Origin of the sequence: Brevibacterium rongguiense (assembly GCF_009857845.1) — a bacterium.
GTDB lineage: Bacteria > Actinomycetota > Actinomycetes > Actinomycetales > Brevibacteriaceae > Brevibacterium > Brevibacterium rongguiense.
Genome location: NZ_WWEQ01000013.1, coordinates 1 through 55,908 on the forward strand (window position 1 = coordinate 1; position 55,908 = coordinate 55,908).

51 protein-coding genes and 1 pseudogene are annotated in these 55,908 nt (G+C 73.4%); 13 read left to right on the forward strand and 39 right to left on the reverse strand.

Annotated elements, in window-relative coordinates:
• Nucleotides 1-196: 196 nt before the first annotated feature.
• From pcaG to GSY69_RS04585, 16 genes are all read right to left on the reverse strand, one after another.
• Complete coding sequence (pcaG, locus tag GSY69_RS04510) at nt 197-811, reverse strand: protocatechuate 3,4-dioxygenase subunit alpha (protein WP_160952690.1); 615 nt, start codon at nt 809-811, stop codon at nt 197-199.
• Entirely contained in the window at nt 804-1,670 is an 867-nt protein-coding gene (gene pcaH, locus GSY69_RS04515; protein WP_160952691.1) for a protocatechuate 3,4-dioxygenase subunit beta, read from the reverse strand. The genes pcaG and pcaH overlap by 8 nt, the downstream gene beginning before the upstream one ends.
• Nucleotides 1,639-2,985 (reverse strand): 4-hydroxybenzoate 3-monooxygenase, encoded by a 1,347-nt coding sequence (locus GSY69_RS04520; protein ID WP_328698763.1) that lies wholly within the window; start codon nt 2,983-2,985, stop codon nt 1,639-1,641. Before GSY69_RS04520 ends, pcaH begins: the two co-directional genes overlap by 32 nt.
• Before the next feature lie 191 nt (nt 2,986-3,176).
• On the reverse strand, nt 3,177-3,989 hold the full coding sequence (locus GSY69_RS04525; RefSeq protein WP_160952692.1) for an IclR family transcriptional regulator: 813 nt from the start codon (nt 3,987-3,989) through the stop codon (nt 3,177-3,179).
• A gap of 91 nt (nt 3,990-4,080) precedes the next feature.
• A complete protein-coding gene (locus GSY69_RS14895) occupies nt 4,081-4,509 on the reverse strand; it encodes an ArsR/SmtB family transcription factor (protein ID WP_160952693.1) in 429 nt (142 codons plus the stop codon).
• A gap of 52 nt (nt 4,510-4,561) precedes the next feature.
• Nucleotides 4,562-5,203 carry a peptidoglycan-binding protein gene (locus GSY69_RS04535; protein ID WP_160952694.1) on the reverse strand — a complete coding sequence of 214 codons (642 nt, stop codon included), beginning with the start codon at nt 5,201-5,203 and terminating at the stop codon, nt 4,562-4,564.
• A gap of 41 nt (nt 5,204-5,244) precedes the next feature.
• Complete coding sequence (locus tag GSY69_RS04540; RefSeq protein ID WP_160952695.1) at nt 5,245-5,826, reverse strand: peptidoglycan-binding protein; 582 nt, start codon at nt 5,824-5,826, stop codon at nt 5,245-5,247.
• 254 nt (nt 5,827-6,080) lie between these two features.
• Nucleotides 6,081-6,671 carry an NlpC/P60 family protein gene (locus tag GSY69_RS04545; protein WP_160952696.1) on the reverse strand — a complete coding sequence of 197 codons (591 nt, stop codon included), beginning with the start codon at nt 6,669-6,671 and terminating at the stop codon, nt 6,081-6,083.
• A gap of 84 nt (nt 6,672-6,755) precedes the next feature.
• A complete protein-coding gene (locus GSY69_RS04550) occupies nt 6,756-7,310 on the reverse strand; it encodes a peptidoglycan-binding protein (protein WP_160952697.1) in 555 nt (184 codons plus the stop codon).
• Between the two features lie 410 nt (nt 7,311-7,720).
• Nucleotides 7,721-9,691, reverse strand: coding sequence for an acetate--CoA ligase (locus GSY69_RS04555; RefSeq protein WP_160952743.1), 1,971 nt, complete (start codon nt 9,689-9,691; stop codon nt 7,721-7,723).
• A gap of 99 nt (nt 9,692-9,790) precedes the next feature.
• Nucleotides 9,791-10,315: a MaoC family dehydratase gene (locus GSY69_RS04560; RefSeq protein WP_160952698.1), complete on the reverse strand. Its 525-nt coding sequence runs from the start codon at nt 10,313-10,315 to the stop codon at nt 9,791-9,793.
• Between the two features lie 146 nt (nt 10,316-10,461).
• Entirely contained in the window at nt 10,462-11,607 is a 1,146-nt protein-coding gene (locus GSY69_RS04565; RefSeq protein ID WP_328698764.1) for an acyl-CoA dehydrogenase family protein, read from the reverse strand.
• A gap of 147 nt (nt 11,608-11,754) precedes the next feature.
• Nucleotides 11,755-12,720 (reverse strand): NAD-dependent epimerase/dehydratase family protein, encoded by a 966-nt coding sequence (locus GSY69_RS04570; RefSeq protein ID WP_160952699.1) that lies wholly within the window; start codon nt 12,718-12,720, stop codon nt 11,755-11,757.
• Nucleotides 12,717-15,521, reverse strand: coding sequence for an alpha/beta fold hydrolase (locus tag GSY69_RS04575; protein ID WP_160952700.1), 2,805 nt, complete (start codon nt 15,519-15,521; stop codon nt 12,717-12,719). Before GSY69_RS04575 ends, GSY69_RS04570 begins: the two co-directional genes overlap by 4 nt.
• Nucleotides 15,518-16,543 (reverse strand): 3-oxoacyl-ACP synthase III, encoded by a 1,026-nt coding sequence (locus GSY69_RS04580; RefSeq protein ID WP_160952701.1) that lies wholly within the window; start codon nt 16,541-16,543, stop codon nt 15,518-15,520. The genes GSY69_RS04575 and GSY69_RS04580 overlap by 4 nt, the downstream gene beginning before the upstream one ends.
• 211 nt (nt 16,544-16,754) lie before the next feature.
• The gene (locus GSY69_RS04585) at nt 16,755-17,354 is read right to left on the reverse strand and encodes a dienelactone hydrolase family protein (protein WP_160952702.1); all 600 of its coding nucleotides are present in this window, start codon (nt 17,352-17,354) and stop codon (nt 16,755-16,757) included.
• A 71-nt stretch (nt 17,355-17,425) separates the two neighbouring features.
• Here GSY69_RS04585 and GSY69_RS14900 point away from each other — a divergent pair, with 71 nt between their 5' ends.
• Together GSY69_RS14900 and GSY69_RS04590 are read left to right on the forward strand one after the other, a co-directional pair.
• The gene (locus tag GSY69_RS14900) at nt 17,426-17,557 is read left to right on the forward strand and encodes a hypothetical protein (RefSeq protein WP_268525935.1); all 132 of its coding nucleotides are present in this window, start codon (nt 17,426-17,428) and stop codon (nt 17,555-17,557) included.
• Nucleotides 17,554-18,306 carry a sulfite exporter TauE/SafE family protein gene (locus GSY69_RS04590; protein WP_160952703.1) on the forward strand — a complete coding sequence of 251 codons (753 nt, stop codon included), beginning with the start codon at nt 17,554-17,556 and terminating at the stop codon, nt 18,304-18,306. The genes GSY69_RS14900 and GSY69_RS04590 overlap by 4 nt, the downstream gene beginning before the upstream one ends.
• A gap of 9 nt (nt 18,307-18,315) precedes the next feature.
• Here GSY69_RS04590 and GSY69_RS14490 read toward each other — a convergent pair whose 3' ends face one another.
• Genes GSY69_RS14490 through GSY69_RS04615 form a run of 6 tightly spaced genes read right to left on the reverse strand, consistent with a single transcriptional unit; the run spans nt 18,316 to nt 24,898 of the window.
• A complete protein-coding gene (locus GSY69_RS14490) occupies nt 18,316-19,098 on the reverse strand; it encodes an HpcH/HpaI aldolase family protein (RefSeq protein ID WP_328698765.1) in 783 nt (260 codons plus the stop codon).
• Nucleotides 19,083-19,877 carry an FAA hydrolase family protein gene (locus tag GSY69_RS14495; protein ID WP_328698766.1) on the reverse strand — a complete coding sequence of 265 codons (795 nt, stop codon included), beginning with the start codon at nt 19,875-19,877 and terminating at the stop codon, nt 19,083-19,085. Before GSY69_RS14495 ends, GSY69_RS14490 begins: the two co-directional genes overlap by 16 nt.
• 14 nt (nt 19,878-19,891) lie before the next feature.
• Nucleotides 19,892-21,010, reverse strand: a complete 1,119-nt coding sequence (hpaD, locus tag GSY69_RS04600) for a 3,4-dihydroxyphenylacetate 2,3-dioxygenase (protein ID WP_160952704.1) — start codon at nt 21,008-21,010, stop codon at nt 19,892-19,894.
• A gap of 23 nt (nt 21,011-21,033) precedes the next feature.
• Entirely contained in the window at nt 21,034-22,557 is a 1,524-nt protein-coding gene (gene hpaE, locus GSY69_RS04605) for a 5-carboxymethyl-2-hydroxymuconate semialdehyde dehydrogenase (protein WP_160952705.1), read from the reverse strand.
• The gene (locus GSY69_RS04610) at nt 22,554-23,264 is read right to left on the reverse strand and encodes a GntR family transcriptional regulator (protein WP_160952706.1); all 711 of its coding nucleotides are present in this window, start codon (nt 23,262-23,264) and stop codon (nt 22,554-22,556) included. The genes hpaE and GSY69_RS04610 overlap by 4 nt, the downstream gene beginning before the upstream one ends.
• Nucleotides 23,261-24,898: a fumarylacetoacetate hydrolase family protein gene (locus tag GSY69_RS04615; protein WP_160952707.1), complete on the reverse strand. Its 1,638-nt coding sequence runs from the start codon at nt 24,896-24,898 to the stop codon at nt 23,261-23,263. Before GSY69_RS04615 ends, GSY69_RS04610 begins: the two co-directional genes overlap by 4 nt.
• 144 nt (nt 24,899-25,042) lie before the next feature.
• Between GSY69_RS04615 and GSY69_RS04620 the strand changes: the two genes are divergently transcribed.
• Complete coding sequence (locus GSY69_RS04620; protein WP_160952708.1) at nt 25,043-27,031, forward strand: FAD-binding monooxygenase; 1,989 nt, start codon at nt 25,043-25,045, stop codon at nt 27,029-27,031.
• A 141-nt stretch (nt 27,032-27,172) separates the two neighbouring features.
• On the opposite strand, the gene GSY69_RS04625 is transcribed toward GSY69_RS04620, so the two are convergent.
• The gene (locus GSY69_RS04625; protein ID WP_202410812.1) at nt 27,173-28,006 is read right to left on the reverse strand and encodes a class I SAM-dependent methyltransferase; all 834 of its coding nucleotides are present in this window, start codon (nt 28,004-28,006) and stop codon (nt 27,173-27,175) included.
• A 23-nt stretch (nt 28,007-28,029) separates the two neighbouring features.
• Here GSY69_RS04625 and GSY69_RS04630 point away from each other — a divergent pair, with 23 nt between their 5' ends.
• Nucleotides 28,030-28,827, forward strand: coding sequence for a crotonase/enoyl-CoA hydratase family protein (locus GSY69_RS04630; protein ID WP_160952709.1), 798 nt, complete (start codon nt 28,030-28,032; stop codon nt 28,825-28,827).
• Nucleotides 28,828-28,886: 59 nt separating this feature from the next.
• Here the strand turns inward: GSY69_RS04630 and GSY69_RS04635 are convergent, their stop codons facing one another.
• The 3 genes from GSY69_RS04635 to GSY69_RS04645 all read right to left on the reverse strand — a co-directional run bounded on the left by GSY69_RS04635 (nt 28,887) and on the right by GSY69_RS04645 (nt 31,479).
• Nucleotides 28,887-29,888 (reverse strand): AMP-binding protein, encoded by a 1,002-nt coding sequence (locus tag GSY69_RS04635; protein ID WP_160952710.1) that lies wholly within the window; start codon nt 29,886-29,888, stop codon nt 28,887-28,889.
• A gap of 167 nt (nt 29,889-30,055) precedes the next feature.
• Nucleotides 30,056-30,910, reverse strand: coding sequence for a formate dehydrogenase accessory sulfurtransferase FdhD (fdhD, locus tag GSY69_RS04640; protein WP_160952711.1), 855 nt, complete (start codon nt 30,908-30,910; stop codon nt 30,056-30,058).
• Entirely contained in the window at nt 30,910-31,479 is a 570-nt protein-coding gene (locus GSY69_RS04645; protein WP_160952712.1) for a molybdopterin-binding protein, read from the reverse strand. Before GSY69_RS04645 ends, fdhD begins: the two co-directional genes overlap by 1 nt.
• A 52-nt stretch (nt 31,480-31,531) precedes the next feature.
• On the opposite strand from GSY69_RS04645, the pseudogene GSY69_RS15350 reads away from it, so the two are divergent.
• Both GSY69_RS15350 and GSY69_RS04655 read left to right on the forward strand, forming a co-directional pair.
• Nucleotides 31,532-32,698: pseudogene (locus GSY69_RS15350) on the forward strand (NTP transferase domain-containing protein); the annotation flags it as partial.
• Between the two features lie 74 nt (nt 32,699-32,772).
• Nucleotides 32,773-33,471, forward strand: a complete 699-nt coding sequence (locus GSY69_RS04655; protein WP_160952713.1) for a molybdopterin-binding protein — start codon at nt 32,773-32,775, stop codon at nt 33,469-33,471.
• A gap of 26 nt (nt 33,472-33,497) precedes the next feature.
• Here GSY69_RS04655 and GSY69_RS04660 read toward each other — a convergent pair whose 3' ends face one another.
• Nucleotides 33,498-34,277 (reverse strand): NUDIX hydrolase, encoded by a 780-nt coding sequence (locus tag GSY69_RS04660; protein ID WP_160952714.1) that lies wholly within the window; start codon nt 34,275-34,277, stop codon nt 33,498-33,500.
• Nucleotides 34,278-34,410: 133 nt separating this feature from the next.
• Here GSY69_RS04660 and GSY69_RS04665 point away from each other — a divergent pair, with 133 nt between their 5' ends.
• From GSY69_RS04665 to fabG, 3 genes are all read left to right on the forward strand, one after another.
• Nucleotides 34,411-34,869 (forward strand): MaoC family dehydratase, encoded by a 459-nt coding sequence (locus GSY69_RS04665; RefSeq protein WP_160952715.1) that lies wholly within the window; start codon nt 34,411-34,413, stop codon nt 34,867-34,869.
• Between the two features lie 20 nt (nt 34,870-34,889).
• Entirely contained in the window at nt 34,890-36,053 is a 1,164-nt protein-coding gene (locus tag GSY69_RS04670; protein WP_160952716.1) for an acyl-CoA dehydrogenase family protein, read from the forward strand.
• Between the two features lie 120 nt (nt 36,054-36,173).
• The gene (fabG, locus tag GSY69_RS04675) at nt 36,174-36,917 is read left to right on the forward strand and encodes a 3-oxoacyl-ACP reductase FabG (protein WP_160952717.1); all 744 of its coding nucleotides are present in this window, start codon (nt 36,174-36,176) and stop codon (nt 36,915-36,917) included.
• Nucleotides 36,918-36,962: 45 nt separating this feature from the next.
• Here fabG and GSY69_RS04680 read toward each other — a convergent pair whose 3' ends face one another.
• Nucleotides 36,963-38,153 (reverse strand): acyl-CoA dehydrogenase family protein, encoded by a 1,191-nt coding sequence (locus GSY69_RS04680; protein ID WP_160952718.1) that lies wholly within the window; start codon nt 38,151-38,153, stop codon nt 36,963-36,965.
• A gap of 249 nt (nt 38,154-38,402) precedes the next feature.
• Here GSY69_RS04680 and cls point away from each other — a divergent pair, with 249 nt between their 5' ends.
• On the forward strand, nt 38,403-39,890 hold the full coding sequence (gene cls / locus GSY69_RS04685) for a cardiolipin synthase (protein WP_268525980.1): 1,488 nt from the start codon (nt 38,403-38,405) through the stop codon (nt 39,888-39,890).
• Between the two features lie 82 nt (nt 39,891-39,972).
• On the opposite strand, the gene GSY69_RS14155 is transcribed toward cls, so the two are convergent.
• From GSY69_RS14155 to GSY69_RS04715, 6 genes are all read right to left on the reverse strand, one after another.
• Entirely contained in the window at nt 39,973-40,641 is a 669-nt protein-coding gene (locus tag GSY69_RS14155; RefSeq protein ID WP_202410813.1) for a hypothetical protein, read from the reverse strand.
• Nucleotides 40,642-40,748: 107 nt separating this feature from the next.
• Nucleotides 40,749-41,876 carry a YihY/virulence factor BrkB family protein gene (locus GSY69_RS04695; RefSeq protein ID WP_160952720.1) on the reverse strand — a complete coding sequence of 376 codons (1,128 nt, stop codon included), beginning with the start codon at nt 41,874-41,876 and terminating at the stop codon, nt 40,749-40,751.
• Between the two features lie 130 nt (nt 41,877-42,006).
• Complete coding sequence (locus GSY69_RS04700) at nt 42,007-42,957, reverse strand: electron transfer flavoprotein subunit alpha/FixB family protein (protein WP_160952721.1); 951 nt, start codon at nt 42,955-42,957, stop codon at nt 42,007-42,009.
• Nucleotides 42,958-42,975: 18 nt separating this feature from the next.
• The gene (locus GSY69_RS04705; protein WP_160952722.1) at nt 42,976-43,767 is read right to left on the reverse strand and encodes an electron transfer flavoprotein subunit beta/FixA family protein; all 792 of its coding nucleotides are present in this window, start codon (nt 43,765-43,767) and stop codon (nt 42,976-42,978) included.
• 178 nt (nt 43,768-43,945) lie between these two features.
• Nucleotides 43,946-45,172 (reverse strand): acetyl-CoA C-acetyltransferase, encoded by a 1,227-nt coding sequence (locus GSY69_RS04710; protein ID WP_160952723.1) that lies wholly within the window; start codon nt 45,170-45,172, stop codon nt 43,946-43,948.
• Between the two features lie 72 nt (nt 45,173-45,244).
• Nucleotides 45,245-46,156, reverse strand: coding sequence for a LysR family transcriptional regulator (locus GSY69_RS04715; RefSeq protein ID WP_160952724.1), 912 nt, complete (start codon nt 46,154-46,156; stop codon nt 45,245-45,247).
• 307 nt (nt 46,157-46,463) lie between these two features.
• Between GSY69_RS04715 and GSY69_RS04720 the strand changes: the two genes are divergently transcribed.
• From GSY69_RS04720 to GSY69_RS04730, 3 genes are all read left to right on the forward strand, one after another.
• Nucleotides 46,464-47,729 carry a CaiB/BaiF CoA transferase family protein gene (locus tag GSY69_RS04720; RefSeq protein WP_160952725.1) on the forward strand — a complete coding sequence of 422 codons (1,266 nt, stop codon included), beginning with the start codon at nt 46,464-46,466 and terminating at the stop codon, nt 47,727-47,729.
• Complete coding sequence (locus GSY69_RS04725; protein ID WP_407925005.1) at nt 47,629-48,261, forward strand: PadR family transcriptional regulator; 633 nt, start codon at nt 47,629-47,631, stop codon at nt 48,259-48,261. Before GSY69_RS04720 ends, GSY69_RS04725 begins: the two co-directional genes overlap by 101 nt.
• Before the next feature lie 69 nt (nt 48,262-48,330).
• Nucleotides 48,331-49,863 carry a DHA2 family efflux MFS transporter permease subunit gene (locus GSY69_RS04730; protein WP_160952727.1) on the forward strand — a complete coding sequence of 511 codons (1,533 nt, stop codon included), beginning with the start codon at nt 48,331-48,333 and terminating at the stop codon, nt 49,861-49,863.
• Nucleotides 49,864-49,867: 4 nt separating this feature from the next.
• Here GSY69_RS04730 and GSY69_RS04735 read toward each other — a convergent pair whose 3' ends face one another.
• The 5 genes from GSY69_RS04735 to GSY69_RS04755 all read right to left on the reverse strand — a co-directional run bounded on the left by GSY69_RS04735 (nt 49,868) and on the right by GSY69_RS04755 (nt 55,855).
• Nucleotides 49,868-50,623, reverse strand: a complete 756-nt coding sequence (locus GSY69_RS04735) for an SDR family oxidoreductase (RefSeq protein ID WP_160952728.1) — start codon at nt 50,621-50,623, stop codon at nt 49,868-49,870.
• Nucleotides 50,624-50,719: 96 nt separating this feature from the next.
• Complete coding sequence (locus GSY69_RS04740) at nt 50,720-52,417, reverse strand: ABC transporter ATP-binding protein (protein WP_160952729.1); 1,698 nt, start codon at nt 52,415-52,417, stop codon at nt 50,720-50,722.
• A complete protein-coding gene (locus GSY69_RS04745) occupies nt 52,417-53,310 on the reverse strand; it encodes an ABC transporter permease (protein ID WP_160952730.1) in 894 nt (297 codons plus the stop codon). The genes GSY69_RS04740 and GSY69_RS04745 overlap by 1 nt, the downstream gene beginning before the upstream one ends.
• On the reverse strand, nt 53,307-54,263 hold the full coding sequence (locus GSY69_RS04750) for an ABC transporter permease (protein ID WP_160952731.1): 957 nt from the start codon (nt 54,261-54,263) through the stop codon (nt 53,307-53,309). Before GSY69_RS04750 ends, GSY69_RS04745 begins: the two co-directional genes overlap by 4 nt.
• Nucleotides 54,260-55,855, reverse strand: coding sequence for an ABC transporter substrate-binding protein (locus tag GSY69_RS04755; protein ID WP_160952732.1), 1,596 nt, complete (start codon nt 55,853-55,855; stop codon nt 54,260-54,262). The genes GSY69_RS04750 and GSY69_RS04755 overlap by 4 nt, the downstream gene beginning before the upstream one ends.
• Nucleotides 55,856-55,908 lie beyond the last annotated feature (53 nt).

Genomic DNA, 55,908 nt, shown 5'->3' on the forward strand with positions numbered 1-55,908 from the left:
CAGGGCGCCCGCGGCCGCCTGCGCGCGCAGCCACGCGGCCTCGACGCGGATGATGGCCGCCAGCAGCGCGCCGTCGCCCACCCGCCGCGCGTCCTGCGCGGCCCCGGGCTCGAAGAGCAGCGCCCCGGGGGCGCCCCCCGCCGTGGCCCGTCCGTCCTGTGCGCTCATGCTCGCCTGCCCCCGGTGCCCTGCCCGCTCAGTCCGCGTTGCGCGGGAACTGGAGGAAGACGGTCTCCCCGTCGCCCTGCAGGCGGATGTCGAAGCGGAGGCCGCCGTCGGCCTCGCGCCGGCCGATGAGCGTGGCCCGGCGCTCAGGCTCGAGCGAGCGCAGCAGCGGGTCGTTTGCCAGCGCGGCTGCGTCCTCGGGCAGGTAGATGCGGGTGAAGAGGCGGTTGAGCAGGCCGCGGGCGAAGACGACGACGGAGATGAACGGCGCCGCCCCCTCCTCCGTGGGACCCGGGTCGACCGTGGAGAAGGTGTAGCGGCCCGCATCGTCGGTGGCCTCGCGGCCGAACCCGGTGAAGGAGAAGCCGTCGCGGCGCAGCGAGCCCGGCTCGGCGCTGATGCGGCCGTGCTCGTCGGCCTGCCAGATCTCCAGCATGGCATCGGGGACTGGCTCGCCATGGCCGTCGTAGACGGTGCCGGTCAGGCGCACGGAGCGCGCCGAGCCGATCGGCACGAGCTCGTTGCCCTTCTCGTAGGGCAGGGCGAAGCCGTAGAACGGCCCGATCGTCTGGCCGGGCGTGGGCTCGAAGTCGCCGGGCGCGCGCCCTGCCAGGGCGGACGGGCCTGCGGCACGGGTCTCACTCATCGTCGTCTCCTTCCGTCCACGTGCGGCCCGAGCCGGTGAGCACGATGTCCCACCTGTAGCCCAGGAGCCACTCGTGCTCGGACACCTCATGATCGTACTGGGCGATGAGCCGGTCGCGGGCGCGCTGGTCGCGGATCGACTGGTAGATGGGGTCGAGGGCGAACAGCGGGTCGCCGGGGAAGTACATCTGCGTGATCATGCGCTGGGTGAAGTCGGTGCCGAACAGCGAGAAGTGCACGTGCGCCGGGCGCCAGGCGTTGAAGTGGTTCTTCCACGGGTAGGGCCCCGGCTTGATCGTGAGGAACTCGTACTCGCCGTCCGGGCCGGTCATCGCCCGGCCCACGCCGGTGAAGTTCGGGTCGATGGGGGCGGGGTGCTGATCGCGCTTGTGGATGTAGCGGCCGGCCGCATTGGCCTGCCAGACCTCGATGAGCTGATTGCGCACCGGGCGCCCGTCGCCGTCGAGCACGCGGCCGCGGATGCGGATGCGCTCGCCGATCGGCTCGCCGTTGGCCTGGATCGTCAGGTCGGACTCGAGCGCGCCCACGTCGCGGTGGCCGAACGCCGGCGAGTGCAGCTCGATCGTCTCCGGGTCCGCGTGGTGCAGGCTCTTCGTGGGGTGGCGCAGGATCGACGAGCGGTACGGCGCGAAGTCCACCCGCGGCTGGACCTCCGGCGCCCCGCCGGCGGCGGCCGCCTCGTCGTAGTCCGCGTGCTGCGCGGCGATCTCCGCGTCGACCTCGGCCTGGCTGGACTTCGCCGCATCGGGGCCGAGCGCCGGCGCGTGCGGTTCGCTGTGCGGCGGCTGGAACGCCTCGGCGCCCGGGTCAGACTGCGGCGCCGCTGACTGCTGTGTCATCGGATCCTCCTTCGGAAGGGCTGTGTTGGTGGTGCGGGGGGCGCTGCTGGGGCGATGGGTCCGCCACTGGGGCACCGACCGGGCGGGCCGGGCCCGCTGGCCGGCGCGCCCGCGCGCGGGGCCAGCCCGTGTAGGCCTCGGCGAGGTACTGGCGGCCGTAGGGGGAGGCGAGCACGCCGCGCAGCTCGCCCAGCGCGCGCATCTCCTCGAACGGGCTCGCGGACTCGCTGCGGTGGAGCATCGACGTCAGCCACGAGGAGAAGCTCTGCGCCCGCCACACCCGCTCGAGCGCGGTCGCGGAGTAGGCGTCGAGGCCGGCGCGCCGGCCGTCGACGAGCTCGGCGCGCAGGGCGGCGAAGAGGACGGCGACGTCGGCGAAGGCCAGGTTGAGGCCCTTGGCCCCGGTGGGCGGCACCGTGTGGGCGGCATCGCCGGCCAGCAGCAGTCGGCCGTGTCGCATGGGGTGCGTGACCGTCGAGCGGAAGGGCAGCACGGTCTTCTCGAAGATGGGCCCGGTCTGCAGCGCCAGGCCGTCGGGGCCGGCGATGCGGGCGGTGAGTTCGGCCCAGATGCGGTCGTCAGACCATGCGGCCGGGTCCTCGCCCGGATCGCACTGGAAGTACATCCGCTGGACGTCGGCGGAGCGCTGCGAGATGAGCGCGAAGCCGCGCTGCGAGCGGGCGTAGATGAGCTCGGGGGCGCTGGGCGGGGCCTGCACGAGGATCCCGAACCACGCGAAGGGGTACTCGTGGAAGTACCGGGTGAGCGCGCCCTCGCCCACCGCGCGGCGGCAGGCGGAGCGCGAGCCGTCCGCGCCCACGAGCCAGTCGCAGGCGATGCGCCGCCGCACCCCGTGCGCATCGGTGAACGCGACGGCGGGGCGGTCCGTCTCGAAGCCGCCGGGCACGGTGTCGGCGACGCCGTAGTGGACCTCGGTGCCGTCCGCGTCCGCCGTGGCGGCGAGGTCCGCGAAGACCTCGTTCTGCGGATAGAGCCACACCGATTCGCCCACGGTGGCGCGGAAGTCGATGCGGTGGGACTCGCCGTCGACGCGCACGTCGATGCCGTCGTGGCGGTGGCCCTCGGTGAGCACGCGGGTGCGCGCACCGGATTCGGTGAGCAGCGCCACCGAGCCGTGCTCGAGGATTCCGGCGCGATGGGTGTGCGCGATCTGCTCGCGGGTGCGGTTGTCGATGACGATCGCGTCGATGCCGGCGGTGCGCAGCAGGTGGGCGAGCATGAGCCCGGCGGGCCCCGCGCCGACGATGCCCACCTGGGTGCGCTCGGTGACGGGGGGTGGGGCGGTGGGGAGCACCGTTGCTCCTTCCGGATCGGGAGGCGGGTGCCCTCGCGGCACCCGGATGCGCCGACGGCGCGTGTGCTCAGTGTCCTGCCTCACACCTCGGGCGCGCCAATGGATTCTCACTCAGCGATAATCCCGAGGCTTGCCTGAGTCGCAGCGTGGCCCCGGGGGACGGGCCGGCGCGGGGGTGGGCGGTCCGGGAATCAGGGCGCGTCCGCCCCACCGTCTGCACCGGGTGTGTCGGGTGCGTCTGCCGTACCGGGTGTGTCAGGTGCGCCGGCGGCCAGATCCGCGGTGATGCCCTGGGAGGCGGTGCGCAGGGCGCCGACGAGGGCCTCCGTGGGCGGGCGGCGCACGGTGTCGACGACGATGCCCAGTGCGGCGGCGGCCGTGCCGCTCGCGTCGAAGACCGGCACGGCCAGGCTGGAGGTGCCCGCCACCATGTGCCCGGAGAGGTGGGCGAGCTCGTTGCGGCGGATGTGGACGAGCATGGCCCGCAGGCGCGCCGGGTCCGTGATCGTGTGCTCGGTGACCGCCCGCAGCGGGCGGGCCAGGTAGGCGTCGCGCACGCGCGCCGGCTGCCGGGCCAGCAGGACCAGGCCCGCCGCCGAGGCGTGGGCCGGCAGGCGCCCGGCCACCGCCCCGATGTTCGGCACGGCGCCGGGGGCGGAGAGCCGCTCGAGGTAGAGCACCTCGGATTCGCGGAGGATCGCGAGGTGCGTGTGCTCGCCGACGAAGCGCTGCACCCGGGCCATGTGGGGCCGGGCCACGCGGCCCAGCTCCATCGTGTCCGAGGCGCGGTTGGCCAGCTCCCACATGCCCACGCCCACGCGCAGCCGGCCGTCGGCATCGCGGCTGAGCAGCTCGTAGGCCATGAGCTGGGAGACGATGCGGTAGGCCGTGGAGGCGGGCAGCTGGGCGCGGGCCGCTAGCGCCTCGGGCGTCAGCGAGGGGTGGGCGTGGTCGAACGCGGAGAGGATGCGCACGATCCGCGCGAGCATCGAGTCGCCGGCCATGCGGTCCTCCCTTGGCTGGGGCGGCTGGGGCAGCTGGAGCCGCGCGGCGGCGGTCTCCGGCCGCGCCGCCCGGTGCGCCGTGCGCGGCGGATCAGTGCTGGGCTTCGGCGCTGTGGGCGATCGCGTCGAGGATGACGTGGGCGACGTGGGAGTCCTTGAGCGCGTAGATCGCCTCGCGCCCGGAGCGCTCGACGTCGACGAGGTGCAGGCCGCGCAGCAGCTTGAGGTGCTGGGAGACGAGCGGCTGGGACAGGCGGGTCTCGTCGACGATGTTCGACACGGACGACTCGCCCTGGCACAGGACCAGGAGGATGCGCAGGCGCGACGGCGTGGCCAGGGCCTTGAACACCTCGGCGGTGCGGGCCACCGAGGCATCGGAGGCAAGGCTCGCACCGTGGAGCCGGACGGCATCGGCCGCGGCGTGCGCGTGCGGGGCGGAGTCGGCGCCCGCCGCGGGGGCGGAATCGGGCGCAGAGGGGACGGAGTCGGCGGTGCTGGGGGCGGGGGACGGCGTGGTCATAGCGGAATTCTAGCCCGCCGCCCCTGGTGGGCCGCCGAGTCCGCGGCGGGGCTCACCGGATGATGGGCGCCCGCCTCTCCTTGTCGTAGAGGGCGGTGGCGAGCGCCTCCCACTTGGCATAGGCGTGCGGGTAGGCGGAGCGCTGCACCCGCTGGCCGGCATCGTTCTTCGTCATGGTGCGCCAGCCCTTGATCTGGCGCAGGCCGCGGTTGTCCGAGCCGCGCTCCACGCCGTAGAACGCGCGGGCGGCGTAGCGCGGGTCCTGCAGCTGGCGCTTCGTGCCCCACCCCTGGGAGGGCCGCTGCTGGAACAGCCCCACCGAGTCGCGGTCGCCGTGGTCGAGGTTGTGCAGCGTGGACTCCTGGAGTGCGACCATGAGCGCGATGATCATGCCCTCGCGCCCCACGCCCGTGGGCCGCCCCACGCCGATGATGGTGCGGGCATTGGCACGCTGCGCGCGATCGAGCAGGCCGGGGTCGTCCGGATTCGCCTCGGCGCTCGGGGCCTGTGGGCCGTCCCCGCCCGGCGGGGCGATCATCCAGACGGTCCCCGCGACGACGAGCGCCAGGGCGCACACGACAGCGGTGCCCACGGTCAGCGAGCGGACCGCCCTGCGCCGGCGAGCGCGGCGCTGCTCCCGGGCGCGGGCGGCGGCGCGGGTGCGCGGCGCAGGAGGGCGCGAGGAGGACGGCATGGGCCCCAGTCTACGAAGGCGGCCGGGGCGCCCGCGGCGGCTCAGGCCGAGGCGATGAGGCGGTCGGCCGTGCGCGCCCACTTGGCGTAGGCGCGCGGGTAGGCCGAGCGCTGCACGCGCTGGGCGGCGGTGCCGTGGGACATCCTCTTCCAGCCGCGGATCTGCAGCAGCCCGTGGTTGCGGGTGCCCTTCGTGACGCCGTAGAAGGCGCGCGAGGCGTAGACGGGGTCGCGCAGCTTCGAGCGCTTGCCCCAGCCCTGGGAGGGCCGCTGCTGGAAGAGGCCCACGGAGTCGCGGTCACCGCGGTTGAGGTTGCGCAGCGAGGACTCCTGCAGGGCCGCCATGAGGGCGATCTTGATCCCGCGGGTGGGGACCCGGTGCTGGCGGCCCACCGCGATGATCGTGCGCGCGTTCTTCACCTGCGCGCGGGTGAGATTGCGCGGGGGCGCCGGCTTCTTCGCGGCCTTCTGCGCCGTGGCCGTGGAGGACGCCTGCGCGTGGTGGGCGGTGTGGCGGGTCGCGTTGGCCGCCTCGGCGGGGCCGGAGGGAGCCGCGGCAAGCATGCTTGCCGCCAGCAGGCCGGTGGTCAGCGCCGTGGCGGGGAGGGTGCGGGTCAGTCGCATGGGCGGGTGCTCGCTTCGTGGGGGAAGGGTCCGTGAAGGGTGACTCGGTTCACGACCCTAGCGGAGTGCCGCCCGAAGCGGAAGCGATCGGCCCAGGTGGTGGGCCCGTTGGACGACCGCGACGGGGGCGGGCCGGTGATGGCCCGCCCCCGCCGCTGCTGTCCGCGGGAAGGCATTCGGGGTGCGGGGCTCCGGGGAGCGCTGCCCCTCAGGACCCGCTGCCCCAGAGCCCGTTGCCCCCAGAGTCCGCTGCCTCAGAGTCCGTTGAGGCGGTACGGCACGTAGGAGCTGTCCTGGTCGTAGGGGAACGCGATGTCCCGCGCGGCCGTGCCCGTTCGCCCCGCCTGCTCGATGCCGTGGTACTTCGTGTGGGAATCGTCGGCCCAGCCGTTGAAGATCGCCACGTGGCCGTTGGCGCCGCCCGTGCCCGGGCCGCCCTTGAGGAGGATGTCGCCCGGCTTGAGCTCGTCCTTCTTGATGGGGTGCGCCACGTCGGGCAGCGTCACGGTGCTGAGGCTGGACTTGAGCCCCCAGGCCATGGAGACGAATCCGGAGCAGTCCGCGCGGTACTGCTTGCCGTTCGGATCGGCCGCGGTGCGCTCCATGGAGTAGGGCACGGGGTCCTTCGCCCAGAAGTTCGCGCGCTCGATGATCGTCGCGCGGCGCTGTTCGGGGCTGGCCTGCGTCCCTGCCGTGGGCCAGGTGGGAGCCGTGGCCGTCGCCGAGGCGCCGCTCGCGTGAGCGCCGTGGCTCTCGTGCGCCTGGGCGGGGGCGGCGGCGAAGCCGGTGGCGACCACGGCCGCCGCGGCGCCGGTGAGGGTGAGAGTGCGCAGTGCGGTGTTCATGTCATTCCCCTTCGCGTCGATGGAGTGCTCTGACGGGTCGGGGCCCGCAGTTTCACGGCGGGCCGCCCATGGGCGCGCAGCGGCTCAGTAGTACTGCGTGAGGAGCTCGTCGGCCAGGCCCTCCCACTGGGCGTAGGCACTCGGGTAGGCGGACTTCTGCACGGCCTGCGCGGCGGCTGCGGGGTCCATCGACTCCCAGCCCTTGACCTGCAGCAGGCCCGGGTTGCTGCCGTCCTTGTTGACGCCGTAGAACGACTCGCTGGCGTAGACCGGGTCCTGGATCTGCTGCGGCGTGCCCCAGCCGGTGGAGGGGCGCTGCTGGAACAGGCCCAGCGAGTCGCGGTCGCCGTAGTCGAGGTTGCGCAGCGTCGACTCCTGCTGCGCGGTCATGAGGGCGATCTTCACGCCCTGCTTGGGGATCTTGTTGTCCTTGCCCACCTTGATGATGGTCTTGACGTTGGCGACCTGCTCCGCGCTGAGGTCGCTGACGCTCTGGGCGCTCGCCTGCGGATGTGCCTGGGCGTGCGCCTCGACGGGCTGGCTTCCCTCCGTGGCCTGGGCCGGCATGGAGCCGAACACCCCGGCGGTGAGGATTCCGGCGGAGAGGGCGGTCGTCATGGCGATGCGTGAGAACTTCATGGTCTTTCTTCGCTCCTGTCGATGGCGGTCTCTTCTTCGGATGCCCCCGGTGCGGCGACAGCCAGCGTGCAGCGTGTCGCAGGTGCAGATGCGCTGGCGTTGCGACGTGTGCGGCGCATCTGCCGCGTCCGAGGTGCACTACCAACGTGGCAAGACGGAGCGGTGCCCGGCAACCGGATCCGGCTGGCAGGACGATCACCGCGAGCTGGGCGCGCCCTGAGCCCGCGCCTCGGCGGCGGGTAGGGGGGAGGGGTATGCCGGCCAGCCCTGGCCCGCCCCTTCGCGGATTCCCAGGAACAGGGCGGATTGTGTGCGCCGGACGCGTGAGACGCGCGGAGAATTCTCCGCGCGTCTCACGTGGTGAGTTCGGATTTCGGCGCGCTCACCTGGGGTTGGACTCGTATTGCGGCTCAGTTGGCCGGGCGTTCACCCGTCGTGCTGGCCAGTACCTCGCGCAGTCCGTCGAGCACCGCCGGATCCTCGATGGTCGAGGGGACCACGACGTCGGCCCGCCCGTCGGCGAGCTCGCGCATCGTCTTGCGCAGGATCTTGCCCGAGCGGGTCTTCGGCAGCGCCGGCACGAAGTCGATGCGTTTGAGCGCGGCCACCGGGCCCACCTGCTCGCGCACTCGGGCGACGAGCTCGTCGCGCAGCGCCTGCGCGTCGGACTCGGCGGCCTGCCCGCCGCCCAGCACGACGAGCGCCCTGGGGACTTGGCCCGTCGTGGGATCCTCCACCCCGATCACCGCGCACTCGGCCACGGCGGGATGGGAGGCCAGCGCCGCCTCCATGGTGCCGGTGGACAGGCGGTGGCCGGAGACGTTGATGACGTCGTCCGTGCGGCCCATGACGTAGACGTAGCCGTCCTCGTCGACCATGCCGCCGTCGCCGGAGAGGTAGTAGCCGTCGAACGCGGAGAGGTAGGACGAGACGTAGCGCTCGTCGTCGCCCCACACCGTGGCCATGGTGCCCGGGGGCAGGGGCAGCCGGACGACGACGAGGCCCTCCGTGCCCGCCGGGACGGGCTCGCCGGCGGCGTCGAGCACCTCAATCGCATAGCCGGGCACCGGCTTCGTGGGCGAGCCCGGCTTGAGGGGGAATGTGCGCAGGCCGATGGGGTTCGTCGCAATCGGCCAGCCCGTCTCCGTCTGCCACCAGTTGTCGATGACGGGGATGTCGCGGCCCGTGGCCTCCTTGAGCTTCTGCGTCGTCCACTCGTAGGTGCCCGGGTCGAGGCGCTCGCCGGCCATGAACCACGCGCGGATGCTCGACAGGTCGTGGCTCTTCATGAACTCCCCGTCCGGGTCCTCCTTGCGGATGACGCGCATGGCGGTCGGGGCGGCGAAGAAGACGTTGGCGCCGTGGTCGGCGATGACGCGGAAGAACGTGGAGGCATCGGGCGTGCCGATCGGCTTGCCCTCGAACAGCACGGTCGTGACACCGGCCAGCAGCGGGCCGTAGACGATGTAGGAGTGCCCTACGACCCAGCCCACGTCGGAGGCAGTGAACATCGTGTCGCCCGGCCGCAGGCCGAACAGGTGCGGCATGGACCACGCGAGCGCGGTCGCATAGCCGCCGGAGTCGCGCACGATCCCCTTGGGCTTGCCCGTGGTGCCCGAGGTGTAGAGCACGTAGAGCTCGTCCGTGGACCGCACCGTCGTGCAGGGCGCGCCTTCCGGGGTGGCCGCCATGAGCTCGGCGAAGTCGAGGTCGAAGCCCGCGCGCAGCTGCGCGGGTGCCTGCGGGCGCTGGACGACGACGCTGAACTCGGGCTTCGCCTCGGCGAGCTCGATGGCGCGGTCGAGCAGCGGCTTGTACTCGATGACGCGGGTGCGCTCGATTCCGCACGAGGCGGAGACGACGGCCCGGGGTGCGGTGTCGTCGATGCGCACCGCGAGCTCCTTGGCGGAGAAGCCGCCGAAGACCACGGAGTGGATGGCGCCCAGCCGCGCGCACGCGAGCATCGTGATGACCGCCTCCGGGATCATGGGCATGTAGATGATGACGCGATCGCCCTTGGCCACGCCGCGGTCGGCCAGCGCGCGGGCGAAGCGGGCGGTCAGGTCGGTGAGCTCGGCGTAGGTGTAGGTGCGCTGGGTGCCGGTGACCGGGGAGTCGTAGACGAGGGCTGCGTCGTCGCCGCGGCCCGCTGCGACGTGGCGGTCGAGGGCGTTGTAGCAGACGTTGAGCTCGCCGTCGGGGAACCAGCGGTAGATGGGCGCGCGGGTGTCGTCGAGGGCTCGCGTGGGCGCCTTCACCCAGTCGATCGCGGCGGCGGCCTCGAGCCAGTAGCGCTCGGGGTCCTCCGCCGCCGCGCGGGCGGCGGCCTCGTAGGGGTCCTCGGCGGGGGTGGGGGTCTGAGCGGTGCGCTGGTCGGCCATGATGCCCTCCGTGCAATCGACGGTGATGTGCTTCACACCATTGTGGCGCACGCGGGGGCCGGGCGGGTCGTCCTTCTCCGGCGGCAGGCGGCCCGGGTCTCAGTCCTGGGTGGCCTCCGGGGGCAGCGGCGGGGCGGGCATGGGCTCGGCGTTCGGGCCGTGCCCGCGACGGTAGACCATGACGGTGCGCTCGAAGGCGCACACCACCTCCGCGCGCTGGTTGTAGCCCTCCGTCTTGACGGTGACGATGCCCAGGGTGGGCCGTGACTGCGATTCCCGCACGCTGAGCACCGTGGAGCGCGAGTGGATCGTGTCGCCCTCGAACACTGGGGCCGGCAGCGTGATCCGATCCCAGGCGAGGTTGGCGAAGACGTTCTGCGACACATCGGTCACGCTCTGGCCGGTCACGAGCGCCACCGTGAACGTCGAGTCGACGAGCGGTTTGCCGAACTCCGTCTTCTTCGCGTATTCGCGGTCGAAGTGGACGGGCGCCGTGTTCTGGGTCAGCAGGGTGAACCAGATGTTGTCGGTCTCCGTGACGGTGCGGCCCAGCGGGTGCTCGAAGACGTCGCCCACGGCGAAGTCCTCGAAGTACCGGCCCTGCCATCCGCGGTGAACGGTCATGGTGTGTCCTCTCATGCTGCGGCCCGGTCCGGGCCTGGGCAGTGGGGTCAATGGGGGTTGTGGAACCGGTGTGCGGCCGGGTCCTGCGGTTCCGCGCCCGAGGTGCGGCCAGCGGGCCCGGGCACGCACCTCGGGCGCGGTGGGGCTCAGACCCGGTTGCGCGCGATGAGCTGCTTGGCGATGACGTCGAGCTGGATCTCGTTCGTGCCCTCGCCCACGATCATGAGCGGGGCGTCGCGGTAGTAGCGCTCGACCTCGAACTCGGTGGAGTAGCCGTAGCCGCCGTGGACGCGGATGGCGTCGAGCGCGACCTCGGCGGCGGTCTCGGAGGCGATGTACTTCGCCATGCCCGCCTCCATATCGACGCGGCCGCCGCCGTCGAGCGTGCGGGCGGCGTGGAGGACGAGCTGGCGGGCGGCCTCGAGCTTGGCGGCCATGGCGGCCAGCCGGTGGCCCACCGCCTGGTGCTTCCAGATGGGCCTGCCCATCGACTCGCGCTCCTGGGCGTAGCGCACCGCGTCGTCGAGCGCTGCCTGGCCCACCCCGATCGACCGGGAGGCCACCTGCAGGCGGCCGGTCTCGAGGCCCGTCATCATCTGCGCGAAGCCGTGGCCCTCCTCGGCGCCCAGCAGGGCGGTGGCGGGGACCCGGAAGTCCGTGAAGCTGAGCTCACAGCTCTCGACGCCCTTGTAGCCGAGCTTGGGCAGGTCGCGCGAGACCTCGAAGCCCGGGCCCTTCTCCACGAGCAGGACGGACACGCCGCGATGGCGCGGCTGGGCCTGCGGATCGGTCTTGACGAGGAGGGCCACGAGGTCGGAGCGGCGGGCATTCGTGATCCACGTCTTCGAGCCGTTGATGACGTAGTCGTCGCCGTCGCGGGCGGCGACGGTGCGGATCGCCTGGAGGTCCGAGCCGCCCCCGGGTTCTGTGAGCGCCATCGTGGCGCGCAGCTCGCCCTCGGCCATGCGCGGCAGATAGGCATCCTGCTGCTCCTGCGTGCCGAAGGCCTGGATGAGCTTGGCGACAACCGAATGGCCGCCCATCGCACCGGCCAGCGACATCCAGCCGCGGGCCAGCTCGGCGGTGATGAGAGCGTAGGCCTCCGCGGAGACGCCGCCGTAGCCCCACGGCTCCGCGATCGCGAGGCTGAAGATGCCCATCTCCTTCATCTTCTCGATCCACGCCTCCGGGTACTCATTGGCGTGCTCGACCGCATTCACGTTCGGCCGCACCTCGTGGTCGACGAACGACCTGACGGTGTCGATCATCGTCTGCTCTTCGGATGCGATCACGGTGTCTCCTTCGACGGCGCGGGAACTGCGGGTCCCTGGGGCAACCGTAGAGCAGGCACTGCAGCGCCGCGCGGAGGTCCGCGGGCCGGGCGGCGCGGGAGGCGCCCGCCGCGGCTAGCTGCCGCTGCCCGTGGCCGCGGGGCGCAGCTAGCCGTAGTGCTCGGCGAGCACGGCCATTCCCTGCTCGATGCTCACGGCCGGGGCCCAGCCGAGCACCTCGCGGGTGCGGCGCTGGTCGAACCAGTGCGCGGTGGACAGCTGCTCGGCGAGGAAGCGGGTGAGCGGCGGTTCGTCGTCGTGCTCGCGCAGGTTCCACACCCGCTCCACGGCCCCGCCTGCCTCCTGCGCCAGGCGGGCCGGCAGCCGCAGGCGGGGCGCCGGTGCGCCGCCTGCCAGGGCGATGCGGGTGAGGAGCTCGCCGATGGGCCGCGGCTGGCCGTTCGTCACGACGAGGGACTCGCCGTGGGTGCGCTCGACTGCGCGCAGCGCCGCCACGATCGCATCGACAGCGTTGGCGGCGTAGAGCGTGTCCACGAGCATGAGGCCCGAGCCGAGGATCGGCAGGCGCCCGGCGCGGGCACGGTCGATGATCCGCTCGGTCAGCTGCGCGTCACCGGGGCCCCACATAAGGTGCGGGCGCAGCACGAGGACGGGGAAGTCCGGGCCGTCGGCGGCCAGGGCGAGGAGCTCGCCGGCGGCCTTCGTGCGCGCGTAGTCCCCGCGCGCCCGGGCGGGATCGGCCGGCCCCGCGGGCTCGCCGATGATCGAGGACCCCGCATGCGCCACGGACGGCGAGGAGATGTGGACCATCCGGCCCACCCCCGCTGTGCGCGCGGCAGCGAGGACCGTGCGCGTGCCCTCGACGTTCACCCGGTCGAAGTCCGCAGCGCTGCCGGCCATCGAGACCTTCGCGGCCAGGTGGATGAGCGCGTCCTGACCGCGCACCGCCTGCTCAACCGCCTCGCGGTCGGTGACCGAGCCCAGCACGTCGCGCGCGCCGTCCGCCCCCGAGGGGCGGCGCTGGAGCGTCGTCACCTCGTGCCCGGCGGTCAGGAGCGCCCGCGCCGTCGAGGAGCCCAGCAGGCCCGAGGCGCCCGTCACCAGGACCCTCACAGCGCGCCCCCGGCCAGCGCCTCGGCGGCCCAGCGGGCCAGGCGCGAGCGGTCGATCTTCGAGTTGTGCCGGATGTCGGTGGGGAACTCGCGGGCGACGAGCACCGCCGCCACGTCGAGGCCCAGGGCTGCGAGGGCCGCGGCGCGCACCGCATCGGCGAGCTCGAGGGGGGCTAGGCCCGGGTGCAGGCCCTGGGCCGGGTTCGGCTCGAGGACGCACACGATCGCCTGCGTGCCCACCGGCCCCACGCCCACGGCCGCCGAGCGCAGCACGCCGGGCAGCTCGTCGACGATCGCCTCGAGGCCCGCGGGGCCGATCGGCCCGCCCGGGGCCGTGATGACGTGCTGCAGGCGCCCCTCGAGCCACAGCCTGCCCGCGGCGTCGAGGTGGCCGATGTCATTGGTCCGGTGCCGCTGGGCGCCGGGGCCCGCACCGGCACCGGCGTCCGAATCCTCGGCAGCGCTGCCATCGCGGGCCGACTGCGCCTGCGTATCCCACAGCCGGTCGTAGCCGTCCTTGACGTGGGGTGCGGCCACGACGACCTCGCCCAGCACGCCGGCGGCATCGGCGCCGGACAGCAGCGAGGCGGCGGCGGTGCCGTCCATGGTCAGCGGTGCGATGGTCAGCTCCACGCCGGGAATGGGGGTGCCCACGCACACGCCGTGCTCGCCGGACTCGGCCGCCTGGGCGACGCCGGGCCGGTCGATGTCGGTGAGCAGCAGCCCCTCCGTCATGCCGTAGGGGGAGTGCAGCTGGGCGGCCGGGAAGACCTGGGCCACCGCGTCCATGAGGCTCAGGGGGACGGGGGCCCCGGCGGAGAGCACGAGTTCGACGCGCCCGCACGCGGCGCGCTGGCCGGCGGTGAGGTCTGCGGCCGTGGCGACGACGTTGGCGAAGGCCGCGGGCGAGGCGAAGACCATCGTGCAGTCCCCGGCGGCCACAGCATCGGCCAGGGCGGCGGCGGTGAGCGTGCGCGGTTTCGTCACGGACATGTCCGGGGTCACCGACGTCGCGCCGATTCCCGGCCCCAGCAGGGCGAACGGCGGGAAGCCGGCGACCAGACCGGTGCCGGGCCGCACGCCGAAGTGGCCGGCGAGCAGGCCCGCGAGCGCGCCCAGGCTGCGGTGGGTATAGCGCACGCCCTTCGCCGGGCCCGTCGAGCCCGAGGTGAAGAGGATGGCCGCGTCGTCGTCGAGGCCCGGCGTGGCGATCGGCCCGTCCGGGGTGTCGCGCACGAGGGCGGTGAGGCTCGTCTCGACGCGCAGCGCCCTGCCGGGGAGCGCCCCGAGCGGGCGCACGGAGACGCGCCGGCCCGGCCAGCCCGCCGCGCGGGCCAGAGTCAGCCCGGGCACCTCGCCGATGATCCACTGCGGATCCGCCGCGCGGATGGCCCGCGTCATGCCCGCCGGGCCCAGGCCGGCATCGGCGACGACGGCGACACCGCCGGCCTTGAGCACGCCGTACGCGGCGGCGGTGAGGTCATTGCCCGGCGTCACGAGCAGGCTCACCCGGTCCCCGCGGCGCAGGCCGGCCAGCTGCAGGCCGCGCGCGATCCGGTCGACGACGAAGGACAGGTGGGCCCAGCTGACCGTCTGCGCGGGCGTGCGCGACATGTCGACGCTGGCCGGCGAGCCATCCTGGGCGCGGGCGTCGAGGGCGTCGAAGATGAGGCGCGCGCCGTCGCCCGGCGCGGGGGCGCCGTCCGACGATGCGTTCTGCGCCCCGTCCGCGCGAGCAGGGGCGTGGGATCGACCGGCGGGGAAGCGGTGGCGCAGCCAGCGCAGGATCGTGGCCGCGTAGTCGACGTCCTCGGCCAGCAGGTGGGACGTCGTCTCGAAGCGGTGGACGTCGGCCTGGGGCAGCCGCGCGCGCAGGTCGCGCAGGTAGCGCTCCTGGAAGACCGGGTCCTTGGGCCCCCAGAGGATGAGCGCCGGGACGTCGAGTCCGGCGATTTCCTCGCCCAGCCGCTGGAGCTCCCGGTAGGAGGGGTGGCGCTCGTTGACGGGAATGTCCGCGACGAAGGCGCCCACACCGCCGCGCAGCGCGCGGGCGCAGTAGGGCAGCCGGTAGGCGCGGGCGAGGGCCGGGTCGAGCCGGTCGGCCAGCTCCAGGGTCACGCGGATGAAGGCATCGGTGAGGACGGTGGAGGCCGGCAGCAGGGGTCCCGCCAGGGCCGCGCGCAGCGCGGCCGGGATCGGCTCGCCCTCGGGCTGGTGGACGGCGGTGTTGAGCGTCAGGGCACCCGCCACGCGCGCCCGGTTGCGGGCGGCCCACGTCAGCGAGAGCACCCCGCCCCAGTCGTGGCCGAGCGTGACGACGGGGTGGGCGCTGACCGCGGGCGCCTCGGCGGCCCCGGAGACGGCGTCCGAACCGGGCACCTCGGCGAGGAGCTGCGTGACGACGGCATCGAAGTCGGCCACCCGGTCGGCGATGCGCCGCCAGTCGCCGGTGCGGGGCGCGGGCAGCGCCGGGTGGGCGAGGCGCTCGGAGAAGCCCATCTCCAGCTGATCGGGGGCGATGACGCGCCACACGCGCTCCCCGGCCGCCGCGGCGGCGGGCGCCGCGGCCACGGTCGCGGCGGCCAGTCGGCGCCACAGATAGGACCAGGTGGGGTTGCCGTGAAGGGCGAGGATCGTGCCGGTGGGCTCGATGCCCTGCGCGCGCAGCGCGGGCAGGGTGTCGAGCACGTGGAAGGTGCGCACGCCGTCCGCGCACGCCGCGCCCACCAGCCTGGACCACTGCGGATCCCACTCGGGCAGCTCCGGGGGAAGGGTCGCAGGGCGGGCGGGCGAGGCCGTCACCAGACGATCTCCGTCATCGCTGTGTTGAGCCCCGAGCCCACGCCCATGCACAGGACGCGCTCGCCGGGCGCGAGCGTCTCGACCTCGCGGGCCAGCGTGATGGGCAGTGAGGCCGGGCCGACGTTGCCCAGGTAGGGGTAGGTCGTGGGGATGCGGTCGGGGTTGAGGCCGGCGGCCTTCGTGATGGAGTTCGTGTGGATGTTGGAGACCTGGTGCATGACGTAGCGGTCCATGCTCTGCCAGTCCCAGCCGTCCTCGTGCGCCTCCGTCCACGCCTCGGTCACGAGCTTCATGCCGTTCTTCAGCAGCCCGTCGGCGTCGGTGAACATGCCGTCGTGGTCGCCCACGCACAGCTCGTGGTTCCACGTGGCCGCGCGGGTCACGCCGCCCCTGATGCGGTGGCCCTCCGGGTGCTTGGAGGCCGGGCCCAGCACGGCGCCCGCGGCCCCGGAGCCCAGCGTCAGCGAGGCGAACTCGTTGAGGTACTCATCGCGCGTGATGCCCTCGCGGGACAGGCGGGCGAGCGTGGCCTGCTGGACCCGCGAGGCGTCCTCGGCGGCGACGATGAGCGCGTACTCGATCTGGCCGGAGTCGATCATCGTGGCCGCCACGGTCATGGCGTTGACGAAGCCCAGGCACGCGTTGGCGATGTCGAAGTTCATGGCGGCCGGGCTCAGCCCGATCCCGTTGTGCACCGCGACGGCCACGGAGGGCTCGAGGTTCTCGCGGGTGACGGACGCGTTGATCATGAGGCCGATCTGCTCCGGCTCGATGCCGGCGGCGGTGAGCGCGCGGCGTCCGGCCCGCGCCGCTCCGGCGACGAAGTCATGCGGGTGGTCCCAGTTGCGGCGGGCTTCGACGCCGGCCACGCGCTGGAGGAGCGCGTTGGGCAGGCGCAGGCGCTCGAGCGTGCTGTGCAGCTGCGCGTCGAAGGACTCGGAGGTGACCTCATTGGGTGCGGTGACCTCTGCGATGCCGAGCAGGGCCACATCGTCGTGCCGGAAAGTCGTGTTGCCGTTCAATGAGCGTCCATTCGATTGTCTGCACGGCCGTGCGCGGTGCGGTGCCAGGGGGATCGCGGCGCGTCTGCACGGTTTGAAATCCGCAGACAATCGTACCGCCGCGCGCCGCCGCGGCTCACAGCGGGAGTTCAGGGGTGCTGGCCGGGCCCGAGGCGCGGCGCCGGCGGGCTGCTGACGTCGCCGCCGGCGAGCGGCGAGCGCCCTGGCCGGCTCAGGCCTTGTCCGTCGCCTCGGAGCCGAGGAAGGCCAGCACGCGCTGCCACAGGACGCCGGCCTGCACCGGGTCGTACTCCGGGTTCGTGGGGTCGGCGAACAGGTGGCCGGCGCCGGGGTAGACGAAGTGGGCGGCATTCGCTCCGGCGCGGGCGGCGGACTCGACGAGCAGCTCCGGGGCGCCCCCGTCGATCCACGGATCGTCGACGCTGTGGTGGATCTGCAGCGGCGCGCTCTCCTGCCAGCTCGTGAGCTTGGGGACGCCCCCGGCGTGGAAGAGCAGGGCGCCAGCCGCGCGCGGATCGCGCTTGCCCATGGACTGGGCGATCGCGGCGCCCAGCGAGAACCCGCCGAAGACCAGGCGGGCATCGCGGACCTCGGCGGGCAGCTCGTCCAGGGCCGCCGAGGCGCGCTGGGCAAGGACCGGGAACGTCACCTCATCGCGGTGGGCGGTGCCCTCCTCCGCGCTGTCGAAGGTGCGGCCCTCGTAGTAGTCAGGGATGAAGACCCGGTGGCCCTCGTCCTCGAGGACCTGGGCCATGGCGCGCATGCCGTCGTTGAGGCCGAGCGCGGAGTGGAAGAGTACGACGTTGGACATGGGGCCATCATCGCCTGCGCGGCGGTCTTGGGCAAGGCAGCGGACGGCGGGGTGCGGAGTACGCTGAAATCATGCCCCCGCTCTCCGCGCTCGCCCCGGCCGCCGCTGCGGCCAGCCGGCGCGCCGCCGTGGCCGATGGGCGCACCACCGCAAACGAGGAGCGCACCGTCGCGGGCGCCGGCGCCTGCGGGGCGGCGCCATGACCGCTGCCGTCATCCTCATCGCGGTTGCCGCGGTCTTCGTCGGCTCGACGCTCCAGCGGCTCTCCGGCACCGGGGTGGGCCTCGTCGTCGCGCCCACGCTCGCTCTGGCCATGGGTCCGCACGTGGGTGTCTTCGTGGCGAACTCGACGACCGTGATCTCCGGGTTCCTCATCATGCTCGCGGTCATCCGCGAGGTGGACTGGAAGCGCTTCTGGATCCTGGCGGTCTGCGCAGCCCTCGGGGCATTTCCGGCGGCGCTCCTGGTCCGCGACCTCTCCAGCGCGTGGCTCAACATCGTCGTCGGGGCGGTGGTGCTGTTCGCTCTCGCCCTGACGTTCGGGATGCCGCGCCTGCCGCGGCTGACGTCCTCGGCGCTCACGGCCGCGGCCGGAATCGTGGGCGGCTTCCTCAACACGAGCGCCGGCGTGGCCGCCCCGGCCATGGTCATCTACGCCCGCTTCGCCCGCTGGGAGCAGCGGTCCTTCGCCGCGACCCTCCAGCCCACGTTCATGACGATGGGCATCCTCTCCGTGGCCGCGAAGCTCAGCGTGGGCGCCACGACGATCGACCAGCTGCCGCCGTGGTGGCTGCTGCCCATCATCGTGATCACCGTGCTGCTCGGCATCTGGCTGGGCGGCCGGCTCGCCCGCCGGGTGCCGGCCCCGCAGGCGCGCCGCCTGGCGATCGCACTCGCCGGCCTGGGCGGCGCCGTGGCGATCGTGCGCGGTGCGCTCATGCTGGTCGCCTGAGCGCTCGGGCTAGGCTCCGGAGAACTCCGCGGCCAGGCGCGCGGTCCCCTGCGCCACCAGGGTGACGTCGGCCCCCACGAGCACGAACGAGGCGCCGGCGCGCGCATAGCGGCGCGCTGCCTGCGGGTCGAACGCGTTGACCCCGGCAAACGCACCGGCCCCCACCGCTGCCGCGATGGCCGACTCCACCGCTGCCACGACCTCGGGTGCGCCCTGCTGGCCGATGAGCCCCAGGTCCGCCGCCAGGTCGGCGGGGCCCATGAAGACGCCGTCGATGCCCTCGACTCCCGCGATCTGCCCGGCCGCCTCCAACCCGGCCCTGCTCTCGAGCTGGACGATCACGCTCACGTGCTCAGCTGCGGTCGTCAGGTAGTCCGGCACCCGGTTCCAGCGGGCGGAGCGGGCGAACGCGGCACCCACCCCGCGCATCCCCGCCGGGGGATACTGCGCGGCCGCGGCGATCGACCGCGCCTGCTCGACGCTGGAGACCATGGGCACGACGATGTTCTGCGCACCCAGGTCCAGGACCTGCTTGATGACGACCGGGTTATCGCTCGGCAGCCGCACGGCCGCCGCGATGTCGCAGGCCGAGGCCGCCCACAGCTGGGCCTGCACATCCTGCAGCGAGGCCGGGGAGTGCTCCATGTCGATGAGCATCCAGCCCAGCCCGGAGCCCGCCGTGATCTCCGCGAGCGCCGGCGAGCCCGAGCACACCCAGGCCCCGAACAGCGTCCCGCCGTCCGGCAGCGCGGCCAGCCGGGCGCGCAGCGTGGAGCTCAGGAGAAGCGGCACGTCACGACCCCCAGCGGCCCGTAGTCGGCGAAGAACGTGTCGCCGGGCACCGCCGCCACCGGTCGCGTGAACGAGCCCGCCAGCACGAACTCCCCGGCCTCCAGGCGCTCGCCGTGCACCGCCAGGCGGTTGGCCAGCCAGGCGACGCCGCGGGCCGGATCGCCCAGCACGCCGCCGGCCACACCGGTCTCCTCGATGCCCTCGTTGCGGAAGAGCATGGCGGCGGCCCAGCGCAGGTCGATGTCCGCCGGGTCCACGGCGCGCCCCCCGGTGACCACCGCACCGAGTGCCGCGTTGTCGCTGATCGTGTCGACGATCGAGCGCCCGTCCATCTCCACGCGGCTCGAGAGGATCTCCAGGGCGGGCACGACGTACTCGGCGGCGCGCAGCACGTCGACGGCCGTGGCGTCGGGCCCCTCGACCGGGGAGCGGAGCACGAAGGCGAGCTCCACCTCGATGCGCGGGTTGGAGAACCGCGCGTGGTCGACGACGGTGCCGGACTCCCAGATCTGGTCGCCGAAGACCGTGCCGTAGTCCGGCTCGTCGATTCCGACGGCCTGCTGCATGGCCTTCGACGTCAGGCCGATCTTGCGCCCTGCCGGCCGGCGGCCCGCCGCGGCCTGCCGGGCGCGCCATTCGCCCTGCACCGCGTACGCATCGGCCACGGTCATCCGGGGGTGCGCCCGGGTGGGGCGCTTGCCCACGGTGCCGCGCGCCTCGGCGTCGGCGATCGCGTCCGCGATCGCGTGCAGCTGGCTGGCCGTCAGTGTCGTCTCCACGTGCGTCTCCTCGTTCACAGCTGGTGGCCCAGCTTGTACTCGCCCTGCTTCCAGGATGGCATCGGGGCGTCCTCGTCGGGGCGCGTGTAGGAGAACCCGTCCGCGCCGATCGTAACCTCGAGTTCGCTGTCGTCGCGGCGCTGTGTGAGCGCCACCGGCCGGCCGCCGAGGTCGAGGACGGGGGTGGCCTGCGTGTACCAGCTGGGCACGACCGGGTTGCCCCAGAAGTCCCGGCGCTGGTTGTCGTGGACGTCCCACGTGACGACGGGGTTGTCCGGGTCGCCCGTGTAGTAGTCCTGCGTGTAGATCTCCACGCGGTGGCCATCGGGGTCGCGCAGGTAGAGGTAGAAGGCGTTGGACACGCCGTGGCGGCCCGGTCCCCGCTCGATCCGGTCGGACTGGCGCAGCGCGCCCAGCCGGTCGCAGATGGCCAGGATGTTGTGCTTCTCGTGGGTGGCGAACGCCACGTGGTGCAGGGCCGGCCCGGCACCACCGGTCAGGGCGGTGTCGTGGACCGTGGGCTTGCGGCGCAGCCACGCTGCGTACACGGTGCCCGCGGTGTCCTGGATGTCCTCGGTCACCCGGAAGCCCAGGTCCTCCATGAACGCGACAGCGCGCGGCACGTCCGGCGTGACCTGGTTGAAGTGGTCGAGGCGCACGAGCGCACCCGGGCCGTGCCGGTCATAGGCCCACGCCAAGCGCTCGACGTGCTCGACGGCGTGGAAGAACTCGTAGGGGAAGCCCAGCGGGTCCTGCACGCGCACCGCATCGCCCACCCCCGGGGCGAAGCCCTCGCGGCGGCGCTCGACGGGGCAGTCGAGCTCCCGGTAGAACGCCTCGGCGCGGTCCACGTCTTCCGGGGAGCGCACGCGGAATGCGAACGCGGCGGTGGCGGCGACCGGGCCCTCGCGCAGGAGGAGGTTGTGGTGGATGAACTCGTCGAACGTGCGCAGCGCCACCCAACCAGGGCCCTCGGCCGTGACGACGAGGCCGAGCACGTCGGCGTAGAACGCGCCGGAGGCCGCGAGGTCGGTGACCTGGAGGTCGAGGTACGCGCAGCGCAGCACGTCCGGCGGCGGCGCCCCGGGCGTGGGCACCGGGTCCGCCGGCGCGGGGATGGGGTGTGAGGACATCGTCGTCTCCTTGCTGGCCGGCGTCAGCGGCGGCCGAGGCTGGGGTTGTGGACCTCGCCCAGGTTGATGTGGACGGACTGCTGATCGGTGTAGAAGTCCAGCGAGCGATAGCCGCCCTCGTGGCCCAGACCGGAGGCCTTGACGCCGCCGAACGGCGTGCGCAGATCGCGCACGTTGTTCGAGTTCAGCCACACCATGCCGGAGTCGATCGCCTGCGCGACGTTGTGCGCGCGCTTGAGGTCGTTCGTCCACACGTAGGCGGCCAGCCCGTACTTCGTGTCATTGGCCAGCGCGACTGCCTCGTCCTCCGTGTCGAACGGCGTGAGCGCGACGACGGGGCCGAAGATCTCCTCCTGGAAGATCCGCGCGTTGGGGGCGACGTCGGCGAAGACGGTGGGGGCGACGAAGTTCCCCTCGGGGAAGCCCTCGGCCCGGCCGCCGCCGGCCATGAGCCGGCCCTCGCTGCGGCCCAGCTCGATGTAGCCCATCACCTTGGCGAAGTGCTCGGGGTGGACGAGCGCGCCCACCTCCGTGGCCTCGTCATCGGGCATGCCCACGCGCACGCGCGCGGCCTGCGCCGCGTACTTGTCCACGAATTCGTCGTAGATCCCGCGCTGGACGAGGATGCGGCTGCCGGCGGTGCAGCGCTCGCCGTTGAGGGAGAAGACCCCGAAGACGGTGGCGTCGACCGCCGCGTCGACGTCCGCGTCGTCGAAGACGACGGCCGGGGACTTGCCGCCCAGCTCCATCGACATGCCCTTGAGGTGCTCGGCGCAGTTGGCGAAGATGAGCTTGCCGGTGGCGCTCTCACCGGTGAATGAGATGAGCGGGACGTCCGGATGCTTGACCAGCGCATCGCCGGCGGCCTCGCCGAACCCGTTGACGAGGTTGAACACTCCCCGGGGCAGCTCCGCCTCCGCGAAGATGCCCGCCCACAGCGAGGCGGAGAGCGGGGTGAACTCCGCCGGCTTGAGGACCACCGTGTTGCCGGCGGCCAGCGCGGGGGCGAGCTTCCAGCTCTCGAGCATGAACGGCGTGTTCCACGGCGTGATGAGGCCGGCCACCCCCTTGGGCTTGCGGTTGACGTAGTTGATCTGGCGGCCGGGCACCTTGTAGGCATCGTCGACCTGGGCCACGATGAGGTCCGCGAAGAACCGGAAGTTCTCCGCCGCGCGCCGCGCCTGGCCCAGCGCCTGGGAGATGGGCAGGCCCGAGTCGAAGGACTCCCACGCCGCCAGCGTCCGGTCGCGGGATTCGACGAGGTCGGCGATCCGGTGGAGGATCCGGGCCCGCTCGCGCGGGAGCATGCGCGGCCACGGCCCCTCCGCGAACGCCCGCGAGGCCGCGGAGACCGCCCGGTCGATGTCCGCCGCGGAGCCCGCGGCGGCCTGGACGTAGGCCTCGTTCGTCACGGGGTCGAGCACGTCGAAGCGGGCGCCGTCGGCCGCCTCCGCGCGCTCGCCGTCGATGTCGTGGCCGAGGAAGTCCGGCAGGTCGGCCGGGCGGCGCGGGCCGGCGGGCGCGCCTGCTGCGGGTGCGGGGGTCATGCGTGGCTCCTCGGTTGGGCGGGGCCGGCGGTGCCGCCGGCGTGGGGGCGGGAGTCCGCGGCGCTCCCACCGCGGGCCTGATAGGCGCGGAGGGTGGCGTGGCGGTGTCGGCGGGCGGCCAGCTCCAGGTCGAGCGGCTGGGCGCCGCCGACGATGAGCGCGAGGATCTCGTCGTGTTCGGCGACGGATTCGTGGGCGCGCTGCGGGATGAACGTGAACGTCGAATCGCGCAGCCCGCTCATCCGCGCCCAGCAGCGGTGGACGAGGTCGAGCAGCTCCGGATTGGGGCACGGCTCGAAAAGCACGGCGTGGAACTGCCGGTTGAGCAGGGTGAAGGCGTGCGGGTTGAGCTCGTCGAGCATGGCGCGCAGCTGCTCGTTGACGGCGGCGGCGCGCTCCAGGGCGCCTCGGCCCAACAGGGGCGCGGACAGCGCGGTGGCCGCGCCCTCGACGATGCCGAGGGTCTGCATGGTGTGCGCGTACTCCGCATCGTCGATGATCGCCACGCGGGCGCCCACGTTGCGCTCGAACTCGACCCGCCCCTCGGCCTCGAGGCGGCGCACGGCCTCGCGGACCGGCACGACGCTCATGTCCAGGCCGTCCGCGATGGGGCCGAGCACCAGCCGGTAGCCGGGGCCGAACACCCCGGCCTCGATCTGCTCGCGGATCCAGCGGTAGGCCGTCTCCGACTTGCTCACGGCGCTCATGCGCGACCAGCCGCGCTCTCCCCGGTGTCCCGCGCACCGTCCCCGGCCCCACCAGTACCGCCGGTGCCGCCGGCTCCGGGTGTGCCCATGCTCGCGTCGTCGCCGTCGCTGCCGCCGTCGTCGTTGCCCGCGCCCGAGGCGCGCTCGGCATCGTAGCGCGCCCGCCACTGCGCGTCCATGGGGAACAGGCCGTCCACCGGGTGGCCCTCGGCCACCCGCGCGGCGATCCAGGCGTCGGACTCCTCCTGGGCCAGCGCCGCGCGGGCGACCTCCTCGGCCAGGCGCGGCGGGATGACGATGGCGCCGTCGTCGTCGCCGACGATGACGTCGCCGGGCAGCACCGCGGCGCCGCCGCAGGCGATCGCGATGTCCGCATCCCACGGCACGTGGCACCGGCCCAGCACCGCCGGATGGGGGCCGGCGGTGAAGACGGGCACGCCGATCGCGCGCACCTGATCGGAGTCGCGCACCCCGCCGTCGGTGACGATGCCGGCCGCGCCCCGGGCGCGGGCGCGCAGCGCGAGGATGTCGCCCAGCGTGCCGGAGCCCGTCTCACCGCGGGCCTCGATGACGATGACCTCGCCCGCGTCCACGGCGTCGAAGGCGCGCTTCTGGGCGTTGTAGCCGCCGCCGTGGGAGGCGAAGAGGTCCTCGCGGCCGGGCAGGAAGCGCAGCGTGCGGGCGGTGCCGACGAGCTTCGACCCGGGGGCGAGGGGGCGCACCCCGTCGATGGAGACGGCGTTGAGCCCGCGCTTGCGCAGCTGCTGGGACAGGCCTGCCACGGGGGCCCGCTCGAGCAGCTCCCGCACGGCGGGGGAGAGGGCGGGTGCCCGGCCGGTCGGCGCGGCCTCGGAAGCCGCCTCCTCCGGGTCCAGGCCCGCGGCCGCGCGGGAGCCCCAGGCCTCGGCGCGCGCCTCGTCGGTGGCCTGGGGGAGGGCGCCCAGCGCCGGATCGAACTCCTCGGCGCCCTGGACGACGGTGCTGCGCAGCCGGCCGGAGCTCGGGGCGCCGGGGGCGGTGGGCGCGTCGACCTCGACTTCGACGACCTCGCCCGGCCGGGCCACCGAGGCGCCGGCCGGGGTGCCCGTGAGGATGAAGTCGCCGGGTTCGAGCGTGAGGTGCTGGGAGAGGTCCGCGACGAGCCGGGGGAGTGCGAAGAGCATGCCGGCGGCGGTGTCGTCCTGCACGAGGCGCCCGTCGAGCCACGTGCGCACGCGCAGCGCGGCGGGGTCGAGCCCAGTTGCGGGGATGAGGCGCGGGCCCACCGGGGTGTAGCCGTCGCGCCCCTTGTTGCGCACATTCGAGCCCTTGTCCGCGCCGCGCAGGTCGTAGAGGCCCCAGTCGTTGGCCGCGGTCGCCCACCCCACGTGGTCCCAGGCCTCGTCCGTGCTCACGCGGCGTGCGCGGGTGCCGATGACGAGCGCGATCTCGCCCTCGAAGGCGAGCAGCTCCGTGCCCGCGGGCCGCTCGACGGCGCCGCCGGCGCTCAGCGAGGAGGTGGGCTTGAGGAAGTACGAGGGCGCGGCGGGGGTGCGGCCGCGCTGCGCGGCGCGGGAGGCGTAGCTCAGGTGCACCGCGATGACCTTGCCGGCCGGCGGGGGCGGCGGTGCGTCCTGCGCTGGATCCGTGGGCATGTGGCCTCCCGAGTCATCTGGGGCGGCGCGCGGCGGCCGTGCCGCCCGGCCTTTACCCCGTATCCGAAATCGTATATCTTCGGTCATAGTATGACGCGGATCACGCTGACGCAACGGGGCGGGCGGCGCGCAGAGGGAGTCACCATGCAGTTCCACCACCACGGCTACGTCTCCGGCGAGCCGCGCGTCGAGCCCGCGGCGGGCCTGGGGATCGACCGCCCCGAGGCGCTGCCGGAGACCATGGACGTCCTCATCGTGGGCACGGGCCCGGCCGGCATGATCGCCGCGGCCCAGCTCGCCCAGTTCCCCACCGTCTGCACGCGCATCATCGAGCGCCGCCCCGATCGCCTGGAGGTGGGCCAGGCCGACGGCATCCAGGCGCGCGGCGTCGAGACGTTCCAGGCGTTCGGGTTCGCCCAGCGCCTCATCGCGGAGGCCTACCGCATCACGGAGATGAACTTCTGGGGCCCCGACCCCGCCGATCCCGCGCGCATCGTGCGCACCGGCCGCGAGGTCGACGACCCCCGCGGCGTCAGCGAATTCCCCCACCTCATCGTCAACCAGGCCCGCGTGCAGGACTACTTCGCGCAGTTCATGGCCGACTCGCCGGCGCGCCTGCGCCCGGACTACGGCTGGGAGTTCTGCGGTCTGAGCGTGGCCGACGACGGGCGCGACTACCCGGTCGAGGTGGCGCTGCGGCGCACCTCCGGTCCGGACGCGGGGGCCGAGCGCACGGTCCGCACCCGGTACGTGGTGGGCTGCGACGGGGCGCACTCGAAGGTGCGCGCGGCGATCGGGCGCACGATGAGCGGCGATGCCGCGAACCACGCCTGGGGCGTCATGGACGTGCTCGCGGTCACGGACTTCCCGGACATCCGCACGAAGTGCGCGATCCAGTCCGGGGCCGGAGGCTCCATCCTCCTCATCCCGCGCGAGGGTGGGTTCCTCTTCCGCATGTACGTGGACCTGGGGGAGGTGCCGCTGGGCGGCTCGGCGGCCGTGCGGGCCACCGGCATCGAGGACATCATCGCGCAGGCCAACCGCATCCTCAGCCCCTTCGCGCTCGACGTGCGCGACGTCGCGTGGTGGAGCGTCTACGAGGTGGGCCACCGCCTCACGGACCGCTTCGACGACGCCGAGGCGCTGGCCGGGGAGGCTCTGGACGGCGAAACATCGGCCGGGCAGACTCTGGACGCAGAGGCACCGGCCGGGAAAGGCGTGGGCTCGGACGGGAACGGCGTGGGCTCGGCCGGACCCCGCGAGCCGCGGGTCTTCATCACCGGCGACGCCTGCCACACGCACTCCGCGAAGGCGGGCCAGGGCATGAACGTGTCCATGCAGGACGGCTTCAACATCGCGTGGAAGCTCGGCGACGTCCTCACCGGCCGGGCCGACCCCGCACTGCTGCGCACGTACTCCGCGGAGCGCCAGGTCGTCGCGCAGAACCTCATCGACTTCGACCGCGAGTGGTCCTCGCTCATGGCCAAGCGGCCCGAGGAGTTCGAGGACCCCTCATTCCTCGCCGACTTCTACACGAAGACCGCGGAATTCCCCGCCGGCTTCCTCACCGAGTACGCGCCCTCCCTGCTCACCGGCGGCACCGAGCACCAGGCGCTCGCCACGGGCTTCCCCGTGGGCCGCCGCTTCGCCTCAGCCCCCGTCGTGCGGATCGCGGATGCGAATCCTGTGCACCTGGGCCACCACGCGCGCGCCGACGGCCGCTTCCGCATCTACGCGTTCGCCGACCGTCCCGGCCCCGGCGAGGACTCGCGCCTGAGCCGCTGGGCGCAGTGGTTGGCCGAGGCGCCGGACTCGCCGCTGCGCGCGGGCGCCGCTGAGGCGTTCGACGTCAAGGTCGTCTACCAGCAGCCGCACACGGACACCGACATCTCCGGCGTGCCCGCCGTGTTCCTGCCGCGCGTGGGGCCGTTCGGGCTCATCGACTACGAGCGGGCCTATGCGGCCGGCAGCGTGCCCGGCGGTGAGGACATCTTCGCGGCCCGCGGCATCGACCGCGACGCCGGCGCCGTGGTCGTCGTGCGCCCTGACCAGTACGTCGCCCAGGTCCTGGCACTGTCCGACACCGAGGCGCTGGCCGGCTACTTCGCGCGGCTCGCCGGCCGCGCGCGGTAGGCCGGGCGGCCCGGCTCGGGCAGTCCGGGCGCCGGCGTCCGGAAGCGCAGGCCGTGGGCGCCGGGGCCCGCGATGCTGGCTGCGGGTGCGCGGCCTTCAGGCCGCATTGCTCGGCGGCGCAAGCCGCGAGGTGCGCGGCCCTCAGGCCGCCGGCCGCCGACCGAACACCGCGAGCGTGCCCGCGACGAGTTCGAGGGGCTCGGCCGGGAGCTCGGCCCGCAGGCGCGCGCGCACCTCGGCGCGCACCTCGTCGGCCAGCACCGCGTACTCGGAGAACGTCATGAGGCTCTCCAGCCAGTCGGCCGGGGTGACCGTGCAGTCCCAGTCGTACCACCGCACGCGCGTGCGGAATCCCGCGTCGGCGAGGGCGCGGGCGGCCGTCGCGCGCTGGGAATCGTCGCGCTCGGCGAGGAGCTCCGCGTGGCGGCGGTGGACGGTGATGCCGTAGTCGGCCTCGACGGCCGCCAGGCGTGCGCTCAGCGCGGCCGCCGGGCTGTACTCGTTCCACGCGAGGCATGCGACGCCGTCGGGCACCAGGAGGTCTGCGAGCCTTTCGGGGCCCGTGTCCTGGTCCACCCAGTGCCACGACTGGCCGAACGCGACCGCGTCGAAGCGGCGGCCGGCCGGATCCCATTCCTCGAATGCCGCCTCCTCCACTGCCAGGCCGCGGGCGCGGGCCACCTCCGCCATGTCGTGGTCGGGTTCGACGGCGGTCACCTCGAAGCCGCCGGCGCGCAGGTCCGCCGCGAACAGGCCCGTGCCCGCGCCGATGTCCGCCAGGGTCGGCGCTGCCACCGGGTCTGCCGCGCCCGCCGTAATCGCGGCGCGGAGGTCCGCCACGAGCGCTGCGGGGTAGCCGGGCCGGAAGCGGTCGTACTGCGCCGCGATCGAGCCGAACGAGCGCGCGCGGCGTGCCGCATCGTGCGGATGGAGCGCTCCGATCGGGTCGCCGTCGGCGGGTGTGCTCTGTGCCATAGCCGTAGGCTACCGTTGCCGCCATGAGCGAACACGTCTCCGTCACCGTCGACGATGCCGTCGCAACGGTGCGGCTCACCCGCCCCCAGACGCTGAACTCCCTGACCCGCGAGGTCTTCGCCGACCTCGTGGACGCCGGCCTGCGCGTGCGCGATGACGCGGCGATCCGCGCGGTCGTGCTCGCGGGCGAGGGGCGCGCGTTCTCCTCCGGCCTCGACATGTCCGAGTTCGGGCGCATGGTCGACGATTCGGGCGAGCACGTCGTCGAGATCCGCGAGCGCCTGGGCGCGGCGCGGGCACTCGCCCAGCAGGCCGTGCACGTGTGGAGCCTCGTCGAGGCGCCCGTCATCGCGGGGATCGCGGGCGTGGCGTTCGGCGGCGGCCTGCAGATCGCCCTGGGCGCGGACATGCGCATCGTCGCGCCCGGCGCCAAGCTGTCGATGATGGAGATCAACTGGGGCATCGTCCCGGACATGTGCGGCACCCAGCTGCTGCCGCGGCTCGTGGGCCCGGCGCGTGCCAAGCACCTCATCCTCACCGGCGAGGTCATCAGCGGCGAGGAGGGGTACCGGCTGGGGCTCGCCGAGGAGCTGGCCGAGGAGCCCGTCGAGCGCGCCCACGCGCTCGCCCGCGAGCTCGCAGGGAAGTCCGGCACCGCGCTGCGGCGGGCCAAGGAGCTCATCGACCTGGCGGGCACCGTGCCGTTCTCCGACGCCCTCGACGCCGAGCAGCGGGTGCTCGCCGAGCTCATGGGCGGCGCCGAGCAGAAGGCCGCGGTGGCGGCCCGCACGGCCGAGCTCAGGGCCCAGCGCCGCGGGTAGCCCCGGTGTCAGTCCGCGGGCGGCCCCGAGCCGTCAGCCCGCAGGCAGCCCTGGGGCTCTCAGTCCGCGGCGGGAGCCGCCGGCGGCGCGGCGGCCGGCGGCCCGCTGAGCACGCGGTCGACCGGCAGCGCGAAGATCCGTGCCAGCTCGGCCTGCTCGCGCGCGCAGATCGCATCGCGGACCCACACGAGCGCCACCCCGGCACCGGGGTCGGGTACCGGGGCCTCGGCGATGATGCGCTGCGCGGCGAGCGCGGTGAGGTGGACCCGGTCGGCGCCGAGCAGGGCGGCCTGCTGAGCCGTGCGCGCGGGATCGAAGAGGGCCGCGAGCGCGGTGGCGCGCCCGGCGGCGATCGCGGGGACGAGGCAGTCCTCCAGTCCCGCGCTCTTCCACAGCGGCTTGCTCAGCAGCCAGCGCCGCCCCGGCGCGGAGGCCGGCACCGGCGTCGAGGGCGGCACGGCCGCTCCCGGCGCGGCGGGGGCAGGAGAGGGCCCGGCGGCACCGGTCAGGCGCGCCGCCTGCGCGGACGTGAGCTCCTGGGCGCCGAACAGCGGCGAACCGGCGAGCATCCCGGCGAAGTCCTCGTTGACCTCGAGCACATTGGCCCCCGGGTACGCGGCCGCGCCGGGGCGCCCGGGGCCACGGCCGGCGACGATGAGCGCACCCGGGACGGCGGGCTCGGGCGTGAGCGCATTGGGGTCGATGAGCTCGAAGCGGGCGTTCAGCCGCGCGGCCGCCAGCCAGCACAGCAGCAGCTCGGGCGAATTGAAGAGGGCGGCGCGCACAGTGCTGCCGGGGCGCACGCCGCGCTCGGCCATGCGGCGCGCGGTGAGGCCTGTGAGCATGTCGAACTGGGCGAAGGTCCACTCGTTGGCCTCGTCGGCGGAGTTGCCGAACACGAGGAACAGGCGCTGGCCATGGACGCGCACTGCGCCATCCCACACGGCGGTCAACTGCGCGCCGGGGCGCTCGCCGACGGGCTCCGCGCCACCGGGGCGGGCGGGCGCCGGGGCGGGCGCACCCGCAGGCGGCGCGACCTGGGGGAGGGGCGAACTGGGCACGGAAGCTCCTGACGGCGCACGGGCGCGCACGAACCGCGCGAGTGTGTGAGGTAGAACACACTCAGTGTACGGGGCAATCCTCCGCGGGCAATGGGAAAAGCCCGAGTGGGCGCCGTCCGCTGCACGAAACCGGTGCCGCGCGGAACCCGTGCCGTGCGGCACCGGCGCTAAGCGGGACCGGCCGCGATCCGCTCGAGCCCCGTGTAGGCGTTGAACGTCCGACCGCGATTGAAGCCGATCACGGTCAGGCCCAGCTGGCGGCCCAGCTCCACCGCGGCCGAGGACGGCGCGCTCACCGCCGAGAGCACGGGCACGCCGGCCATCGAGGCCTTCTGCACGAGCTCGTACGAGGCCCTGCTCGAGACCTGGAGCACGCAGTCGCCCAGCGGCAGCAGGCCCTCCCGCAGGGCCCGGCCCAGCGCCTTGTCCACGGTGTTGTGCCGTCCCACGTCCTCCGCGGCCGCGAGCAGCTCGGGCGCCCCGGTGGGATCGGGGCAGCGGAACAGGCCCGCCCCGTGGATGCCCCCCGTGCGCTCGAAGGCCGGCTGCTGGGCGCGCAGGAGCTCGGGCAGCTCGAGGATCCGCGCGGGCGCGAGGAGCGGCCGGGCGGCCGGCACCGGGTGGGCGGAGGCCTTCGCCACGCCCTCGATCGCGTTCGTCCCGCAGATCCCGCACGCGGAGGAGGTGTAGACGTTGCGCCCGGTCCGCGCGGCCGCCCGCAGGCCGGCCTCCGGGGCCAGCCGCACCCGGGCCACGTTGAGGTCGCGCGAGCCGTCGGGGGCCAGGCCCGTGGAGAAGTCGATCTCGCGGATGTCCGCGGCGGCGACGATCACGCCCTCGGCCAGGAGCAGTCCGAAGACCAGGTCCACGTCCGCGCCGGGGGTGCGCATCGCCACGGCGAACTCCTCGCCGTCCAGGCGGATCTCCAGGGGCTCCTCGCCCGCGAGCACATCGGCCCTGGCCCGCACCTCGCCCGCGGCCGCGAAGGAATGGACGCGCGTGCGCACCGTTGCCCGGACCATCAGGCGGGATCCTCGATCTGCGCCTGGATGAGGGGGGCGACCGTCCCGAGCACCGCCAGGCCGTCCTTGACGCCGCCGCGGGAGGAGGGCAGGTTGAGGACGAACGTGCGCCCGGCGACACCGGCCGTGCCGCGGCTCATGATCGCCGTCGCCGTGTTCTCCAGCCCGCGCGCCCAGATGGCGTGGACGATCCCGGGCACCTCGTAGTCCAGTCGCTCGGCGGTCAGCTGCGGCGTCCGGTCGCGCGGGTTGAGGCCCGTCCCGCCCAGGGTGAGCACGAAGCGGGGCACGCTGGCGGGATCCGGCAGGCCCGCGCCCCGCGCCGCCGAGGCGCTGGCCCGGGAAGCGGACCGGGCGCCGCCCGGCTCCAGTGCCGCGTCGAGGGCGGGGCCGAATGCCGGCCCGTTGGCCACGAGCACGGAATCCGGGGTCTCATAGCCGCGCTCGCGCAGCCACTCGACGGCCCGCGCCCCGTTGTGGTCCGGGGGCGCGGCCGGGTCGAAGCCGCCGCGCACGCACACGATCACCGCGGCCCGCCGGCCGGCCCCGAAGGGCGCATCGTCGTCCATGCCGGCCACGATAGTCCCCGCGCACCCGGGCCGCGCTCCTAGACTGGCGGCCATGACCCCACGGCCGGACCGCGCGCAGCCTCGCTCCGCGGTCGTGCTCGCAGGCGGGCGGGGCAGCCGCCTGGGCGGGCGGACGAAGGCCCTGTTCGCCGATGCCGCCGGCACCACGCTCCTCGCCTCCGCGCTGAGCGCCGTGCGCGCCGCGGGGGTGTCGGCCTCCCGCATCGCGGTGGTGGGCGGGCCCGAGCTCGCGGCCCACCTGCCGGCCGGGGTCCTGCTCACCCGCGAGGAGCCCCCGTTCGCCGGCCCCGCCGCCGCGGCGGCCGCGGGCCTGGAGGCGCTGTTTCCCCCCGTGGACCCCGCCGGGGCGGGGGCACCGACCGGTGCCACGGGGGCGGGGGAGCCCACCACGGGGGACCGGGCGGGCCTCGTCTTCGTCGTCGCGGCGGACATTCCCGCCCTCGCCGAGGCGCTGGCCCCGTTGGCCCGCGCGCTCGAGGAGGCCGAGGGGCCCGACGCCGTGCTCGCCCGCACCCCGCGCACCCCGGACCCCGGCGAGGGGAGCGCACCGGCCTGGCGCGTCCAGCAGCTCCTCGCCTGCGCCCGCGTGGGCCCCCTGGTGTCCGCCGTGCGCGGCCGGTCGCTGGCCGATGCGCCGGCGCGGGCGCTCTGGGCGGACCTGCGCAGCGCCGCTGTCGACCTGCCCGAGCAGTACGCGGCGGACGTCGACACCGTCGAGGACGCGGAGCTGCTGGGCGTGCGCGCGCCTTCGGCCCACCCCGCGTGGCGCGAGGCGGGCCGGATCGCGCACGCCGCGGCCGCCGCCGGTCGGCTCGGCGGCGAGGAGGTGGGGCTCGCCGCCGCGATCGGCCGGGTGAGCGCCGCCGACGTCCGCGCCCCCGCGGACGTGCCGCACTACGCCTCCTCGGCGATGGACGGCTACGCGGTGGCGGGGCCGGGGCCGTGGAACCTGCTGCGCGCCACCGCGGACCGGGACCCCGCGCCGGAGGCGCTCGCCGCCGGCCAGGCGCTGCCCGTCGTGACCGGGGCCCCCGTGCCCGCCGGGGCCGAATCGATCCTGCGCTTCGAGTATGCCGAGGTGACCGGCGTCGGCACCGCAGCCGGGCTCCTCTCCCTGGCCCCCGGGGCCCCGCCCTCGGACCTCGTGCCCGGCCGCCACATCCGCCCGATGGGCCGTGAGGCGCGCGCGGGGGAGACCGTGGTGCCGGCCGGGGTCGCGCTGAGCCCCGCGCACGCGGCGTACGCGGCGGTCTGCGGGACGATGCGCTGCCCGTGCGGCGCCGGCCCCGGGTGGGCCTCCTGCTCACCGGCGACGAGGTCATCGAGGCCGGCATGCCCGCCCCGGGCCGGGTGCGCGACGCCTTCGGCCCGCAGCTGCCCGCCGTGTTCGCGGCCCTGGGGTGTGAGATCGCGGGGGTCGAACGCCGCGGCGATGCGCGCGCGGGGATCGACGCCGCGCTCGATGCGCTGTGCCTCGACTGCGACCTCATCGTCAGCACGGGCGGGACCGGGCACGCCGACGTCGACGCCGTGCGCGCCGCCGCGCAGGACCGGGTCGCCGCTGGCCGGGCGCGCAGCCTCTTCGCGGAGCTGGCGATGCGCCCGGGCCACCCGACGTTCGCCCTCGAGTACTCGGCGCCGACCGGTCGCCGCGTCCTCCACATCGCGCTGCCGGGCAACCCGCTGGCCGCCATGGTCGCGCTGCGCGTCGTGGTGCAGCCGGCCGTGCGGGGCCTGCTGGGCCAGCGCGCGGAGGAGACGGCCGTGGGCCGGGTGGCGGAGGCGATCCCCGGCGGCCGTGCGGAGCGCATTGTCCCCGCGGCGCGCGATGCGCGCGGGAACTGGGCGGAGACCTCGGGAACGGGCTCGAACATGTTGCGCGGCCTGGCCGCGGCGGACGGGCTCATCGTCATCCCCGCGGGCGGGGCCGAGGACGGCCAGGAGGTCCCGCTGCTGATGCTGCCGTGGTGAGTGCGGCGGGTGCGGCCGCAGCCCCGTCAGTCCAGCGGGCGGTGCGCGTCGGACTCGGAGATCGGCACGTTCGGCCGCACGGGCTCGACCACCCGCTCGACGCCCATGATGGCATCGGCGCTGCCCAGCGAGTCGAGCTCCATGAGCAGCGTGAGGGTGGGGCGCATGAGCCGCAGGCGCCCCGCTGAGCGCTCGGCCAGGATGCGGGCCGTCGGCATCCACAGCGAATCGGTTGCCTCGGTCGTCTGGTGCCGGACCTGCGTGTGCGCCCCGCGCGCCACGTAGAAGTACGTGTCGAAGCGCTTGTGGCGCCCCGGCGGCGTCGTCCAGTTCGCCCACGGCCGCAGCGCCGCGGGATCGATGACGGCCCCGGTCTCCTCGCCCAGCTCGCGCTGCGCGCAGGCGAGCAGCACGGCGGCGAACGAGGGCGCCTCGGCCCCGGCCCCGGCAGCGGCGGCGGCCGGGTCCGCGAGCCCGCCGCCCAGCCCCTCGGCGGCCAGGGTGGAGGCCTCCCACGCGCGCTCGTGGGCGGCGATGAGCTCGTCCGGGTACCCGGCGGAGGCGGCGGCGCGCACGTCGGCGGGATCGACCCGGCCCCCGGGGTAGACGACCATGCCCGCCGCGAAGTCCATGGTCTTCACCCGGTGCTGGACGAAGACCTCGAGGCCGTCCGCCCCATCGCGGACGAGGATGACGCTGACGGCCGGGCGGACGGGGGCCGGGTTGGCCGGCCCGGTGCCGGCGGCGGGGCCCCCACCGGCGGGCGGGGCGCCGGCAGCGCTGCCGGCGAGAGGAGTCTCAGACATGTGCACACCTTAGCCGGGCCCCGGGTGGAGCGTTAGCATGGCAGAACAGTCGTTCAACGGCCTTCACGCCGGCCGACCATCGCCACACCCACCCGGCTGCCCAACCGCGCAGCCGCTCAGCCAGGAGGCAGCAATGGTGCGCACCATCAACGGAATCGCCGAACTCGAAGCGCTCGTCGGCCAGGAGCTGGGCACTTCGGAGTGGTTCACCGTCGACCAGGCGCGGATCGACGCGTTCGCCGACGCCACCGAGGACCACCAGTGGATCCACCTGGACGCGGAGCGGGCGAAGTCCGGGCCGTTCGGCACGACGATCGCCCACGGGTTCCTCACCCTGTCCCTGCTGCCCATGTTCGGCGCGGAGGTCGTCGACGTCACCGGCATGAAGATGAAGATCAACTACGGCCTCAACAAGGTCCGCTTCCCCCACCCCGTGCCCGTGGACTCGAAGCTGCGCGACACGATCGCGCTCAGCGAGGTCACCCGCAAGGACTCGGGCACCCAGGTCGTCATGACGCACACGATCGAGATCGAGGGCGCGGACCGCCCGGCGTGCATCGCCGAATCCGTGTCCATCATGGTCGAGGCCTGAGGCACCGGGGGAGCACGCCCATGGACAGCGCCGAGCTCGCAGACGTCCTCGCCACCGTGCGCGCCTTCGTGCGGGAGAAGGTGGTGCCGCTCGAGCTGCAGATCGAGGCCGACGATGCCTTCCCCGCCGAGGTCATCGCCCAATCGGCGGCCATGGGCCTCTACGGCTGGGCGATCCCGGCCGAGCACGGCGGGCTGGGGCTCAACGCGGAGCAGGACGCGCTGCTGGCCATGGAGCTGGGCTACACGACCCCGGCCTTCCGCTCGCTGTTCGGGACGAACAACGGGATCGCCGGGCAGGTGCTCGTCAACTACGGCACGCCCGAGCAGCAGCGTGAGTGGCTGCCGAAGATCGCCTCCGGCGAGGTCGTGGCGTCGTTCGCGCTCACCGAGCCCGAGGCCGGGTCCGATCCCTCCGGGCTGCGCACCCGTGCGCTGCGGGAGGGGGAGGGCGAGGCTGCCGAGTACGTCATCACCGGCACCAAGCGCTTCATCACGAATGCGGAGATGTCGGACGTCCTCATCGTCTTCGCCCGCACGGACCCGCAGGCCACGGGCACGAAGGGCATCTCCGTCTTCCTCGTCCCCACGGACTCGCCCGGCGTAACCGTGGGCCCGCACGACCACAAGATGGGCCAGGCCGGCGCCTGGACCTCCGAGGTGTTCTTCGACTCCGTGCGGGTGCCGGGCGCCAACCTCATCGGCGGGCAGGAGGAGGCGGGCTTCCGCGCCGCCATGGCCTCGCTCAACAAGGGCCGGCTCCACATCGCCGCGGTCTGCGTGGGGCAGATGACCCGCATCCTCGACGAGTGCACGGACTACGCCGCGCAGGCCACCCAGGGCGGCCGGCCCATCGCGGACTTCCAGCTCGTCCAGGCGATGATCGCGGACAGCTATGCGGACCTGGCCTCCTCCCGCGCGCTCGTGCTGGACTCCGCGCGGCGCTGGGATGCGGGTGCGGACCGCAAGCTGGGTCCCAGCACCTCGAAGCTCGTGGCCTCCGAGGCGCTGGGCCGGGTCGCCGACCGCGGTGTGCAGATCCTGGGCGGCATGGGCTACATGCGCGAGTCCGCGATCGAGCGCTTCTACCGGGCCGCGCGCCTCTTCCGCATCTACGAGGGCACCTCGGAGATCCAGCGCCTCGTCATCGCCCGCCAGGTCCTCAAGGGCGCGCACAGGCAGTAGCCGTCAGGGCCGGGGCCGGGGCCGGCGCCGTGGCCGGGGCCGGTGGGCGGCGGGTGCACGGAGCGCGGGCGGAAGCGAATCGACAGAGCACGGACGAACAACGGAGTGAGGGGACGGATCATGGGACTTCTCGAGGGGCGCACCGCGGTCATCACCGGCGGCGCGCAGGGATTGGGATTCGCGATCGCGGAGGCCTTCGCGGCCCAGGGCGCCAATGTGGTGCTCGGCGATCTGGACGAGGCGGCGGTCGTGAGGGCCGCGGAGTCGCTGGGCATCGGGGAGCGCGCGGTGGGCATGGCCTGCAACGTCGTGGAGCTTGCGCAGGTCGAGGCGCTGTGCGAGCGCGCCGTGAGCGCGTTCGGCAGCCTCGACATCATGGTCAACAACGCGGGCATCACCCGCGATGCCACGATGCGCAAGATGACCGAGGAGCAGTTCGACCAGGTCATCGCCGTGCACCTGCGCGGCACGTGGAACGGGCTCAAGACCGCCTCGGGCATCATGCGCGAACAGCCCGGCGGCGGGTCGATCGTCAACGTCTCGTCGATCTCCGGCAAGGTGGGGATGCTCGGGCAGACGAACTACTCCGCGGCGAAGGCGGGAATCGTGGGCATGACGAAGGCCGCGGCGAAGGAGGTGGGCTTCAAGAACGTGCGCGTCAACGCGATCCAGCCCGGCTTCATCAACACCGCGATGACCGCGGCCATGCGCCAGGACGTCATCGACGCGAAGCTCGCGGAGATCCCCATGGGCCGCGCGGGCGAGCCCGCGGAGGTCGCCTCGGTCGTCGTGTTCCTCGCCTCCGACATGTCGAGCTACCTCACCGGCACGGTCACGGAGATCAGCGGCGGACGCCACATCTGAGCGCGCCGCGGCCGGTACCGCCCCGGCGCAGGGGCGGTACCGCGCCTACCGGCCCAGCAGCTCGTCGGAGACGATGCGCAGCTGGATCTCCGACGAGCCCTCGAAGATCTTCGTCAGCCGCGCGTCGCGCCAGTGGCGCTCCACCGCGAAGTCCTTCGTGTAGCCCGCCCCGCCGTGGATCTGCACGGCCTGGGACGTGACCTTCTCGCTCATCTCCGCGGCCAGGTACTTCACCATCGCCGCCTCCTGCGAGGCCCGGTGGCCGGGGTCGATGAGCGTGCACACGTGGTACATGAGCTGGCGGCTCGCCTCGATCTGGGCGGCCATGTCCGCGACCGTGAAGCGCAGGTGCTGGAAGTCGGCGAGCGGGTGGCCGAACTGCTCGCGGGCGTGCAGGTAGGCCAGCGAGTCCTCGAGCGCCGCCTGCGCCGGGCCGATTGAGCGGGCGGCCGTGTGCGCCCGGCCCACCTCGAGCCCGGAGACCGCCTGGTAGAACCCGCGCCCCTCCTCGCCCAGCAGCGCGTCGGCCGGCAGGCGCAGCCCGTCGAAGGCCAGCTCCCACGTCTTCCAGCCGAAGTAGCCGATCTTGCGCGCCGCGGTCCCCGTCACGCGCTCCGGGAACGTCCCGCGCTCCTTCTCCACGAGGAAGGCGGAGATCCCGCGGTGGCGCTTGGCCGGGTCCGGGTCCGTGGCGGTGCGGGCGAAGAGGACGAGGTAGTCGGCCTGGTCCGCGTAGGTGCACCACATCTTCGTGCCGGTGATGAGCCAGTCGCCGCTGCCGTCGTCGGCCCGCTCGGCACGGCACCGGATGTTCGCCACATCGGAGCCGGCCTCCGCCTCGGACAGGGCGAACGCGCCCAGGTACTCGCCGGTGGCGACCTTGGGCAGCAGCCGCGCCTCCTGTTCGGGGGAGAAGCCGCCGCCCATCCCGTTGCCGCGGGCCAGCAGGCCGGCGACGCTCATCCAGGCGCGGCCCAGCTCCTCGGCGACCAGGCAGTACTCGAAGACGCCCAGGCCCAGCCCGCCGTACTCCTCCGGGATGAGGATGCCGAAGAAGCCCATCTCGCCCATCTGCGCGACGAGCTCGGGCGGGAACTGGCCCTCGACCGGGTCGAGCTCGTTCGCGATGGGCAGCACCACCTCGCGGGCGAAGCGCCGAGCAAGGCCCTGCAGTTCGCGCCGGTCATCCGTCATGAGCTGCGGGGAATCCGGGCGGGGCCTGGGCTTGTGCGTCACGGGTGCTCCTCACCGTCGAGGGTTGGGCGCGGGCTCCGCTAAGGCGCGGGCCCGGGGCGCGCGGGCGCCCGCAGCCATGCTCGCCCATCGTCGCGGACGCGGGGCTCGCGTCCGGAGTGTGGCCTTCGGCAGCCCCCCCGCCCGCGGTGCGGCCGACTGCGCGGGCGCTGAGGGTCGCCACTAGAATCGGCGAGGACCCCGGGTGGGGCGCGGCCGCCCAGCGGCCCAATGCGACGGAGGGGAGGCACCGTGGAGTTCTGGAGCCTGTGGGACGGCGACGTCGGCCAGCCCTGGTGGCGCATCGCCCTCTTCGTCGTCCCCGACCTCATCATCCGCATCGTCGCGCTGGGCGTCATCCCCTATCGCCGCAAGCCCACCGTGGCGCTCGGCTGGCTCATGGCGATCTTCCTCAACCCCTACGCCGGGCTCATCGCGTTCCTGCTGTTCGGCTCCGCGAAGCTGCCGCGCCGGCGCCGCGAGCGGCAGCGGGCGGTCAACGAGCTCATCAAGCAGCGCACCGGCGACACCGCGCTCATCGGCCGCAGCGACCATCTCATCGAGCCCCTGACGACGGCGGCGCGGCTGAACTACTCGCTGGGCGCGCTGCCCATGACCCACGGCAACGGCGTGGAGCTCATCGCGGACAACCACGCGTGCATCGCGCGGATGGCGGCCGAGGTCGACGGCGCCCGGCACACGGTCCACTTCGAGTTTTACATCGTCGCACTCGACGACACGACGCGCCCACTCATCGACGCGCTGCTGCGCGCCCACGCCCGCGGGGTGCAGGTGCGCATCCTCATCGACCACATCGGCTCGGTCGGCTACCCCGGCTACTCCGAGCTCGTGGGCCTGCTCAACGACGCGGGCGTCGCGTGGCGCCGCAGCCTGCCCGTGCGCCCGTGGCGGGGGGAGTACCAGCGCCCTGACCTGCGCAATCACCGCAAGATCCTCGTCATCGACGGCGCGGTCGCCTACACCGGCTCGCTCAACGTCATTGACCGCTCGTACAACAAGCGCCGCAACCGCCGGAAGGGCTACCAGTGGAAGGACCTGGGGATGCGGGTGACAGGCCCCATGGTCACGGAGCTCGACGCCGTCTTCGCCTCCGACTGGTACTCGGAGACCGGCGACATCATCGCCGATGAGGTCAACCTGGTCCTCGAGGCACCGGAGTCCGGCGGCCTGCTCGCGCAGGTGGTGCCCAGCGGCCCGGGCTTCGAACTGGAGAACAACCTGCGGATGTTCAACCACCTCATCTACAACGCCAACCGTCAGGTCGTCATCTGCTCGCCCTACTTCGTGCCGGACGAGTCGCTGCTCCACGCGCTGGTCACCGAATCGCACTCGGGTGTGGACATCCGCATCTACGTGGGCGCCACGAGCGACCACGCGATCACCCAGAAGGCCCAGGAGTCCTACTACGACGAGCTCGTGGATGCCGGCGTGCGCATCTTCCGCTACCCGGCGCCCACCGTGCTGCACTCGAAGTTCCTCATCATCGACGACGACGTCACGATCATCGGCTCCTCGAACATGGACGAGCGCTCGTTCGCCATGAACCTCGAGGTCTCCATGCTCATCGTCGACGAGGGCTTCGCCGCGCAGATGTACGCCCTCGAGGACCGCGACTACCGGCCGGTTTCCCCGGAGCTGGACCTGCAGCGGTGGCGCCGGCGGCCCTGGTACCTCAAGTACGCGGAGAACGTCAGCCGGCTGACGAGCTCGCTGCTCTGAGCTGCGGCGGGACGGGAACAGGGCCGGCCGACTCGCAGGAGTCGACCGGCCCTGTGGCCGTTCGCGTGTCGGACTCAGCCCGTCAGGCCTTGCCCTCCTGGCCGTGGATGTACGAGGCGTCCGGGCCCTCGCTGTCCATCTGGCCCTCGGGATCGCTGGCTACGTCGGGCAGCACGGCGGGGGCGAGGTTGTTCGACTTCGTCGGGCCCTCCGGCACCACATCCTCGTTGCGGCCATCGGGCGCGGAGCGCCGGTCGGAGGCGGGCTCGGTGCCCGTCGCCTGCGCCGAGGCGGCCGTCGAGTCCTTGCCCGTCGTCGCCTTCGCGGAGCTTGCGGGGTGCTTGGCGGCACTGGGGGAGCCCTTCGCGGCGGCCCCGGTCTCCTGCTTCGCGGCGGGCTTGTCCTTGCCGGCGCCCTTGGCCTCGGCGGCCTTGTCCTGCGCGGCGCCCTTCGCGTCGGCGGCCCTGTCCTTGGCGCTCGAGGCGGCATCCGAGGCGGCCTCGCCGACCTTCGTGCCCGCTTCCTTGGCCTTCTCAGCCACGACGGGCGCGGCCTCCTTGACCTTCTCCGCGACGACGGGGGCCTGCTCCTTGACGGTCTCGGCGGCGCGGTGCACGCCCTCCTGGACCTTCGGGTCGTTCCACACGGAGGCGGCCTGGTTCTTGAGCTTCTCGTAGCTCTGGCGGCCGGCACGCGAACCGAGCACGAAGCCGATGCCCAGTCCCGCCAGCAGAATGATGCGCTTCTTCATGCCCCCGAGTCTATACGGCTTCGCGCCGCGACAGGGCGCGTTCTGCCGCCGTCGTCCGAAACGCCGGCCTACGATGACACGATGGCCGTCTTCACCGTCGCATTCGCCTACAGCGCACCCGAGCCCGCCCTCGCCGCACTGCGGCCCGCCCGCCACGCGTACTTCGCCGACCTCTTGGCCCGGGCGCGGCGCCGCTTGGCGCTCTTCGCGCGGAAATCGGCGATGCGCACGCTGCCCACGGACTGGCCCCCGCTGGCGCGCAGCGCATCGCCCATGCGCGCGAAGCCCAGTTCGCGCGCCGCGCGATCGTCGATGCGCTTGCGGCGGCGCGGCTGGGCGATGATCTCCCATTCGGCGGCGAGGCCGGACTGCAGCTGGCGGGCGCGGTCGAGCTCGGCCTCGAACAGGGCGCCGAAGATGAGCGCGCAGTTCGACAGCCACAGCCACAGGAGGACCAGGAGGACGCCGGAGAGCGCACCGTAGGTCGAGCTGAACCCGCCCATCGCGGCGAACAGGTAGAGCAGCGCCGTGAGGATCGCCCAGGCCAGCAGCGCCACGAGGGAGCCCAGGGACGAGGTGGCCAGCCGCTTGCGCTTGACGTTCGAGGACAGCGTGTTGAGCGCGACGATGATGAGGTAGCCCAGGAGGATCGCCACCGGGATCCGCGCCACCTGCCAGATGACGACGAAGGCGCCGTGGACGCCGATCGCCTCGATGAGGTCCGCCTGCCCCGCGATGCAGACGAGGGCGGCGGCGACGAGCGGGATGAGGATGATCGTGAGGATGAAGCTCTGCAGGCGCAGGTACCAGTACGGGCGGCCCTCGGGGATGCCGTAGAGGCTGTTGACGACCGTGCCGAACGCGCCGACGAACTTGCCGGCCGACCACAGCGAGACGGCGATGCCGATGACGAACACGAAGATGTTCGCGGACGATCGCGCCAGCGTCATGAGCGGCTCCTCGGCCGCCATCGCCTGCTGGCTGCCGGTGACCTGCGTGAGCCAGGTGAGCAGGCTCGTGACCGTCTGCGGGCCGCGGCCGAACACGGAGATCGTGGAGATCGCCGCGCCCAGGGCGGGCACCGTGGCCAGCAGGAAGTAGAAGGACAGGGCGGCGGCGGAGTCGATGCGCCGCTCATCGGAGAAGCGCTGGACCGTGCGCGCCCACGCATAGCCCCGGCCGGCTCTGGTCAGCCGTTGGGGGCGCACGGAGGAGAAGATCTTCTGCTGGGGCACCGCCCAAGTCTACGGCACGGAAAGCGGGGCGGGCCGGCACCTCGTGCCGGCCTGCCCCGCTGGGGCACGGACCCCGGGCCGCCGCGCGCCGGAGCGGATCAGCCGATCCGCACCGCAGCGCGGGCGCGGCTCACCTGCGCGCGTTGACCGCGTCGGTTGCCTGCGGCAGCACGGCGAACAGGTCGCCCACGACGCCGTAGTCGGCGAGCTCGAAGATGGGCGCCTCGTCGTCCTTGTTGACGGCGACGATGTTCTTCGAGGTCTGCATGCCTGCGCGGTGCTGGATCGCACCGGAGATGCCCGCCGCCACGTAGAGCTGCGGCGAGACCGTCTTGCCCGTCTGGCCCACCTGGTTGGCGTGCGGGTACCAGCCGGCGTCCACCGCGGCGCGCGAGGCGCCCACGGCCGCGCCGACGGCATCGGCGAACGCCTCGACCGGCGCGAAGTCGCCGTTCGTGCCGCGGCCGCCGGAGACGACGATCGCAGCCTCGGTGAGGTTCGGCCGCCCGGAGGCCGGCTTCTCCTCGACGGAGACGATCCGGGCCGTCTTCGCCGCGTCCGACGGGGAGAACGAGATCTCCTCGACGGAGCCTGCGCCCTGGGAGGGCTCGGCGGAGATGGAGTTGGGCTTGATCGCGATGAAGGGCGTGCCCTTCACGACCTTGCCGGTGATCGTGTAGCCGCCGGCGAAGACCGACTGGGTGGCGACGAGATCCGGCGTGACGTCGACGGCATCCGTGATGATGCCCGAGTCTGTCTTCGCGGCGGCGCGGCCGGCCACCTCGCGGCCCTCGGGGCTGGCCGAGACGAACACCGCGGCCGGCTGCTGGGACTCGACGAGCGAGGCGAGCAGCTCGGCCTTCGGGGCGACGAGGTACTCGGTGAGCGCCGGGTCGGAGGCCACGAGGACGCGCTCGGCGCCGTACTCGGCCAGGGTGGGCGCGGCCTGCTGGGCGGCCTCGGCGGTGCCGACGAACACGGCGACCGGGGTGCCCGCGGACTTCGCGGCGGTGAGCAGCTCGAGCGAGGACTTGTCGACGGAGCCGTCCGCATGGTCGATGAGAACGAGGATTTCAGACATGTGTGCAGTCCCTTCTGATCAGACGAGCTTCTTGGATGCGAGCCAGTCGACGAGCTGCTGCCCGCCCTCGCCCTCATCGGCGACGATCTCGCCGGCCTGGCGCGGCGGGCGGGCCGTGATGTCGATGACCTCCGTGTAGGCGGCGTCCTCGCCCACCTCGGCGGCGTCCAGGTCGATGTCCTCGAGGTCGTAGTCCTCGAGCGGCTTCTTCTTCGCTGCCATGATCCCCTTGAACGAGGGGTAGCGGGGCTCGTTGATCTGGTCCGTCACGGACACGAGCGCGGGCAGCGCCACCTCGATGTACTGGGAGGCGGTGTCGCCGTCGCGGCGCACGCGCACCGTCGAGCCGTTGACCTCGACGTCCGAGGCCTGGGTGGCGGCGGGCAGGCCGAGCAGCTCGGCCACCTGGACCGGGACGACGGACATGAGCGCGTCCGTCGAGGCGAGGCCGGTGAGGATGAGGTCGACATCGCCTTCGTCCTCGATGACCTTGCGCACCGCGGCGGCGAGCACCTTCGAGGTGGAGAGCGCGTCGGAGCCCTCGATGTCCTCGTCGTAGACGTGCACGCCCTTGTGGGCACCCATCTGGAGTGCCTTGCGGACGGCGTCCTCGGCGTCCTCGGGGCCGACGGTGAGGGCGATGACCTCGCCGTCGCCGGCCTGGGACACGATCTGGAGCGCCTCTTCGACCGCGTACTCGTCGAGCTCCGACAGCAGGCCGTCGGACTCGCGGTCGACGGTGTTGTCGTCCTCGAAGCTGCGGTCGCCGGCGGCGTCCGGAACATACTTGACAAAAGCGATGATTCGCATGTGTTCGGTCATCCTCTCTGCGGGGAACCGGTGCCCGGTGCGAGTCGTCTGCGGCTCGCGAGGGCTGGCTCCCCCTAGGTTATCAACTGTTCAGTGTGTATTCGCTGGGGACGGGGGCGGCAGTCAGGTCCGCCTCAGCCATCGCCTGCGCGACCGCGCAGCCCTCGGCCACCGGCGCTCAGCTGCGCTCGGCGCCGGCGAAGACGGCCGCGAGGCCCTGGCCGCCGCCGATGCACATCGTCTCCAGGCCGTAGCGGGCCCCGCGCCGGCCCATCTCGCCGGCCAGCGTCGCGAGGATGCGGGCTCCGGTGGCGCCCACCGGGTGGCCGAGCGAGATCCCCGAGCCGTTGACGTTGACGCGCTCGAAGTCCTGGGCGCCCAGGCCCCATGCGCGGGTGCACGCGAGGACCTGGGAGGCGAAGGCCTCGTTGAGCTCGATGAGGTCCATATCGGCCATGCTCAGGCCGGCGCGGTCGAGCGCGCGGGCCGTCGCCGCGACCGGCCCGATCCCCATGGTCTCCGGCGGCACCCCGGCCACGGACCAGCTGACGAGCCGCAGCTGCGGGCTCAGGCCCAGGGCCTGGGCCCGGGCGCGCGTGGTCACGATGCAGGCCGCTGCCCCGTCGTTCTGGCCGGAGGCGTTGCCGGCGGTGACGGTCGCCTCCGCGTCCTGGCCGCCCATGATGGGCCGCAGCCTGGACAGCGATTCCAGCGAGGCGTCGGGGCGGATGTGCTCGTCCGTGCGCACCTCGTGCTCCGGTTCCTTGCGCGTGCCGGGCACGGTGATCGGCACGATCTCGTCGTCGAAGCGGCCCTCCCGGGCGGCCGCGGCGGCGCGCTGGTGGGAGCGCACGGCGTACTCGTCCTGCTCCTGACGGCCGATGCCGTACTCCCGGCGGAGGTTCTCCGCCGTCTCGATCATCCCGCCGGGGATGGGGTGGTCCCTGCCGCCCGCGGTGGCGCGCCCGCGCACCAGGCTGTCCTTGAGCTCGATGTTGCCGCCGCGCACTCCCCAGCGGATGGGGTCGGTGAAATAGCCGGTGCCGGACATCGATTCGGCGCCGCCGGCGATGACCACCTCGGCGCCCCCGGTCGCGACCTCCCCGACGGCGTTGATGACGGCCTGGAGGCCGGAGCCGCACCGGCGGTCGACCTGGCAGCCGGCCGCGGTGACGGGCAGGCCGGCGTTGAGCGCGATGATGCGGCCCAGCGCCGGGGCCTCCATCGTGGGATAGCACTGGCCGAAGACCACATCGTCGACGCCCGCCGGGTCGAGGCCGCTGCGGTCCATGAGCGCCCGCACCACCTGGGTGCCCAGCTCCTCCGCGGGCAGCGCGCGGAACTGGCCGCCGAACGCGCCCACCGGGGAGCGCAGTGGGCGGCAGATGACGATGTCGTCGAGCATGGGACCTCCCGTGAGTGTGAGCGGGCGCCCGTGCCCGCTCGGCCAGGCCCACGTTACCGCCCCGGGGGCGGCTCAGCCCACCGTCGGGAGGGCCTCGTCGGCGGTCTGGAGGACCTGGGCGAGCGCGGGATTCGCGTCCTGCTCCCGGTGGGCGAGCTGCATGAGCATGGGCGGGTGGTCCACCGCGAGCGGCACTGTCACGAGGCGCTCCGAGTCGACGTGCGCGATGGCCTGGTCGAGGCTGATGGAGATGCCGAGCCCGGTGGCCACGAGCGAGGCGATCATGAGCGAGTCCGGCGCCTCCTGGACGACCTTGGGCCGCAGCCCGGCCGCGAAGAACCAGTGGAAGAACAGCTCGCGGGTGGGCGGGCTGGGATTGCCCGGCAGCATGATGAAGTCCTCGTCGGCGAGGTCTGCGATGGTCAGCTCGGCCCGGTTCGCGAGCGGGTGGTCGCGGGCCAGGAGCACGACCGGCGACTCGCGCACGACGGCGCGGCCCTCGAGGCGCGTGGGCAGGGCGTCGGCGCGCACGAGGGCCAGGTCGAGGGTGCCGTCGACGAGGCGCGGCAGAGCGTCCGGGGTGTAGACGTCCGTCTCGAGGACGAAGTCGATGCCCGGGTTGCGCTCCTTCGAGGCGCGCACGAGCTGGGCGATGTACTGCCCGCCGGCGGCGGTGGTGAAGCCCACCCGGATCGTGCCGATGAGGCCGGCGCCGGCCTTGCGGATCGACTCGGCGGCGGCATCGGTGGCCTCGATGACGGCCCGGGCGGGCTCGACGAGGGCCGCCCCCGTGGGGGTCAGCGTGACCGAGCGGGTCGTCCGGTCGAACAGGCGGGTGCCGAGCTCGCCCTCGAGCTGGCGGATCGTGCGGCTCAGCGGCGGCTGGGCGATCTCGAGGCGCTCGGCGGCGCGGCCGAAGTGCAGTTCCTCGGCAACCGCGAGGAAGGCGCGGACCTGGTGGATTTCGATGGCAGTCTCCCTCATGGACGGGCGCGGAGCGCAGTGGCGTGCGCGGCGGCGGCGCGTGCGGGCCCGTGCTCCCGCGGGGCCGGGGCCCTTACTCGGGCCTCCGGAGCGCGGCCGCCCGGTGCCGCCGATTGCGCGTCCATTATTGCACGCTCGATATGGACTGTTTGCTTTTCGCACATATGAACGCCTGCCCGTGCACCGCGGTCCCGTGCACCGCGGGCATGGGTGGCGCCGTCCCCCGCGCCGCGGGCCCGGCCGTTCCGCGTAGGCTCGTGGCGGGTGCGGCAGGGCCGCCCGATGACCACGAGGCGAGGAGTGTTCGATGGCGAACGGGAATGCGAGCGAGCGGGAGGCCGGCGCGCCGGCGGCGGAGGCCCGGCCGGGCGCAGGCTCCCGGGGCGGCGAGGCACGGGAGGACGCGGGGCGCCGGGCCGCCCGGCTGTTCGGGCGCAGCGGCGAGGGTCCGCTCGCCGGGCTGCTCGTCGCGGACTTCGCCCGCGTGCTGGCGGGTCCCTACGCGACGATGATGCTCGCCGACCTGGGCGCGACCGTCATCAAGGTCGAGGGGCCCGGCGGCGACGACACCCGCACCTGGCGGCCGCCGGTGCGCGACGGTGAGGCGACCTACTACCTGTCCGTCAACCGCAACAAGACCGACGTCGTGCTCGACTTCAAGGATCCCGAGGACATGGCGCTCGCCCGCGAGCTGGCCCGCCGCGCCGACGTGCTCGTGGAGAACTTCAAGCCGGGCGGCCTGGCGAAGTACGGCCTCGACTACGACAGCGTGCGGGAGGAGAACCCGGACATCGTCTACGCTTCGGTGACCGGGTTCGGGCCGGCCAATCCGCAGCCGGGCTACGACCTGCTCGTCCAGGGCCTCTCCGGGTTCATGAGCCTGACGGGCGAGCCGGACGGCGAGCCGATGCGTGCGGGCGTCGCGATCTTCGACGTCATCACAGGGCTGCACACGACGATCGGCATCCTCGCCGCTCTGCGCCACCGCGACGCGACCGGGCGCGGTCAGAAGGTCGACGCGAACCTCCTGTCCTCGGCCCTGTCCGGCCTGGCGAATCAGACGAGTGCCTATGTGGCCGGCGGGGTGACGCCCACCCGGATGGGCAACGAGCACCCCAGCCTCTACCCCTATCTGCCGCTGCCCACGGGGGAGGGGGAGCTCATCCTCGCGGTCGGCAACGACCGGCAGTTCCGGGCCGCCTGCGAGGTCCTCGGCCACCCGAAGTGGGCCGACGACGAGCGCTTCGCCCGCAACGACGCGCGCAACGGCCACCGCCCCGAGCTGGCCGAGCTGCTCATCGAGGCGCTCTCCCACCGCGACGCGCAGGAGTGGTACGCGCGGCTGACCGAGCGCGGTGTGCCGTGCGCGCCGATCAACTCCGTGGCCCAGGGCGTCGAGCTCGCGGAGAGCCTGGGGCTCGCCCCGATCGCGCGGGCCGGCGGGCGGCCCGATGCGGTGCCGACGGTCGCCAATCCGATCACCCTGTCCGAGACGAGCGTGCAGTACGACCTGGACCCGCCCGCCCTCGGCGCGGACTCCGAGGCCGTCCGCGCCTGGCTGCGCGAGCGCTGAGCCGCCCGCCCATCCGTACGAGATGTACCGCACGATGCTGCGGCGCCACGACGACCGCCTCGTCAAGGTCAGCCCCGGCACCCTCTACCACCAGGTCGGCAGGCTCGCCGAGTACGGCCTCGTCCGCGAGCGCGGGACCGAGCGGGCGGGCAACCGGCCCGAGCGCACGACCTACGCCATCACCTCGGCGGGGCGGGAGGCCCTGCGCGCCGAGGTGCGGCGGCTGATCGCGGAGCCGACCGGCGAGCGGTCCGACTTCCGCGTGGGCCTCGCGGAGATCGGGCACCTGAGCGCCCCGGCGGCGCGCGCCGCCCTCGCCGACCGGCTGGCCAATGCGCGCGCCGAGCGCGAGGAGGCGCGCGCGGCGATCCGCGGCATCGAGCGCGTGGGCCTCGCCGAGCGGCACTGGCTCGACCACACGTACGGGCTCGCCGTCGCCGAGGCGCAGATCGCCTGGCTCGCGGGCGTCCTCGAGCGCCTCGACGCCGGTGCGCTGGCGTGGGAGGGCAGCCGCATCGCCGGCCCCTCCTGAGCCGACCCGCCGGCCGGCCCGAACCATCCCGCCCGTTCCCCTCCGCCGAACCCGAAGGACTCACCCACCATGACCGATACCGTGAAGCCGTGGCCCGCCCTGTGGTCGCTCATCTTCGGCTTCTTCATGATCCTCGTGGACGCGACGATCGTGACCGTTGCGATCCCGCGGCTCGCGACCGACCTCGACACCTCGCTCACCGCCGTCATCTGGGTGACGAGCGCCTACCTGCTCGCCTATGCGGTGCCGCTGCTCATCACCGGCCGGCTGGGCGACCGGTTCGGCCCGCGGCGGCTCTACCTCATCGGCCTGACGGTCTTCACCGCCTCGAGCCTGTGGTGCGGGCTCGCCGGCTCGATCGAGATGCTCATCCTCGCCCGCGTGGCGCAGGGCCTGGGCGCCTCGATCATGACGCCGCAGACCATGGCCGTCATTACTCGTCTCTTCCCGCCGGACAAGCGCGGGGCCGCCATGGGCCTGTGGGGTGCGACGGCCGGCGTCGCAAGCCTCGTGGGGCCGCTGCTGGGCGGCGTTCTCGTCGACGGTCTGGGCTGGCAGTGGATCTTCTTCGTCAACGTGCCGGTGGGCATCGTGGGCTTCGTCCTCGCGATCGTCAACGTGCCCGTCCTCGAGACCCACCGCCATCGCTTCGACTGGCTGGGCGTGGCCCTGTCGGCCATCGGCATGTTCCTCGTAGTCTTCGGCATCCAGGAGGGCGAGAACTTCGGCTGGGGCACCATCGCGGGGCCCATCAGCGTCTGGTCGCTCATCATCGGGGGCGCCGTCGTCCTCGCCGCGTTCGTGGGCTGGCAGGCCTACCTGGGCCGGCCGCCGGAGCCCGCTGGCCGGCGCACCCGGCCGCGCCCGGAACCGCTGCTGCCGCTCGTGCTCTTCCGCGACCGCAACTTCGCGCTCGCCAACCTCGCGGTGACGACCGTGGGCTTCGTCGTGTCGTCCATGATGCTGCCGATCATGCTGTGGACCCAGAACGTCCACGGCTTCACGCCCACCCAGTCGGCCCTGCTGCTGGCCCCCACGGCCGTGATCTCCGGTGTGCTGGCTCCCGTCGTGGGCCGCAGGCTCGAGGTGTGGAGCACCCGCTGGGTGGCCTCCGCCGGACTGGGGATGTTCGCGGTCGGCACCGCCCTCTACGGCGCGCAGATCGCCGCGAACGCGGCCTGGCCGTGGCTGCTCGTGCCCGCGGTGGTGCTCGGGCTGGCCAACGCCTGCACGTGGGGCCCGCTGTCGGTCTCCGCCACCCGGAACCTGCCGCGCCTGCTGGCCGGCGCGGGCTCCGGGGTGTACAACACGACGCGCCAGGTGGGCGCCGTGCTCGGCTCGGCCGCGATCGCCGCGATGATGGAGGTGCGGATCACCGCCGAGCTCAGCGCCGCGGCCGGGAGCGCCGGCGGCGCGGGGGCGGGCACCGCGGCCGGGGCCTCCGGGGCGCTGCCGGGGTTCCTCCACACCGCGTTCTCCCGCGCGATGGGCCAGTCCGAGTACCTGCCCGCCGCCGTCATCGCCCTGGGCATGGTGGCCGCGCTGTTCCTCGTCTCCGCGCGCCGCGATGCCGCGCGCAAGGCCGCCGCGGCACAGGGGTAGGCGCTCAGACGCCGCCGCCCAGCGTGACGCCGCCGTCCAGCGTGAGGATCTGCCCGGTGACCCAGCTCGCGTCCTCGGACAGGAGGAAGGCGACGGGCCCGGCGATGTCCGCGGGCACGCCGAGGCGCTTGAGGGGGTAGCCCTGCGCGACCTTCTCCTCGCCGGCCTCGTAGAGCTTCTCCGCGAACTTCGTCTTCACGACCGCCGGCGCCACGCCGTTGACCCGGACCGTGGGGCCCAGCTCATAGGCAAGCTGCTGCGTGATGTGGATGAGCATGGCCTTGGACGAGCCGTAGAAACCGATCCCGTCGGGCTGGCGCAGGGCCGCCACGGAGGCGAGGTTGACGATCGCCCCGCCGCGCTCGGCCATCGAGGCGCTCCACACGGCCTGCGCCCACAGCAGCGGCGCCAGCGCGTTGACCTCGAAGATCTTCCTGGCGCTGCGGTCCTCGAGCTCGATCATGGGGCCGTAGACGGGGTTGATGCCCGTGTTGTTGACGAGGAAGTCGATGGGGCCGAACGCGTCGACCGTCTGCGCGATCGCCGCGTCGCGGTGGGCGGGGTCGTCGGCCTTGCCGGCGATGCCGAGCGCGCGGGCGGACCCGCCGAGCTGCTCGACCGCCGCGGCGAGCGCCTCCTCGCCGCGGGCCGTGATGGCCACGCGCGCGCCCTCGGCGACGAGCCGCTCGGCGATGCCGAGCCCGATCCCGCGCGAGGCCCCGGTGATGATGGCGACCTTGCCCTCGAAGCGTCCTGCCATGTCTCCTCCTCGTGTCTGCGCACACCCGGATTTGAGCGTGCCGAACAATTGTTCAGCATCGTAACAGCCGGGTGGGCCCGCACGGGCGGTGCGCCCCTACAGGGTGGGGATGTCGGCCAGCAGCGCCTTCGTGTACGCGTGGGTGGGGTGGGCGAACACGTCGTCCACCGGCCCGTAGTCCACGATCCGGCCCCGGTTGAGGATCGCCAGGTTGTCCGCGATGTGCCGGGCCAGCGTGATGTTGTGCGTGACGAAGAGCATCGCCAGCCCGTTCTCCTCCCGCAGCCGCCGCAGCAGCCCGATGATCGAGGCCTGGACGGAGACGTCGAGGGCGCTCGTGACCTCGTCGCACACGAGGACGCGCGGCGAATTCACCAGCGCGCGCGCGATCGCGGCGCGCTGCCGCTCGCCGCCGGACAGGTCGCCCGGCCGGCGGTCGAAGAACGAGCGGCCCAGCCGCACGGCGTCGAGGGCCTCCTCGACGACCCGGCGCCTTCGGGCCTTGGGCACCCGCTGGGACGTCTCGAGCGGCACCGTGAGGGACTCGCCGATCGTGCGGCGCGGGTTGAGCGAGGAGAACGGGCTCTGGAAGACGTACTGGATGGCCGAGCGCTGCTCGGCAGTGCGCTTGCGGGTCGAGGGCGCGAGCTGCGCACTCTCGAGCGCCACCGTGCCCGTGTAGTCGTCGATGAGACCCGCGACGCAGCGGGAGAGCGTCGTCTTGCCCGAGCCGGACTCGCCCAGCAGCATCGTGCACTCGCCGGGCTCCAGCGTGAGGTCGATGCCGTCGAGGATCTGCGCCTCGCCGTAGGAGAGCCGGATGTTCCGTGCGGCCAGCAGCGGCGGTGCCGTCGCGTCGTCGGCGATCCGGGCGGGGGAGTCGCGGTAGGGGTCGCCGCCGATCGCCTTGCGCCCGGCGAGGTCCGGCACCGCCTCGAGCAGGCGCTTCGTGTAGTCGTGCTCGGGATGGTGGAGGACGCGCTCGACCGGGCCCTCCTCGACGAGCATGCCGCGCAGCATGACGGCGACCCGGTCCGCGAGCTCCGCGACGACCGCCAGGTCATGGGTGATGTAGAGCCCGGCGACGTCGTTGCGGCGCGTCATGTCGCGGATCGTGTCGAGCACGTGCGCCTGCGTGGAGACGTCGAGGCCCGTGGTGGGCTCGTCGAGGATGAGCACATCGGGGAACATCGCGAACGCCATCGCGATGCCGATGCGCTGCTGCTGGCCGCCGGAGAGCTGATGGGGCCACCGCCTCCGGTAGTCCCGGTCCGAGGGCAGCCCCACGTCGGCGAGGACCTCGGCGACCCGCGCCTCGCGTGCGGCATCCGAATCGCCCCAGCGGTGGACGTCGAGGACCTCGCGGATCTGCTCGCCCACCCGCATCGCCGGGTTGAGGGAGAGCGCGGGGTCCTGGGGGATGTAGGCCACGCGCGCGCCGCGCAGCTGGCGCAGCGCGTCCTCGCCGAGCTCCTGGACGACGATGCGCTCGCCACCGCGCGGCCAGATCGTCACGGACCCGCCCGTGTGCTTGAGGCCCGCGCGGAAGTGGCCCAGGCAGGCCAGCCCGGCGGTGGTCTTGCCGGAGCCGGATTCGCCCACGAGGCCCAGCAGCTGGCCGCGGCGCAGGCTCAGGCTGATCCCGTGGAGGATCTCGGCGTCGCCGGTCGTGGCGATCCTCAGGTCGTCGATGCGCAGGACGACGTCGGCGCCGTCGGCGGGTCCGGCCGGGGCCGGCTGCGCCGCACCGGGCGCGGGGGCCGCGCCGGGCGCGGCGGGGGGAGCGGTGGTCATCATTCCTCCACGGTCGTCTGGGCGGTGGCGCGGGCGATCGCATCGGCGAGGAGGTTCGTGCCGATGGTGAGCACCGCGATCGCGAACACGGACAGCAGCACGCCCCAGGGCTGGACGCTCAGGGCGATCCGGTTCTCGTTGATCATGAGGCCCCAGTCCGCGGTGGGCGGCTGCATGCCCAGGCCCAGGAACGACAGCGAGGCGATCGCGCCGATCGAGTAGGTCAGGCGCAGCCCGGCCTCCACGGACAGGGGGCCGGCGATGTTGGGCAGGATCTCGCGGCCGATGATCCGCCAGCGCGGCACCGAGTACATCTCCGCGGCGCGGATGTAGTCCTCGTTGATGACGCGCAGCGTCGCCGAGCGCGCCACGCGGGCGATCCGGGGTGCGTGGGTGAGGCCGATGACGACGACGAGGACCCACCCCTTGGGCCCGAGCACGGTGATCGCCAGCAGCGCGAACACGAGCTGCGGGATGGCGAGCACGATGTCGTTGAGCCGCATGATGACGGAGTCGAGCCAGCCGCGGGCATAGGCGGCGAGCATGCCCAGCGCCCCGCCCACGACCATGCCCAGCGCGGTGGCGAGCACGGAGTAGAGGAGGAGCAGGCGCCCGCCGTCGAGGAACCGGGCGAGCACGCTGCGGCCCAGGTTGTCCGTGCCGAAGACGCCGGAGTGGGCGAAGGGCCTGTCCGCGAACTGGTAGGGCGTGTAGCCGGTCAGGGGCGCCGCGAGGAGTGGGCCGAAGACGGCGAGGACCACGACGACGGCCGTGAGGACGATGCCCACGCGCCCCTCGCTCTGCGCCCACACGCGGCGCAGCACGCCGGGCGGCTTCGACGAGGTGCGCGGGGGCGCGCCCGTGGGGTCCGAGGTCAGGATGTGCGTGCTCATGCGGCTGCGCTCCTCAGCTTCGGATCGGCCATGATGCCGATGATGTCGGCGGCGAGGTTGACGACGATGTAGACCGCCGCGACGATCATCGACACCGCCTGGACGACGGCGACGTCACGGTAGTTCACGGCGTCGATGAGCGCCTGGCCCATGCCGGGGAAGCGGAAGAGGAACTCGACGACCACGACGCCGCCGGCCAGCCACGCGAGCTGGATCGCGACGACCTGGGCGACGGGCCCGATCGCGTGGGGCAGCGCATGGCGGAAGATCACCCGGCGCTCCGGGACGCCCTTGAGGCGTGCCATCTCGATGTAGCCGGAGTCGAGCACCTCGATCATCGTCGCGCGCATCATGCGCGCAATGTAGGGCGCGACGACCAGCGCGAGCGTGAGGGTGGGAAGCACGAGCTGCGAGGGGATGAGCCACACCGGCTGGCCGGGCGGCGACATGGTCACGGCGGGCAGGATCTTCAGCACCGAGGTGGCGAACAGCGTGATGAGCCCGATGCCGATGACGAACTCGGGCAGCGCCGCGAGTGCGAGCGTCACCCACGTGACCGCCGAGTCCGAGCGCCTGCCGCGGTGCAGGGCGGAGAAGATTCCCACCGCGATGCCCACCGGCACGGAGATGAGCGCGGCCAGCGCCATGAGGACGAGGCTGTTGCCCAGCCGCTCGCCCAGCAGCACGGCCACGGGGGCGTTCGCGGAGGTCGAGAGGCCGAAGTCGCCGGTGAACAGGCCGCCGAGCCACAGGAAGTAGCGCACGACGGGCGGCTGGTCGAGGTGCATCTGCTCGTTGAGCGCGGCGATCCGCTCCGGGGTCGCCTGCTGGCCGAGGATGGCGCGGGCCGGATCGCCCGGCAGCAGGAGGGTCGCGGCGAAGACGATGACGGATACGGCCAGCAGGATGAGCACGGAGACGGCCAGCCGCTTGGCGATGAGCTTGGCGATCATGAGACCTCCCCGATCCACACGCGGTTGAAGTTGTAGCCGCCCAGCGGGATGCCGGTCGCGTTCTCCTTCATGCCGGCCACGTACTTCTGGTAGGCGTCCACCTGGTTGGCGAACCCCCAGATGATGTAGCCGCCCTCGTCGAAGAGCATCTCCTGGCCCTGCCGGATGAGCTTCGCCCGCTTGGCCTCGTCGAGCTCGCCACGCGCCTGCGCCGCGAGCCGCTCGAAGCGCGGATTGTCCCAGTGGGTCTCGTTGAACGGGGCGTCCTTGACGGTGCCGGCGACGGTCTGGCCCAGGATGTTGCGCGAGTTCCAGAAGTCCTGCGCGAAGTCCCACTGGAGGTAGTCGTCGCCGAAGAACGTCGTGGAGTCCACCCGGCGGATGCTCACGTCGATGTCCGCGGCCTTGGCCTGCTGGGCGAAGACCTGGGCGGCCTCGACGACGCCGGACTGGATGGGGGCCGTGACGAGCTCGACCTTGAGGCCGTTGCCGTGGCCGGCCGCCGCGAGGAGCTCCTTGGCCTTCGCGATGTCCTGCGTGCGCTGCGGGATGTCCTTGGGATAGGCGGGATCGAGGATGCCGTACATGTCGTTGCCCAGCTGGCCGAACCCGGAGAGGACCTGGTCGATCATCTGCTGGCGGTCGACGACGAGCCGGAACGCCTGGCGGACCCGCACATCGTCGAACGGCGGGCGGTCGACGCGCATGGTGAAGGGCATCCACCGGCCGGTCTTGGAGTTGAGGATCGCCATGCGCTCGTCGGAGCCGATCACCTCGACGAGGGCGAGGGGGATCTGCGAGACCGCGTCGACCTGGCTGGAGAGCAGGGCGTTGATGACCGCGTCGTCGTCGTTGAAGCTCAGCAGGCGCACCTCGTCGACGAACGGCCCCGTCTTGCCCCAGTAGTGCGGGTTGGGCTTGAGGACGGTCGACTCGCCGGGGGCGAATGACTCGAGGACGAAGGGGCCGGTGCCGATCGGCTTCTTGGGGTCGTAGCCGCGGGGCACGATCCCGCCGGCGTACTGCCCGATCTGGTCGTCGAGGACGCTGTTGGGCTCGCTCAGGCGGAACTCCACCGTGTGCGGACCGGTCTTGACGACGTCGTCGAGCATCGTGAGCCCGGACGCGATGACCTTGGGGTCCTTCTTGTCGGTGATGCGCTTGAACGTGTAGACGACGTCCTCGGGCTCGAGCGGTGAGCCGTCGGAGAACCTCACCCCGGTCCGCAGCGTGGCCGTCCACACGGTGGCGGCGGCGTTGGGCTTGAACGAGGTGGCCAGGCGGGGACGCAGGACGTAGTCGTCGTCGCGCATGAGGAGGGGATCGTAGAGGTTGACCGTGCGGGCGATGTCGCCGTTGTTGACGGGGGAGTGGGCATCGGCCGTGTCCGCGGCCGAGCCGCCGGTCAGGCCCACGCGCAGGATCCCGCCCTTGCGCGGGGGCCCCTCGACCTGGAAGTGCTCACCGCCGCCGGCGCCGTTCGAACAGGCGGCCAGCAGGCCGAGCGAGCCCAGCGCCGCTCCCGAGCCGAGCAGGCCGCGGCGGCTCAGCCTGTGCGCGCCCGGCCTCCTCCTGTGTTCGGGCTCTGGCATCGTCTCTCCTCACTTTCGGCCGCGGCGCGGCCGGCGCAGCCGTGCATCGGAGC

Coding starts and splice junctions, on each gene's coding strand:
- pcaG (WP_160952690.1), bottom strand. CDS start 811: ATGAGTGAGACCCGTGCCGCAGGCCCGTCCGCCCTGGCAGGGCGCGCG.
- pcaH (WP_160952691.1), bottom strand. CDS start 1,670: ATGACACAGCAGTCAGCGGCGCCGCAGTCTGACCCGGGCGCCGAGGCG.
- GSY69_RS04525 (WP_160952692.1), bottom strand. CDS start 3,989: ATGGCCGGCGACTCGATGCTCGCGCGGATCGTGCGCATCCTCTCCGCG.
- GSY69_RS14895 (WP_160952693.1), bottom strand. CDS start 4,509: ATGACCACGCCGTCCCCCGCCCCCAGCACCGCCGACTCCGTCCCCTCT.
- GSY69_RS04535 (WP_160952694.1), bottom strand. CDS start 5,203: ATGCCGTCCTCCTCGCGCCCTCCTGCGCCGCGCACCCGCGCCGCCGCC.
- GSY69_RS04540 (WP_160952695.1), bottom strand. CDS start 5,826: ATGCGACTGACCCGCACCCTCCCCGCCACGGCGCTGACCACCGGCCTG.
- GSY69_RS04545 (WP_160952696.1), bottom strand. CDS start 6,671: ATGAACACCGCACTGCGCACTCTCACCCTCACCGGCGCCGCGGCGGCC.
- GSY69_RS04550 (WP_160952697.1), bottom strand. CDS start 7,310: ATGAAGTTCTCACGCATCGCCATGACGACCGCCCTCTCCGCCGGAATC.
- GSY69_RS04555 (WP_160952743.1), bottom strand. CDS start 9,691: ATGGCCGACCAGCGCACCGCTCAGACCCCCACCCCCGCCGAGGACCCC.
- GSY69_RS04560 (WP_160952698.1), bottom strand. CDS start 10,315: ATGACCGTTCACCGCGGATGGCAGGGCCGGTACTTCGAGGACTTCGCC.
- GSY69_RS04585 (WP_160952702.1), bottom strand. CDS start 17,354: ATGTCCAACGTCGTACTCTTCCACTCCGCGCTCGGCCTCAACGACGGC.
- GSY69_RS14900 (WP_268525935.1), top strand. CDS start 17,426: ATGCCCCCGCTCTCCGCGCTCGCCCCGGCCGCCGCTGCGGCCAGCCGG.
- GSY69_RS04590 (WP_160952703.1), top strand. CDS start 17,554: ATGACCGCTGCCGTCATCCTCATCGCGGTTGCCGCGGTCTTCGTCGGC.
- hpaD (WP_160952704.1), bottom strand. CDS start 21,010: ATGTCCTCACACCCCATCCCCGCGCCGGCGGACCCGGTGCCCACGCCC.
- hpaE (WP_160952705.1), bottom strand. CDS start 22,557: ATGACCCCCGCACCCGCAGCAGGCGCGCCCGCCGGCCCGCGCCGCCCG.
- GSY69_RS04610 (WP_160952706.1), bottom strand. CDS start 23,264: ATGAGCGCCGTGAGCAAGTCGGAGACGGCCTACCGCTGGATCCGCGAG.
- GSY69_RS04615 (WP_160952707.1), bottom strand. CDS start 24,898: ATGCCCACGGATCCAGCGCAGGACGCACCGCCGCCCCCGCCGGCCGGC.
- GSY69_RS04620 (WP_160952708.1), top strand. CDS start 25,043: ATGCAGTTCCACCACCACGGCTACGTCTCCGGCGAGCCGCGCGTCGAG.
- GSY69_RS04625 (WP_202410812.1), bottom strand. CDS start 28,006: ATGGCACAGAGCACACCCGCCGACGGCGACCCGATCGGAGCGCTCCAT.
- GSY69_RS04630 (WP_160952709.1), top strand. CDS start 28,030: ATGAGCGAACACGTCTCCGTCACCGTCGACGATGCCGTCGCAACGGTG.
- fdhD (WP_160952711.1), bottom strand. CDS start 30,910: ATGGTCCGGGCAACGGTGCGCACGCGCGTCCATTCCTTCGCGGCCGCG.
- GSY69_RS04645 (WP_160952712.1), bottom strand. CDS start 31,479: ATGGACGACGATGCGCCCTTCGGGGCCGGCCGGCGGGCCGCGGTGATC.
- GSY69_RS04660 (WP_160952714.1), bottom strand. CDS start 34,277: ATGTCTGAGACTCCTCTCGCCGGCAGCGCTGCCGGCGCCCCGCCCGCC.
- GSY69_RS04665 (WP_160952715.1), top strand. CDS start 34,411: ATGGTGCGCACCATCAACGGAATCGCCGAACTCGAAGCGCTCGTCGGC.
- GSY69_RS04670 (WP_160952716.1), top strand. CDS start 34,890: ATGGACAGCGCCGAGCTCGCAGACGTCCTCGCCACCGTGCGCGCCTTC.
- fabG (WP_160952717.1), top strand. CDS start 36,174: ATGGGACTTCTCGAGGGGCGCACCGCGGTCATCACCGGCGGCGCGCAG.
- GSY69_RS14155 (WP_202410813.1), bottom strand. CDS start 40,641: ATGAAGAAGCGCATCATTCTGCTGGCGGGACTGGGCATCGGCTTCGTG.
- GSY69_RS04700 (WP_160952721.1), bottom strand. CDS start 42,957: ATGTCTGAAATCCTCGTTCTCATCGACCATGCGGACGGCTCCGTCGAC.
- GSY69_RS04705 (WP_160952722.1), bottom strand. CDS start 43,767: ATGCGAATCATCGCTTTTGTCAAGTATGTTCCGGACGCCGCCGGCGAC.
- GSY69_RS04710 (WP_160952723.1), bottom strand. CDS start 45,172: ATGCTCGACGACATCGTCATCTGCCGCCCACTGCGCTCCCCGGTGGGC.
- GSY69_RS04715 (WP_160952724.1), bottom strand. CDS start 46,156: ATGAGGGAGACTGCCATCGAAATCCACCAGGTCCGCGCCTTCCTCGCG.
- GSY69_RS04720 (WP_160952725.1), top strand. CDS start 46,464: ATGGCGAACGGGAATGCGAGCGAGCGGGAGGCCGGCGCGCCGGCGGCG.
- GSY69_RS04730 (WP_160952727.1), top strand. CDS start 48,331: ATGACCGATACCGTGAAGCCGTGGCCCGCCCTGTGGTCGCTCATCTTC.
- GSY69_RS04735 (WP_160952728.1), bottom strand. CDS start 50,623: ATGGCAGGACGCTTCGAGGGCAAGGTCGCCATCATCACCGGGGCCTCG.
- GSY69_RS04740 (WP_160952729.1), bottom strand. CDS start 52,417: ATGACCACCGCTCCCCCCGCCGCGCCCGGCGCGGCCCCCGCGCCCGGT.
- GSY69_RS04745 (WP_160952730.1), bottom strand. CDS start 53,310: ATGAGCACGCACATCCTGACCTCGGACCCCACGGGCGCGCCCCCGCGC.
- GSY69_RS04750 (WP_160952731.1), bottom strand. CDS start 54,263: ATGATCGCCAAGCTCATCGCCAAGCGGCTGGCCGTCTCCGTGCTCATC.
- GSY69_RS04755 (WP_160952732.1), bottom strand. CDS start 55,855: ATGCCAGAGCCCGAACACAGGAGGAGGCCGGGCGCGCACAGGCTGAGC.